We start from the raw sequence: 57,671 nt of genomic DNA on the forward strand, positions 1-57,671 counted from the left end.
TGCTTGGCGACCATAGCATTATGGACCCACCTGATCCCATGCCGAACTCAGTAGTGAAACGTAATAGCGCCGATGGTAGTGTGGGGTCTCCCCATGTGAGAGTAGGACATCGCCAGGCTCCCAATTTAGATATTCATGTTGAACGATGGGTATCGGATAGAGACGAAAGTGTCTATCACCGTGTGGAGCGGTAGTTCAGTTGGTTAGAATACCGGCCTGTCACGCCGGGGGTCGCGGGTTCGAGTCCCGTCCGCTCCGCCACTTATTCAGACAGAGTTAAGTCTTTAAAATAACTACAGGGGTATAGCTCCAATTGGCAGAGCAGCGGATTCCAAATCCGCGTGTTGGGAGTTCGAATCTCTCTACCCCTGCCACATACGAAGCCTCAGTCGAAAGACTGGGGCTTTTTTACATCTGTTGCTTCTGTGAAGCAATGTTGGGAGAACTAGGCGTCCCCCTGGCTCGCCAGCTCTGTCGAATCTCCGGAGTACCGGCCCTGTCACCCCCTGCCACTTTCAAAGCTCTAGACTACGCGTCCCGGCAGAAATACTGGAGCCTTTTTCGTATCTGCTACTTCTGCAATATCGTCTTGGTAAGCTAGGATCTCTCCTCAATGTTGATACTTCCTTGGCAGTTGATTTTCCTATATTTATCAATGCTGTGACTCGGTTTGAGAAATTCCGTTTGATCTCCGGTGATTTGGCAGTAGAATGAATAATAGATTAGGGGTGTAGCTCCAATTGGCAGAGCAGCGGATTCCAAATCCGCGTGTTGGGGGTTCGAATCCCTCCACCCCTGCCAGATCTAAAACCTCAGCAGAGATGCTGAGGTTTTTTTGTATCTGTCATTTTTCCAAAATGAAGTTGGAGTGGCCAGCCCGCTTGGAGCACCAGCCCGGTCGAATCTCCGGAGTGCCGGCCCAGTCTACCTCAGCCATCTTCAAGGCTCTAGACTACGCGTCCCGGCAGAAATCGTATGCGCAGTATTTAAGTTTTACTGCATGCTGGCCTCAGGCTAGGCGTCTCCGTCTAAAGGCTGGGCTTTATTACGCCTGTGCTTTTGGCATCTAATAATTATTTTCGCTTGTTGTTCGTGGGGATAAGCGATAGCATTTAGCCATTGTCATCGCCTAAAGCGTTGACGGGTGATGGAGTTCCACCTTTAACCGCTCAACCGAGATAATGACTCCTGCTGTAGTAGGATAGATCCGTCTATGGTGGGGCTTGTTATTTGCCGTAGCATCTATCCTTGTGAGTAATCCCAGATAAAGATAGATATGGTATGGCGCATCCATTAAGTTCAAATCCTAAAATTTTCGTTCAAATCCTCCGTTGGACGCTTCTCATTATCCCCGTAGCCGTTATTGTCGGCTCGCTGAATGCCTTTTTCCTGTGGATCCTCAGTGTTGCGACTGCAACTCGTATCGATAATCCATGGCTTATATATCTTTTGCCGTTGGCTGGTTTAGTGATTGTTTACTGCTACCGCAATTTAGGGAAAAACTCCGAGGGCGGTAATAACCTTATCATGGATGAAATCCATGAACCCGGTGCCGGGATCCCAGCCCGTATGGCTCCCTTGGTCTTGATTACAACGGTGATCACCCACCTATTCGGTGGGTCGGCAGGCCGTGAGGGAACGGCCGTGCAAATTGGCGGGGCTTCTACTCATTGGCTAGCACGTAAATTTAAGCTGAATGAGTCTGACACTCGGCTTATTCTTATTGCCGGTGTAGCCGCTGGCTTTGGGGCTGTATTCGGCACCCCGATGACTGGCGCTATTTTTGCCCTTGAGGTATTGGCGATAGGCCGTTTGCGCTACGATGCGATAATTCCCGCCTTATTCGCTGCAATTTTGGCAGATGTTGTCTGCTCGGCTTGGGGCGTGCACCATACTCACTACCGCATCGATTTCCTTGAAAATATCACCTTGTTTGAGCATGCCGTCAAAGTGGACTTGTGGATGATCGCCAAAATTGTGATTGCTGCCGTTGCATTTGGCTTGGCGGGTTATTTGTTCGGTGAGCTGACCCATGCTTTCAAAGATATCTTTAAGGCAACCCTGAAAAATCCGTATTTGATTGTGGTCGTCGGGGGTTTGATCGTCATTGGTGCTGTGCAGCTCATTGGTAACTATGACTATATCGGTCTGGGTGTTTACTCGAGCCGAGAAGGTGGTGTCAGTATCTTAACCGCTTTCCAGGAGGGTGGTGCCGAATGGTACAGCTGGTTAATCAAGCTGTTGTTGACAGCTGTCACCCTGGCCGCCGGTTATAAGGGCGGCGAGGTTACACCACTGTTTTTTGTTGGCGCAACATTGGGTAATACCATGGCTTGGGTGCTTGGTGCCCCTGTTGATTTGTTTGCTGCTTTGGGTTTCTTGGCGGTATTTGCCGCGGCAACCAATACGCCACTGGCTTGTACCATTATGGGGGTTGAGCTGTTTGGAGCCGAGCACATGTTGTATTTTGCCATTGCGTGCTATACCGCTTATTTCTTCAGTGGCCACACCGGGATCTATTCATCGCAGCGAGTGGCGGTACCTAAGCTGCTTGACTTGGATGGTGCGCCGAAGATTACCCATAAACTGGGTGAGTTGAGAGAAACCCATTCCTCATTGCTTAAATCACTTGTGAAGCGCTTCAAATAATTTTGTTTGAACGAGGCTTGTGATGCAAAGGTATTAATGTTTTTGCCAATTCAGTATTAATTTTATGGGTTCCGCCTTGCTGATGCTGAGCCCCTTTCATATACTGCTAATTCAACTTGTCGGAGTGCCATTTGGCTGAGACCGCATTGCGGGATCCGTAGAACCTGATCAGGCTAATACCTGCGAAGGGAACAAGAGAGACTCTTCTGTATCACTGTATCCACAGTGGCAGTATCAGACGAAACTATACACCTAACGTATAGCCTCTTGTTTACGCACCCATCCGCCAAGCAACTTCCCCCTTTATGGACAAAAAAGGAAATTGCTATGTCGAATCGCAAACAAGCGAGACTGGAAGCGAAACAATTTATCGATTCACTCACCACCCAGGCTTACCCTAGCTCTCGGAAAGTCTATGTTACTGGTAGTCGCGAAGATATCCGTGTACCCATGCGTGAAATCACCTTGGCCGATAGCCTAGTTGGTGGCACCAAAGAAGACCCTGTTTTTGAACCCAATGAGCCGATACGTGTTTATGACACTTCGGGTTTTTATACTGATCCTGAGCAACCCGCTGATATTTATGCCGGCCTGCCTAAACTGCGTGAGGCATGGATTGAGGAGAGGGGGGATACAGAGTATCTCGATGAGCTCAGTTCGCAATATTCCAAGGCTCGCTTGGCTGATGACACGCTTGATGAACTGCGCTTTGAACAGCAGGCGCGTATCCGTCGCGCCAAGACCAGTGCCAATGTCACCCAGTTGCACTATGCCCGCCAGGGGATCATTACGCCCGAAATGGAGTTTATCGCCATTCGTGAAAACATGGGGCGGGCTAAATATCGCGATGAGGTGCTAAACCAGCAGCATCCGGGTATGGCCTTTGGTGCTAACCTTCCTGAAGAAATCACCCCAGAATTTGTCCGCCGCGAAGTTGCCGAAGGCCGGGCTATCATCCCTTGTAATATCAATCACCCTGAATCTGAGCCGATGATCATTGGTCGTAATTTTTTGGTCAAGGTCAATGCCAATATCGGCAACTCGTCGGTTAGCTCTTCTATTGAAGAAGAGGTTGAAAAGTTAGTGTGGTCTACCCGTTGGGGAGGCGACACAGTGATGGATCTTTCAACCGGACGAAATATTCACGAAACCCGCGAGTGGATTATTCGTAACAGCCCGGTTCCGATTGGCACCGTACCTATGTACCAGGCGCTGGAGAAGGTCAACGGGATTGCTGAGAACCTCAACTGGGAGGTGTTCCGTGACACCTTGCTTGAGCAAGCTGAGCAGGGTGTGGATTACTTCACGATTCATGCCGGTGTCTTGTTGCGCTATGTCCCAATGACGGCCAAAAGGCTCACCGGTATTGTTTCGCGCGGCGGTTCGATCATGGCCAAATGGTGTTTGGCTCATCATCAGGAAAGCTTCTTGTATGAGCACTTCCGCGAGATTTGCGAAATCTGTGCTCAGTACGACATCGCCCTGTCGTTGGGGGATGGCCTGCGTCCGGGGTCGGTAGCTGATGCTAATGATGAGGCACAGTTCAGTGAGTTGCGTACTCTGGGTGAGCTGACCAAGATCGCCTGGGAATACGATGTCCAGGTGATGATTGAGGGACCGGGCCATGTGCCGATGCACATGATCAAGGAAAACATGGAAGAGCAGCTCAAGCACTGCGATGAAGCACCGTTTTACACCTTGGGGCCTCTGACGACTGATATTGCTCCGGGTTATGACCATATTACCTCAGGCATCGGTGCTGCCCTGATTGGCTGGTACGGTTGTGCCATGCTGTGCTACGTCACACCGAAAGAACACCTCGGCCTACCGAATAAAGAAGATGTAAAGGTGGGGCTGATCACGTACAAGCTGTGTGCCCATGCGGCAGACTTAGCAAAAGGCCACCCCGGTGCTCAAGTACGCGATAACGCCTTATCGAAGGCACGCTTTGAATTCCGTTGGGAAGATCAATTTAATCTGGCTTTAGACCCTGAAACGGCTCGAGCCTACCATGATGAAACACTCCCTCAGGAGTCCGGCAAGATCGCGCATTTCTGTTCGATGTGCGGACCGAAATTCTGCTCGATGAAGATCTCACAAGAAGTTCGCGACTATGCGAAAGGGCTGGAAAAAGAAGGTGATTTAGCGGTGAAGATGTTGGATGACCCACTTGAAGGCATGCAGCAAAAAGCCGATGAATTCCGGGCAAGGGGAAGTGAGCTTTATCACCCAATTAAAGAGGAAAGTTAATGAACGCGTTGTGTTTACCCGACCACTTAGCGCCATTGCTGATGCACATTGAGCCATTGTTGGCAGCCGCCGACAAATACCAGCTCGGTGAGGCCGTGAGTATGGAGTGGAGCGGATCGGAGGTGGTAGACATTCACCAAGAAGGCGTGGCCTTCGCGGTGGCGTTTAATCCGTCCGAAGCGATGACTCAGGGGATAGAGGTACGTGATCAGTGGATCGCCCCTTACCCATCACTGGCAGAGATGCAGCAGCAGGTGGCGGAGAATCCGGCACTGGTTGTTTGTGGGCTACCGACAGAGCGAGGCTGTGTCGATATGTGGCACCATCTCGGTGAAGCCCGGGCTGTGTATTGTCATCATGCCGGCGCCAGTGAGCCGCAGCGTGCGATGTTGCTGGCTGCTCTGGCGTTGGACTATCCACTGGAAGATGCGGTAACCCTGTCGCGCGCCCATGCCCGTGGCTATTTGGAAAGTCACTCGGATGGTTATGGGGAAACCGGCTGGCCAGTGGTGCGCTCGCTTTTCCCGCGTCCACTGACTGTCAACCATCCAGAAAGCAGCGAGCTTGGTTGGGTAAGCAAAGAAGTGGCCGTAGCACCGTTTGCCTCGGTCGAACGCAATAAGTTGGCGCTGTATCCGGTTGTCGATACTGCTGATTGGGTAATCCGCTTGCTCGATTTGGGGGTGAAGACGACCCAGCTACGGATCAAAGATCCATCAGAGCCAACATTGCCTGCGCAGATCGCCAGTATTGTGGCAGCCGGCAAGCAACATGGTGCGCAGGTCTTTGTAAATGATTACTGGCAGTTGGCTATCGATAACCAAGCTTATGGTGTTCATCTGGGGCAGGAAGATTTGGAAACGGCCGATCTGGCGGCAATCCAACAGGCTGGACTTCGTCTTGGCCTTTCAACCCATGGTTACTACGAGATCCTGCGGGCGGCAGAATTTGCCCCAAGCTATATTGCATTGGGCCATATCTTCCCTACCACAACCAAAGACATGCCATCCAAACCGCAGGGGTTGAACCGTCTAGCGCTATATCAGAAGTTGATTGGCGATGCGTTCCCGACTGTCGCGATTGGCGGTATTGATTTATCGCGAGCCGAGCGGGTATGGCGTACTGGGGTGAGCAGTGTGGCGGTGGTACGAGCCATTACCCAAGCGGATGATCCGGCACAGGCGGTCGCAGCATTTGATGACATCTTGGTCCGTAACCCAGCCGAATAGGGAGGAAATCATGCTCAGTGATCAGGAATTTCTTCGCTATAACCGTCAGATCATGCTGCCGCAGATCGGTGAGTCTGGTCAGCAGTCATTGGCCAACGCTCAGGTGTTGTTGGTTGGTGCGGGCGGCTTGGGATCGGCGGCGGCTCTGTACCTTGCCGGTGCTGGGATCGGGAATCTGGTGATTGCCGATGATGACACTGTTGATAGTTCTAACTTGCAACGCCAGGTGGTTTACCGCGATAGCGATCAAGGCAAAGCAAAGGCTGAGATGGCAGCAGAGCAACTGCAGGCGTTTAACCCGTACATTCGTATCCGGGCCGTTAAGGCTCGATTAGCTGCTCAGCGGTTGGCGATGGAAGTCTCGTTGGCTGATGTGGTCCTTGATTGCTCCGATAATCTAGAGACACGCTACGCTGTCAACCAAGCCTGTTTCAAGACCAACACACCGCTGATCTCAGGGGCGGCTATTCGTTGGCAGGGGCAACTGATGGCATTTGATTTTCGCCAGGGTAAGGGGCCGTGTTACCACTGTTTATTCCCGCGCCAGACAGGGGCCGTTGACGAGCCGCAGAATTGCAGTAACTCAGGCATTGCCGGCCCGGTGGTAGGCACTGTGGGTACCTTGCAGGCACTGGAAACCATTAAATTACTGACCGGTGCAGGCGAAGTGGGCTTTGGCTCCCTACGCCAGTTCGATGGTCTGACGATGGGCTGGCAAGCCTTTCAATTACCGACAGATAGATCGTGCCCAGTTTGCGGGACGGGAGAATAAAACCACTATGACAACAGCAACTCTGATCCAAGTCCGGGTCAATGATAAACCGGTGGAGGTGCCTGAAGGGCAGTCTCTCAATGCCCTGCTGATCCAACTGGATATGCCGCTTCAGGCCACTGCGGTTGCAATTAATGAAGATATCGTGGCCCGTAGTGAGTGGGACACAACAATACTAAGCACCGGCGATCGCATCGCCCTGTTCCAAGCGATTGCAGGAGGATAAATGCTAACTATCGCTGATAAGACGTTCTCGTCACGCCTGTTTACCGGCACCGGTAAGTATGCCAGCCGCCACGCTATGGCGGAATCGATCATTGCCTCTGGCTCTGAGTTGGTCACCATGGCCCTCAAACGTGTGGATATCGAAAGCCGTGATGATGATATTCTCGCGCCGCTGGTCGGGGCCGGGGTCAATTTGTTGCCAAATACTTCCGGTGCCAAAAATGCCAAAGAAGCCGTATTCGCGGCCAAACTGGCCCGTGAAGCTCTGGGGACCAATTGGCTGAAGCTGGAAATCCACCCTGATCCTAAGTACTTGATGCCCGATCCGATTGAGACCCTGGCGGCTGCCGAGGAGCTGGTGCGCGAAGGCTTTATTGTCCTCCCTTATTGCCATGCCGATCCGGTACTGTGTAAGCGTTTGGAAGAAGTCGGTTGTGCGGCCGTCATGCCATTGGGGGCACCGATTGGTTCCAACAAAGGGCTGGCCTCGCGTGATTTTCTTGAAATCATCATTGATCAGGCCAGGGTACCTGTGATTGTTGATGCCGGTATTGGCGCGCCGTCCCATGCTGCTGAAGCGATGGAGATGGGGGCTGATGCGGTATTGGTGAACACGGCGATAGCGGCAGCGGCTGATCCGATTGTGATGGGGCGTGCCTTTAAGCTTGCCGTCGAGAGTGGCCGGATGGCGTATGAAGCGGGTTTGGCGGGGACGGTTAACCATGCCATTGCCTCTAGCCCTTTAACTGCTTTCTTGGATCAGTCTGCTTAAGGAGCCTGCGATGAGTTTCGTTGATGAGTGGAAGCAGCTTGATTGGGATGATATCCGGCTGTCGATCTATGGTAAGACGGCGGCGGATGTTGAGCGGGCACTGTGCAAACCCAAGCGTGATTTGGATGATTTCAAAGCGCTGATCTCGCCGGCGGCAGAACCTTATCTCGAGCAGATGGCACAGCAGTCGGCGGCGCTGACCCGCAAGCGCTTCGGGCATACGGTGTCGTTTTACATTCCGTTATACCTATCCAACCTGTGTGCCAATGCGTGTACCTACTGCGGTTTCTCCATGGAAAACCGCATTAAGCGCCGCACCCTGAATATGGCTGAAATTGAGCGTGAATGTGAGGCAATCAAAGCCAAGCAGTTCGACAGTATCCTGTTGGTGACCGGTGAGCATGAGCGTAAAGTCGGGATGGAATACTTTCGAGAAGCCCTGCCAGCGATTAAATCCCATTTCAGCTATTTGGCAATGGAAGTCCAGCCGTTGGAGCAGGATGAATATGCTGAGCTGAAAACCCTCGGCTTGGATGCGGTGATGGTTTATCAGGAAACCTACAGTGCGCCGACTTACGCCCAGCACCATTTGCGCGGCAACAAGATGGACTTTGAGTACCGGTTGGCCACGCCTGATCGCTTGGCAAAAGCAGGGATTGATAAGATTGGGATCGGCGCACTGATTGGCCTTGAAGAGTGGCGTACTGACTGCTTCTTTGCCGCTGCGCACCTTGACTATCTTGAGCGTGCCTACTGGCAAACACGGTATTCGATTTCCTTCCCGCGTCTGCGTCCGTGTGAAGGTGGCTTGCAGCCCAAATCGGTGATGAATGATCGCCAATTGGTGCAGCTGATCTGTGCCTACCGGTTGTTTAATCCTGAGGTTGAGCTGTCGCTGTCGACCCGAGAATCGGCACAGTTCCGAGATAATGTGCTGCCATTGGGGATCACCACCATGTCGGCCGAGTCCAAGACCCAACCGGGGGGGTATGCTGACGATGTACCGGAGTTGGAGCAGTTTGCGATCAGTGATGAGCGCCCGGCAGTCGACGTCGCCGCAGCGGTCAAGCAGCGTGGCTTCGAGGTGGTGTGGAAGGACTGGCACCACGCGTATTCGGGCTAACAGGCAGTGAGTATTTGGCGCTATACCTGCATCGAAAGTGCTCATTGATAGTTATAAACTCTGCGCTCTCACTTTGCTCTAGCGCCAAACGCTACACAGCTAAGATCGAATGGTTTAAAGATAAAAAAACGCCCGCACAGATTATCTGTGCGGGCGTTTTTCATTTTGTTGTTAGCGTTATGTCATCAACGCGGTGATTAACGCGTTAGCGGTGCTGTGGCCTGCTCTAGCCATGCCAGATCATCGCCTTGCAGCGATGGGCTCAGCACATCGAAAACGCTCTGGTGGTAGGTGTTCAGCCAGCTAAGCTCTGCATCAGTCATCAGTGCCAGATCAACCAAGCGACGGTCAATAGGGGCACGGGTCAGAGACTCGAAGCCCATCACGGTCATGTCACCGGCGGTTTCCACTTCCACAACCAGCTCCAGGTTTTCGATGCGGATCCCGAACGCATCAGCGCGGTAGTAGCCCGGTTCGTTCGACAGCACCATACCCGGTAGCAGGGCGGTTGGATTGTGTACTTTAGCGATACGCTGCGGGCCTTCGTGGACACTCAGGAAGTGGCCGACACCATGGCCGGTACCGTGGTCGTAATCAAAGCCATAGGCCCATAGGTGCTGACGCGCAAGGGCATCAAGTTGTGAACCTGTGGTGCCTTTCGGGAAACGGGCCGACGCCAAGCCGATATGGCCTTTTAATACCAGGGTGAAGGTTTGCTTTACCTCATTGCCCGGCTCGCCGATGGCGATTGTGCGGGTGATGTCGGTCGTGCCGTCTGGGTACTGGCCGCCCGAATCCACCAGGTAGACATTGTCCATCTCCAGTACGCTTGGCTCTGGTTGGTTATTGTGGTTGTAGTGACACATGGCGGCGTTGCCAGCAGCGGCCGAAATCGTATCGAAGCTGACATCGGTACAACGGCTGTCTTCGCTGCGGAATTGCCACAGTTTGTCCGACAGAGTGCCTTCGTCCAGTAGGTTGCCCTGTGCGACTTGGCTATCCACCCAGGCGAGGAACTTGCTGACTGCCACGCCATCGCGGATATGGCAGGCCTTCATGCCGGCAATTTCCGTTGGGTTCTTGGCGGCTTTCGGCAGCAGGCAAGGATCGGCGGCTTCCAGTAGTGTGGCATCGGCATCACGCAAGGTTTGGCTGGCCCAGGCATTGCTGGTGGCCGGATCAACCAACACGGTTTTGCCTGAAAGTTGCTGGAGGCCAGCTTCCAGAGCGTCAGGGGCATTGACGCGTACGCCTTCGCCAACATGGGCGGTGAAGCCTCCTGGCAAACGGCTTGGGTCAATATAGAAATCCACGCTTTGATCGGCATGAAGTAGCGCCGTTGATAGCAGAACCGGCAGGCTCGGTACATCGCTACCACGGATGTTAAGCAACCAAGCAATGCTGTCGAGCTGGGTCAGCAGTACCGCATCGGCTTTTTGTTGGGTGAGCTCGGCGGCAATCCGTGCTCGCTTGTCGCTGCTGCTCTGGCCGACAAAATCCAGTCCCATCAATTTGGCTTGCGACAAGGTCGCAGCTGGGCGGTCGGACCAAAAGAGCTCGATGGGGTTGTCGCTAATGCTGACCAGCTCCAATTCACCCGCAACTTGCGCTTGGGTGCGAGTCAGCCAAGCGGCGCTGTGCAGGCGTGGGTCGATAGCCACTTTGCTGTTCGGTGCCAGGTTGTCCAATGCCCATTGTACCGGCGGCTCATCAATCAGGTGGCGGTATTCGTAGACATCACCCGGTACCTGCTTGCGAACTTGGACCACATAGCGGCCGTCGACAAACATGGCTGCCTTATCGCGGGCAATCACAGCCATACCCGCCGAGCCGGTAAAGCCGGTCGCCCAGTGCAGGCGCTCGTTATGGGCCGGGATATATTCGCCCAGATATTCATCTTCGTGGGGGATCAAAAGGGCGTCGAGCTGGTTTGCTTCCAGCCACTGGCGGATCTGCGCGACGCGTTGCGAGATAACTGCTTGCATGGGTGTATTTTTCCTTTCACTAAGTCACCGTCCGTGTGACGGCTATGAGGGCAGCCTGAATAACAAATACCCCTGTTCCCCGTGGGGAAAACAGGAAATGTTGGCTGTTCAGGCTGATCTCCCTAAATTAGCGCTTTTGTGTAATAGCTGCAATTAGCTAACAGACAAATCACGGCAGCGCGAGGTGATAATTTGCCGTAACCAGCTATGTCCTGGGTCTTTTTCTTGATGTTGATGCCAAAAGAGGGTGTAAGCCATAGGAGGAAGTGCTGACGGTAGAGGAAGAACCGCAAGCTCTAACTGGGCGGCAATATAGCCGGCAAAATGACTTGGGGCGGTGAACACCAGATCAGTATGGGTACACAGGCTAGCGGCACTATTGAAATCGGGCACATACATCGCGATATCACGCTGCAGGCCCCGCTCGGCCAGTTTGTAATCGAGCAGCCAGCGGTCATCATTGCCGCAGCGCACTTGGATATGACGTTGCTGCAGATAGCAAGTTTCATCCCATGGCTGTGCTAGGGCCGGATGGTCTTTACGGACCAAGCAGCATTGGGTATCACGGCACAGTTCGGTAAACACGATCCCTTTGGGAGGCATCAGGGTCAGCATGGCATCCTTGGGATTGAGATCCTTACCGGTAATACCGAAGTCCACTTCGCCACTGATCAGTTTTTCAAAGGTATTGGACTCCCAGGCTTGGGTATCGAGGATGATATTGGGCCCTTCCGCAAAAATATCACCGAGGAACTGGGGCAGGAACAGCGGGTAGGCGCTCTCGACCAGCGCCATGCGGAAATGGCGGTCGCTGGTTTGGGGGACAAACGCCGCTGGGGCAGTCAGGTGCTCGATATCTCTGAGTAGTTGTTCGAGCTGTGGCATCAAGGCCATGGCGCGGGGAGTTGGCCTCATGCCGTGGGCGCTACGGACAAACAAGGGGTCATCGAATTGCTCGCGCAGGCGGTTGAGACTCTTGCTAACGGCCGATTGGCTCAGACATAGCCGCTTGGCGGCCAAGGTGACGCTGCCTTCTTCCAGTAAGACATGAAGACAAACCAACAAGTTGAGATCCAATCTGGCGAGTTTTTCAAATGACACGTTAGCGCTCCCCCGTCAATGAAGTGATATTCCCAAATGGAAAATCGGTGTTGAATATATACCATTTCTATTCATATCTTGAACACCGTAAACTGCCGCCATTGCTCAACAGGATAAAACTATGCAACCGAAAAACTCTGCGGATAAACGGCTGGTGGCCTTGATGGTTACCCTGGTGCTGTTTAGCCCGCTTGCCATTGATATTTATCTGCCAGCGCTACCGGCGATGGCGGAGACCTTTGCCGTTGATCTGACCCGAGTGCAAGATACGATAACTTGGTTCATGTTTAGCTTGGGCCTTGGCCAACTGCTGGCTGGACCGCTGGCAGACCGATTTGGCCGCCGTCCTATTGCTTTAGCTGGTATCGCGATTTACGGCGCGAGTGCCACGCTGGCGTATGTTGCCCAGTCTTTGGATATGTTATTGGTTGCCCGTTTATTGCAGGGCTTTGGAGCTTGTGCGACATCGGTAGCGGCATTTGCGGCAGTGCGTGACAGTTTCGGCCCAGAGAAAAGCGGCCGGATGATCAGCTATCTGAATGGCGCGATCTGTTTTATCCCTGCTTTAGCCCCTTTGCTGGGAACCTGGCTGACCCATCAGTTTGGCTGGCGTGCTAACTTTAGCTTCATGGCTGGCTTTGCGCTGGTCGCGGGCTTGTTTATCTTGATGTTGTTCCGTGAAACTCGCCCGGCTGATACTGATATATCCGGCTCGGCGATTAGTTTATCACGCTACTGGTCTGTCCTAAGGGAACCGACTTTCTTGTACCATGCCAGTATGTGTATGTTGGCGATGGCAGTGATCCTTGCTTATGTTACCTCGGCACCTGCGTGGTTGATGGTTGAACTCGGTCAGAGTATGAACCAGTTTACCTTGTGGTTTGGTATCAATGCTGCGCTGAATATCTTGGCTTGTATGGTTGCCCCTAAATACATTGATCGCTTTGGCTCGCGAATGACGCTCAATACTGGTCTGGTGATTTTGGTACTGGCTGGCATGCTGATGTTGTTGGTTGGCCATATTGCCCAAGCGTGGGCCTTCATGGCACCGATCTTTATGTCCTCGTTCGGCTTTGCCTTTGTGCTTGGTTCGGCGGCGGGCAAGGCACTGGCACCGTTCGGTGACCGTGCCGGTACGGCTGCCGCGTTGCTTGGTTTGTTCCAGATGAGTGGTGCTGGTGCGATGGTAAGCCTGACCCAACGCTTGGGCTTGAGCTCACCTGACTTGATGGTATTGCAGATGTGGTTGTTGGTCCCGGGCCTGTTGATTTTGTGGACCAAATTCGGCCGCCGTTGGCATGCGCCTGTGACCGCTTAATAGAAAATGCTCGATAATAAAAAGACGCCGCCCCTTTGAAGGCGCAGGGTCTCGACAACCCGTACTTACTCGCTTGCCTGCCACTTAGTGGCAGGCTTTTTTTTGTTTTTTTAAGGCGTTTAAGGCTAAACCGGGGTTTCGGTTTGCTGTTTTTTGCCTTTCCACTGCTGGATAAGCAGGCCGAATACTATCAGCACCAAGCCAACCAAGGTCGACGTGTGGATCTCCTCGCCGATAATCGTTGCCAGTAGCATCAGTGAGATAAACGGGGAAATGAAGATCAGGTTGCTGATCCGCGCCGTGTTACGGGTCAGTTTGAGCGCGTTGATCCACAGCACAAAGGTGATTCCCATCTCGAACAAACCGACATAGCTTACCGCCGCCCAGCCTTGCCAAGGGATCGCTGTCCAGCCACCGATGTAAAGACTCAGGCCAATAGAAAAAGGCAATGAGACCAAAAAGCCCAGCAGGACCCCAAGCACCGCATCGGCTTGGTTTTTGGTGTTTAGGATCCAATACATCGCCCACAATAGGGTCGACAGCAGTGCCAGTGCCACACCGGTCGGGTTATCAAACTGCAATGCCATGACATCACCCTTGGTGGCAATCACCACCACACCGAGGTAGCCCAGCACACAGGCCGCCCAGTCTTGCTTACGGATTTTCTGGCCGAGGAAGACGGCGGCCATCAGCGTCAGGGTGATCGCCCAGCTATAGTTGAGCGGCTGGGCCTGGGATGCCGGTAGCAGGTCGTAGGCTTCGAAGAGCACCAGATAGTAGGCAAAAGGGTTGATGAGGCCGAGCAATAAGTAGTAATGCGGCCTCGCCATAAAGGTACGGCCTAGCAGATGGAGTTTGCCTTGATACAGAGCGATACCAGCCAGAGCGATGGCAGAGACCACACTGGCGGCAACCAGCATTTGAACTGGAGTAAAGAAATCGAGGGTGATCTTAAAAGCGGTGGCAACGGTCGACCACAGCAGGACGGCCGCCAGACCATACCCGAGCGCATAACGTTCGTTCATTGTTCATCCATAATCAATTGCTGCTTTGGCTAGGCAGCCGGGGGGTTGGGTAGGGCGTCAGTCTATTCGATTGCAGCGAAGCCGACCAGAAAATTGCGACAAGGAATGTGAGCTTGCTGCGAAGGGCATTTCAGTGCTAGAGATGCTGGACATTTATCCAGTATCCTCTTAGCCTTATTGGCAAAAGCATATCAATTGCTGGTTAATCAACGAGTCAGGAACAAAGCATGATGAATGAGTGGTTGTCGGGATACGGCTTGGCTATCGTGACCGGTGTATCCGGGGCCATGGTCGCTGGGTCGATCGTGGCATGGCTGGTAAACAACCGCTGGCAACAGCAAATGCAACTTCTGCGTCAGCAAGCAGAGAACGAGCTGAAATTGGCGCAAAACCGCGAACAGCATTACCAAGGCCAGCTTGGCGAGCGTAATCAAGAGCTCGATGAAATGGATGTTGAACGCGATCGGCTGACGGCCGAGTTACGCCAGATGCATGGTCGCCTCGCGGCGGCATTGGAGAAAATGCGCCATTTCGACGCGCTCAAGAACGAGAAGCAATACCTGACTGAGCAACTTGAAAACAGTCGGATGGCGGGGGCCGGCCTCGAGGCTGACTTGCGCGAGCAGGAGGCCCGTCACTTTGAAGAGCAGAAAGCCGCCGATGACAAGATCGCCCTATTGGAAAATGCCGAAGAGCGGTTGCGGGTGCAGTTTGAAAGTTTGGCCAACCGTTTGTTCGAGCAAAAGACCCGAACGGTCGATCAGCAGAACCGGATCAGTATGGAAGGCTTGTTGGGGCCGCTGCGCGAGCAGCTGGATGGGTTCCGCAAGCAGGTCAATGACAATTTCAATCAAGAAGCCCGTGAACGCCATACCTTGGTCCATGAAATCAATAACCTCAAGCAGCTCAATGAACAGATGGCCCGCGAAGCGGTAAACCTGACCCAGGCCTTGAAAGGGGACAACAAGGCGCAGGGTAATTGGGGTGAAGTCGTGCTAGCCCGGGTGCTGAGTGAATCGGGGTTGCGCGAAGGGCATGAATACCAAACGCAGGTCAGCCTCGAGGATGGGGACGGCAAGCGCTACCAACCGGATGTCGTTGTCCACCTACCACAAAGCAAAGATGTGGTCATCGATGCCAAGATGTCACTGATCGCCTACGAGCGCTTTTTCAATGCTGACAATGTTGCCGAGCAGGAGCTGGCTCTGGGTGAGCACGTTGCTTCGGTACGCAGCCATATCCGTGGATTGAGTCGCAAGGACTACCATCAGCTGCACGGGGTTGAAAGCTTGGATTACGTGTTGATGTTTATTCCTGTCGAGCCAGCGTTCCAGGCCGCTATTCAATCTGATCCACGCCTGATCCGCGATGCGATGGATCAGAACATCATGCTGGTCAGCCCAACGACGTTGCTGGTGGCCTTGCGAACCATCAATAACCTGTGGCGCAATGAGCGCCAGAACCAAAATGCCAAACAAATTGCCGAGCGGGCCAGCAAGCTTTACGACAAGCTGCGGTTGTTTGTGACCGACATGGAAGCCATGGGCGCATCACTGGAGAAGGCTAACCTGAGCTACCAGGGGGCGATGAACAAGCTGGTTACGGGCCGCGGCAATGTGATCCGACAGGCTGAAGGGTTCCGCCAGTTGGGGGTCGAGGTCAAGCGTGATATCAATCCGTTGCTAACCGAAAGGGCGATGCTGGGGGCGGCCGATGATAGGTCGCTGGCTGCAATTGGAGAGGACGGCTCAACAGCATAATAGTGCGGTGTGGACTTAGATGCAGGTTGTGCTTTGAGCAAACCTCAACCATCAAGTACACTAGGGCAAAATAATACGTTAACCATTATGGAAGTAGCATGACGGACACCACACTAGAGACGACCCATTTTGGCTACCGGACCGTAGCCAAGGACGACAAGGCAGAAATGGTTGCTGAGGTATTTCACTCGGTAGCCGCTAAGTACGACATTATGAATGACTTGATGTCGATGGGAGTCCATCGGGTGTGGAAGCGTTTTACCATTGATTGCAGTGGTGTGCGCCGTGGTCACAAGGTGCTCGATCTAGGTGGCGGTACCGGTGACTTGACAGCCAAGTTCTCGCGCATTGTTGGCGATGATGGTCAGGTGATTTTGGCCGATATCAACAACTCGATGCTGAAAGTGGGCCGCAGCAAGCTGCGGGACAACGGGATTGTCGGCAACGTGGGCTATGTTCAGGCCAATGCCGAAGAGCTGCCTTTCCCGGATGACTACTTTGACTGTATTACCATCAGCTTCTGTCTGCGTAACGTGACCGACAAGGATAAAGCATTGCGTTCGATGTACCGCGTGCTTAAGCCGGGTGGCCGCCTGTTGGTACTGGAGTTCTCCAAGCCTATTGTCGAGCCACTGTCGAAAGTCTATGACGCCTACTCATTCCACCTATTGCCGAAAATGGGTGAAGTGATTGCTAACGATGCCGAAAGCTATCGCTACCTTGCTGAGTCTATCCGGATGCACCCGGACCAAGATACCTTGGAAGGCATGATGCAAAATGCAGGCTTCGAGCAGACCAACTATTACAACCTGACCGGTGGCATTGTTGCCCTGCACCGTGGCTACAAATTCTGAGGAACCCATGCCTGTTGATGCGTTTGTAACCGGGGCGATAGAGACCTCACTCAATGCCTTGCTGAAGGATGATGAAGACAGCCAGCGTCGCCTTGCCCGTTTGAAGGGAAAGGTGATTGGTGTAACCATCAATGAATTTGGCAAGCAGCTTTATTTTGTGTTCAGTCAGCAGATTGATGTCCTCGGTGCCTATGAAGGCGACGTCGACTGTCAGCTGGCGCTGAACCTTTCTGTCTTGCCGGAACTTCGCCAGCAAGCCAACCTGACCCAGCTGATCAAGGCCGATAAACTATCGCTCGAGGGTGATATCCAACTGGCCCAGCAGTTCTCAGCTTTGCTAAGTGGTCTCAAGCCGGATGTTGAAGAAAAATTATCGCAATATACCGGTGATATAGTCGCTCATACGTTAGTCAGCGGTGCCAAACAGGGGGCGCGATTTATCCAGCAAGGTATGGTTAAGCGCCAGCGCGACTTGGCCGAGGTGATCACCGAAGAGTGGCGTTTGGCCCCGCAGGCCCTGGAGGTTGCGTATTTTGCCGATCAGGTCGACGATCTGAAAACGGATGTGGCACGCTGTGAAGCGCGCTTGAACCGCTTAATGGAGCAAGTGCTTCCATGATGGTGTTGTCCGAACTTAAGCGCCTGTACCAGATCACCGCGGTCCAGCTGCGTTACGGGCTTGATGAGCTACTGCCAGAAGACCCACGGCTTAAATTGCCAAAGGCGATGCGCAAGTCATTGTTCTGGCTTCGTAACGAGCACCCGGAAAAGCCATTGGGCGAGCGCCTGCGGTTAGCACTGCAGGAGTTGGGGCCGGTATGGATCAAATTCGGTCAGATGATGTCGACCCGTCGTGACTTGTTCCCGCCGCATATCGCCGATCAGCTGGCGCTGCTGCAAGATCAGGTGGCGTCGTTCGATGGACGCCTGGCCAAGGATCAGATGGAAAAAGCCTTGGGTGGCCCGCTGGAGACATGGTTCAACGACTTCGACGAAGTACCGTTGGCCTCAGCGTCCATCGCCCAGGTCCACACCGCAACGTTGAAAGAAACCGGTAAGGAAGTGGTGCTCAAGGTGATCCGCCCGGATATCTTGCCGGTGATCAAAGCCGATATTACCTTGATGTACCGGATGGCCGGTTTGCTAGAGAAGGTACTGCCGGATGCTCGTCGCTTGCGCCCTGTAGAGGTGGTAAGAGAGTACGAAAAAACCTTGCTTGATGAGCTGAACCTGATGCGCGAGGCCGCCAACGGCATCCAGCTAAGGCGCAACTTTGAAGATAGCGATATGCTCTATGTGCCGGAAGTGTATACCGATTTGAGCCGGGAAAACTTGCTGGTGATGGAGCGTATCTATGGTATCCAGGTGTCGGATATCGACGCGTTGGTGGCCAACGGAACCGACATGAAACTGTTGTCGGAAAATGCGGTGACGATTTTCTTCACCCAGGTGTTCCGTGACAGCTTCTTCCATGCTGACATGCATCCGGGCAATATTTTTGTGGCACGGGAAAATCCAGAAAACCCACAGTGGATCGCACTCGACTGTGGTATCGTCGGTAGTCTGAACCGCGAGGACAAACGTTATCTGGCCGAGAACCTGCTGGCGTTTTTCAACCGCGACTACCGCAAGGTCGCAGAGTTGCATGTGGATTCTGGCTGGGTGCCGGAAGATACCAACATCGATGAATTTGAATGTGCGATTCGCACCGTGTGCGAGCCGATTTTCGAGAAGCCGCTGGCCGAGATTTCGTTTGGCCATGTGCTGCTCAATTTGTTCAATACCGCGCGCCGCTTCAATATGGAAGTACAGCCACAGTTGGTATTGCTGCAAAAAACCTTATTATATGTCGAAGGATTGGGACGTCAGCTGTACCCGCAACTTGATTTGTGGGATACCGCCAAACCTTTCCTGGAAGACTGGATGTCCCGTCAGGTCGGCCCGCAGGCCGTGATCGACGGGGTCAAAACCAGGGCGCCATTCTGGGCAGAGAAATTACCGGAGCTTCCGGAATTACTTTACGATAGTTTGCGCCAAGGCAATGCGCTCAACCAACGTATCGATAAACTCTACGATAACTTCATGGAGAGTCGGCGTTACCAGGGCCAGGCAAGGTTCTACTTTGGCATTGGTGCAACTCTGGTTGTATGTTCTGCCATACTTTTTAGTAATCACATTGAAACCTATTCAGCCATTAGCGCTGCAATGGGGGTCACGTTTTGGTTACTTGGGTGGCGTGCTTGCCGTAAATAGACGGTAAAGTATGCAGCCAACGTATGTACGATTTGTTATTAACCACAATTAGCTGAGGTAAAACAAGCATGGGTGGTATCAGTATCTGGCAATTGCTAATCATTGCACTAATCATTGTTCTGTTGTTCGGAACCAAGAAGTTGCGCACATTGGGCGGTGACTTGGGCTCTGCCGTGAAAGGTTTCAAGAAGGCGATCGGCGATGACGAGCCTTCGACTGAGAAGAAAGATGCAGCAGCTGATGCGGATTTCGATCAGAAGAAACTGGCTGACGAACAGCAGGCTGACCAGGCTCAGAAGAGCCAAAAAGACAAAGAGCAGGTTTAACACGTGTTTGATATCGGGTTCTGGGAACTAATACTGATCTCCGTGGTGGGATTGGTTGTACTGGGGCCGGAACGCCTACCTGTCGCGATCCGTACGGTATCGCGCTGGGTTGGAGCTGCACGTAATATGGCGAACTCGGTCAAGGATGAACTGAACCAGGAGCTCAAGCTCCAGGAACTTCAGGAAAACTTGAAAAAAGCCGAGCAGATGGGGATGAAAGATCTCTCGCCAGAGCTGAGGGACACTGTGGAGGAGCTGAAAAAAGCCGCCTCGGATGTGCAGCGCCCTTATGCCGACAACAAAGACGAGCAGCCCTCGGCGACGACCTCTCAAAAGCAGGATTAATATAAGTCACTATGTCTACTGTTGAAGATACGCAACCGTTATTCAGCCACTTGCTTGAGCTGCGTAACCGTCTGTTGCGTTCCATCCTGAGTGTCATCGTGGTTTTTCTTGGCTTGGTGTGGTTTGCCAACGACATCTACGCCTTTATGTCCGCCCCCTTGGTAGAACGTCTGCCGGAAGGGGCGAGCATGATCGCAACAGATGTGGCATCACCATTCTTTACGCCAATTAAGCTCACATTGGTGACCTCGGTGTTTATCGCCGTGCCGATGATCTTGTATCAGGTTTGGGCTTTCGTAGCGCCGGGGCTGTACAAGCATGAGCGCAAGCTGATCATGCCGCTGCTGTTTTCTAGCTCGCTGCTGTTCTATGCGGGCGTGTGCTTTGCCTACTTCGTGGTGTTCCCACTGGTGTTCAGCTTCTTTACCAGTGCAGCCCCTGAAGGGATCACGGTAGCGACAGATATTGCCAGCTACCTCGATTTTGTGCTGGCCTTGTTCATGGCATTCGGTATTGCCTTTGAAATTCCGGTCGCCATTATCCTACTGTGCTGGACAGGAGCAACCGATCCGGAAAGCCTGCGTTCCAAGCGGCCGTACATTATTGTTTCTGCCTTTGTGGTGGGGATGATGCTGACACCGCCGGATATGATTTCGCAGACGCTATTGGCTATCCCAATGTGTTTGCTGTTTGAAGTCGGCTTGTTCTTTGCGCGCTTCTATGTGCGTAAGCCAGAAGAAGATGACGCAGCCGAAGAGCAGTAAGGCATTTTGTAGCCTGTGTCACAGACAAAAAAAACCGGCCGAGGCCGGTTTTTTTATATCTTGAGCCGATTAGATCTCTTCACCCCATTTCTCAACAATTGATTCAGCCAGTGCTTTGTCTTTCACGAGTAGGCTGAAGTGGTTTTTATTCTGCTCTTCACCACCGTCAACAATCGTTAGGATGTTGCTGTCCTTGGTAACCAACTTGATGTACATATCGTTGTCACCTTCAGGGAAATCAAGAATTAGCTCATTATTCTCGATTCGCCAGCCAATGGTGAAGTCTTCCTCACCCTCTTCAGAGATAACAACGTTCTTGTCCTTGCTAAAGGCCATCGCAGCCAGCATTGGATAAGGCTTGTGATTGGTAGAGTCATCAGAGAGGAAGTGCCATGTCTGATCGGCAATCATTGCTTCTGTGATAGCTGGGAACTTAAACTCCTCGCCAGTGATATCAACCCTTGTCCAGAAGTTAAGATCGTTCTGCGGGGTAACCGCGAGGCTAGTTTGCTCGGACACATAGATGAACTCTTCGATGCTCTCTTCACCGCCCTCAACATGGACAAGTGAATTGCCTTCGATGATGTATGCTTCTGTCATCGATGCATCAGTATCGTCAACGACAGTTAGCGTTCCGTCTTGCAAAGTGATCTTAAAAATACCCTCGTCTTGCGCATAGTATTTATTCATGCTGACAAAGCTAAGGGTTTGACCTTCAAGGTAACCGTTTAGAGACGCAATGATCGGTTTGCTTTCAACGGTGCCATCGTCATTGATTTCAATGACGAAGTCATCGAGTTCGTCACCGTTATTGATGCTATCTTCGATAACTTTCGCGATGTCATCAGCTGACTCTGACAGTGCTTCAGAATCGTTGTCTGCCAAGCTTGGCGCCAGTTCATTGGTCAAACTGCGTGCCATCAGGTGGGCTTTCTTAGCGGCATCTGCGCTGCCATCATGCGCTTTGGCTGCAACATAGTCACCGGAAACGACAGCGGAGTCGAGATTTAACTCTGTCGCCAAAGCCTCTACGGTTTTGTTTTGTAGCTTGGCAATTGTGGTAAAAGGTGTCACCACCTCACTCTGGGCATGTGCAATCAGCTCATAGCTGTTACCCAGTTTTCCTGCTTTATCGCTATCTGTCGTCTGGCCGGCAATCGCTTGGGCGATGACGGCGTATTTCGCATCTTCTGCCTTAATAGTGATAGTGCCATGGCTGTCTGTTAGCCCGACAATCTCATCACTGTCACATGAGCTATTGCTATTTCGATCCACACATACTTGCGCTTGAGAAAGGTAGCCGTCGATCACTTTGACTTGCTTTGCGCTCGGTTCGACAGGGGTAGAGGGATCGGATGAATCACTGCCGCAACCGGCGAGTGTTAAGGCCGCGATCATAGAAGCTGCAATAGCTGAGTATTTAAACTGCATTGTTTTTCCTTAATGCAAAACTGTTGTTGTTATTTTATTTTCTGTGTCAGCGCAAAAATGCTCTGGACGGTGCAGATATATAGAGCTGTTTTCTCTTTTATTCAACAGCTTATGAAGGTGGGTGTGATTGATAGCTCAATAATGCCGCTATTTGTGTGGTTGCATACCTCTAGGGTATACCTTGGTGCGGTCCGATAAGGGGGCAGAGGGGGGCTGATGAAACGGGTAATAAAAAAGCCAGCGGCTAGGCGCTGGCTTTGGCTATTCATATGGTTTCTATTAGAAGAAGATATGCGCCATCATTGCGATAACCGGCAGGGTCACCAGAGTACGCAGGATGAAGATCATGAACAGCTCCCACGGTTTGACCGGGATTTTACTGCCGATCAGTAGGGCACCGATTTCAGACATGTAGATCAGCTGGGTGACCGACATGGCAGCAATTACAAAGCGGGTCAGATCGCTCTCGATACCCGAAGCCAGAATCGATGGTAGGAACATATCGGCAAAGCCGACCACGATAGTTTCAGACGCGGCAGCCGCTTCTGGAATGCGCAGTAGCTCCAAGAACGGAATGAACGGCTGACCCAGCAGGCTAAACACCGGTGTGTTCTCGGCAATGACCAGGGCAATGGTACCGATCGCCATGACCACCGGCAACACGCCGAAGATCATATCAATCGCATTTTTAATCCCTTCAACGACCATGCTACGCAGGCTCTTCACTTGCGAGGCTTTTTCCAGTGCCTGTTCAAGGCCAAAGCCAACCACCGTCTTGCCTTCCGGCAGGGCTTCGATATCACCTTTTACTGGCTCACCATCGATATAGCGGTCTTTCTTCCACGATAGCGGTGGCAGGCGAGGGACAATCACTGCCGCCGCCAGGCCAGCCAGGCAGACTGTCATATAGAACGGGGCAAACATGTGCTCCAGGTTGACCTGGGCAATCACCACGAGGCTGAAGGTGATCGATACCGCGGTGAACGTAGTACCAATCACGGCCGCCTCGCGCTCGGTGTAGATTTTGCTTTCGTACTGCTTGCTGGTCATCAGTACGCCGACACTGCCGTCACCCAACCAAGAGGCGATACAGTTAACTGCCGAGCGGCCCGGTAGGTTGAACAGCGGGCGCATTACGCGGGTGAACAGGGCGCCAACAAACTCAAGCAAACCAAAGTTAAGTAGCAGGGGTAATAGCAAACCGGCAAAAAGGAAGACAGAAAAGAGGACCGGTAAGAGATCATTGAGTACCAGACCGCCGGTATCACCGTGGTGGATCATTTCAGGGCCGATGCCGAAATAGGTCATGATCACGAAGATAGCACCCAGCTGCTGGACGATAAACCAAGGCAGGGAAGGGTTGAGCAATCCGCTGAAGAAGCTGCTGTTCAAGATCGCTTTAGGCTTCAATAGCTTGGTTATAATCGAGGCGATAGCGGTCAGGGCGATCACAAAGGTCACTATGGCTGGAAGCATATCACCAAAGACGGCTTGGACAGATTTAGCCAGTATGGCAATAGGGATTGTCAGCGAATCCTGGTAACTGACGGGTGCCATGAAAAGGAAGACACCGAGAAGTGACGGTAGGGCGAACATGAGCCATGGGCTCTTCTTACCGCTTTGGGAAATAACCTGATCCTGCATATTTGGCCTTTAACTGATTGATAAGCTAAGAGTAAATAAATGCTTCATTCTCTTTGGAATAAATATTCACTGATCTTTCATAATCAGGACAGGCAAGATTACAGTTTTTCATGGTGAAATGGAATTATTTTCGCCAATATATGCGCTTTTATTCATTATTATTCGCTATTGTGTGATAATTATGGCGAAGGATCCTGCTGGTAAATCAAGCTAAGTATGAATGATATGCTGCTATTTGACTGGGGCTGCTAACAAAAAAGGAGCTCAAAGAGCTCCTTTTTGTTATTCGAGTCGACTGATCGATGTTGATGATCAGTACACCCGTTACACGCGTGTAATTAACGCATGGTAACGAACTCTTCGGAGCCAGTAGGATGGATAGCCACCACCGAATCGAAGTCCGCCTTGGTCGCGCCCATCTTCATCGCGACACCGAAGCCCTGGATCATTTCGTCAACGGTGTAGCCGATGCCGTGCAGGCCAACCACTTTCTCGTCAGGACCGGCACAAACCAGCTTCATTTTGCATGGCTGGCGGTGTGCGGTAACGGCGGTATACATAGCGGTAAAGCCAGATTGGTATACTTTGACGTTTGCTTCGCCAAACTCGGCAATGGCTTGGGCTTCAGTCTGGCCGATAGTCCCGATTGGCGGGTGGCTGAAGACCACGGTTGGGACCAGCTTGTAGTCCATCTTAGCGTCAGTTTTGTTGTTGAACAGGCGCTCAGATAGTTGACGACCGGCCTTAACCGCAACCGGCGTCAGCTCGATACCGCCTTCCATGATGTCACCCACACAGTAGATGCCTTCAACATTGGTTTGCTGGTACTCGTCAACCTTGATGTAGCCGCGGTCGTTGGTTTCAACGCTGGTAGCGGCCAGGTTGATCTTGTCGGTAGTAGGGTTACGGCCGATTGCCCAGATCAGGACGTCAGTGTTGTGTGATTCGCCGTTTTCGAAATGCAGGGTCACAGAGCCATCGGCTTCTTTAACGACTTCTTTTGGTACGCTGTGGGTGTGCAGAGTTGGGCCTTCTTTATCCATCACCTCAACCAGGGTGTCGATGATCATCGGGTCGAAGCTGCGTAGTGGTGATTCTTTGCGGACAAACAGGTGGGTATCGGTACCCAGTGCGCTGAGTACGCCGGCAATTTCAACGGCAATGTAGCCAGCACCAATAACCGCGGTACGCTTAGGCTGTGCGTTGAGTTCGAAGAAGCCGTTTGAATCGATCCCGTGCTCGGCGCCCGGTACGTTCGGGATGGTTGGCTCACCACCGACGGCGATCAGAATGTGGTCGGCGGTGTAGTGTTCGCCGTTTACTTCGATGGTTTTCGCATCGACAAACGTAGCGAAGCCATTGATCACTTCAATTTTGTTATTGCCTAGCACGTTGTCGTAAGCGGTGTGGATACGGCTGATGTAAGCTTCACGGCTCTCAACCAGCTTACCCCAGTCAAAGCCTTTGACATCAACGTCAAAACCGTAGTCTTTGGCGTAAAGGTGCATCGCTTCAGCAATTTGGGCACCGTGCCACATTACTTTCTTCGGCACGCAACCGACATTGACACAGGTGCCACCCAGTGCCTTGGCTTCGACCAGTGCCACCTTGGCGCCGTACATAGCCGCACGGTTTGCCGAGGCAATACCGCCACTGCCGCCGCCGATACAGATGTAATCAAAATGCTTTGCCATGACTTTACTCCACTTTTTTTTGATTTGGTAACAGCTCCTGCTGTGCTTGTCCTAGTGTAATCAAGAAAGGGAAGAGTTACGAGAGGGGGGGATCGAGAAAGTTGGAACAAAAAAAGACAGGAAAAATAAGGCGGGAAATCCCCGCCTAACAATCTGTTACCGGATGCTGCGGACTTATTCCGGTACGATCCACTCTACTTTGCAGTGGCCGTGGTTTGGTGCGATGGCCTCTTTCAACCAAGGTAGAATAGCCTGCATTTGGCCTTCCAGTTTCCACGGTGGGTTGATCACAATCATCCCCGACGCGGTCATGCCGCGCTCCTCGGTATCCGGTTCGACACCCAGCTCGATTTGCAGAATCTTGCGGATCCCCAGATCTTCCAAGCCCTTGAGCATCTTGTCGATATTCTCGCGGTAAACCACCGGGTACCAGATCGCATAAGTGCCGGTTGCCCAGCGCTTGTGGCTTTCTTTGATCGCCTTAACCACATCCATGTACTCGTGCTTGAGCTCATACGGTGGGTCAATCAGTACCACGCCACGACGCTCTTTCGGTGGCAGGCTGCCTTTGAGGCGGGCAAAGGCATCCTCTTTGTAGATGCGAACCTGGCGGTCACCACGGAACTCCTGCAGCAACAGCGGGAAGTCACTCGGGTGCAGCTCGGTCAATACCATGCGATCTTGATCGCGAAGCTGGGCGCGGGCAACTTTCGGCGAGCCCGGGTAGTAGCGCAGCTCATCACCCTGGTTCAGTACCTTGATCGCGTCGATATAGCTGGCAATGTCAGCGGGGATATCGTCACGCTGCCAGATCCGGGCAATACCTTGCTTGAATTCACCGGTCTTTTCACTGCGCTCATCCTGAAGATCGTAACGGCCAACACCGGAGTGGGTGTCATGGTAGACGAACGGTTTGTCCTTTTGTTTCAGGGCATCCAGGATCAGACTCTGGACAATGTGCTTGACCACATCGGCATGGTTGCCGGCATGGAAACTATGGCGGTAGCTCAGCATGGCTGGGATCTCGACAGAATAGGGATAAATTGGGTCAGTATTATCGCCAATTGGCGAGGAATAGCCAGCAACCGTGATGACTTTCATGCTTGAGATGTTAATCCTAGGTTAAAATAAGAGGGCGGCGTTACGATTTAGTGCGATGAAAGGATTGAATTTACGCTGTTCAAGACGCATTTAATAAAGGACAACTAATTTAAGGAATTGCGCATGACTAACCCATTACTGTCGATGACGGATCTGCCACCGTTTTCGCTTATCCAACCCGAGCATGTCAAACCTGCGGTCGAGCAGGCGATTACCGATTGCCGGGCTGCCGTGGAGCAAGTGCTGGCGGCTGATACGCCGCCAAGCTGGGAGACAATCTGCGTGCCGCTAGCCGAGACAGATGATCGCCTGAGCCGGATCTGGTCACCGATCGGCCACCTCAACGGGGTGAAAAACAGCAATGAACTGCGTGAAGCTTACGAGAGCTGCCTGCCGATGCTGTCGGATTACGGCACCTGGGTTGGTCAGCACAAGGGCCTGTATGAAGCGTTCAAGGCGATGAAAGCCGATGATAGCTTTGTCGATCTTAGCCAAGCCCAGAAAAAATCTATTACTGATGCGCTGAAAGAGTTTGAATTATCGGGCATTGGTCTGCCAGCCAAAGAGCAACACCGCTATGGTGAGATCAGCAAGCGCTTGTCTGAGTTGTCATCGACGTTCAGCAATAATGTGCTTGATGCGACCATGGGCTGGAACAAGCTGGTGAGCGATGAGGCCGAACTGGGTGGGTTGCCGGAGTCTGCCCTACAGGCAGCCAAGGCCACGGCCGAAGCCAAGGAGCAGGACGGTTACCTGTTTACCTTGGATATTCCGTCGTACCTGCCGGTGATGACCTACTGCGAAAATCGCGAACTGCGTCAGGAAATGTATGAAGCTTTCGTGACCCGCGCTTCCGACCGCGGCCCGAATGCCGGTCAGTGGGACAACAGCGAGATCATTGCCGAGAAGCTCAAACTGACCCATGAAATTGCCCGTTTGTTGGGTTTCAATACCTACAGCGAGAAATCACTGGCGACCAAAATGGCGGAGACGCCGGATCAGGTGCTGGGCTTTTTGAACGATTTGGCCAGCCGTGCCAAGCCTCAGGGTGAGCGAGAAGTGGCCGAACTGCGTGACTATGCCAGCAGCGAGTTCGGTGCCGAACAACTCGAGCCATGGGACTTTGCTTTCTACGCCGAGAAACTCAAGCAGCACCGCTACAGCATTTCTGATGAGCAGCTACGTCCTTATTTCCCAGAGCACAAAGTGGTTGCCGGCCTGTTCGAGGTGCTCAAACGCGTGTTCGGTATGGATGTCACAGAGCGTACCGGTGTTGATACCTGGCACGAGTCGGTTAAGTTCTACGATATCTTCGATAGCCAAGGCCAGCTGCGCGGTAGTTTCTACCTTGATCTGTATGCCCGAGAGCACAAACGCGGTGGTGCCTGGATGGATGAGTGCATGGTTCGCCGTACCCGTCAGGATGGCAGCCTGCAAGCGCCAGTTGCCTACCTGACCTGTAACTTCAACAAGCCGGTCGGCGACAAGCCAGCCTTGTTTACCCATGACGAAGTGGTCACCCTGTTCCACGAAACTGGCCACGGTATCCACCATATGCTGACCCAGATCGATGTACCCGCTGTATCGGGTATCAATGGTGTGCCATGGGATGCGGTTGAATTGCCAAGCCAGTTCCTGGAAAACTGGTGCTGGGAAGAAGAGGCGCTAGCCTTTATCTCCGGCCATTACGAGACCGGCGAGCCATTGCCAAAAGCCATGCTGGACAAGATGTTAGCGGCCAAGAACTTCCAGTCGGCGATGGGGATCCTGCGTCAGCTCGAGTTCGGCTTGTTCGATTTCACCCTGTACACCGAATACGACCCTGAACTGGGTGCCAAAGTGCTAGAGACGCTGGCGGATATCAAGTCCCGTGTGTCGGTGGTCCCAAGCCCTGAGTTTGGCCGCTTCCCGCACAGCTTCAGTCATATCTTTGCTGGTGGCTACAGCGCCGGTTACTACAGCTACCTGTGGGCCGAGTTGCTGTCATCGGACGCCTACTCGCGTTTCGAGGAAGAGGGGATCTTCAACACCCAAACCGGTGCCGACTTCCTGGACTGTATCCTAGAGCGTGGTGGCAGCGAGGAGCCGATGGACTTGTTCAAGCGCTTCCGTGGCCGTGAGCCTCAGATCGATGCATTGCTCCGCCACAGCGGCATCACTGGCTAATTTGGTTTCAAACTGGTTATTTTGCTCGGTTTCTGCATCGAAAGTGCTCATTGATTATCATCAACTCCGCGCTTTCTCTTTGAACCCGAGTAAAATTCCTGCGTTTAAATTACAAATTAGGGGAGGGAGGAAGTGGTTATCAACTCCGCGCGCCCTCTTAGCGATGTAGCGAAATTCCTGCGCCAAATAAAAACGGTCAGACAATAAAAAAGCACCCCATGGGGTGCTTTTTTTGTCAGTGTTACGGGTTACTCGCTGGTGATGATGGTCAGCGGCCAGCCCATGTCGCTTTGGCGGGTGGCTTCTTGCTGCAGTTCGGCATCGGTCAGCGGGTTGGCAGCCAGCCAGCTGGCTGGCAGTGTCAGGCTCAGGGCATTGTCCTGAGCCGTCAGGGTGAACGGCGGCTGGTGGCTGCTGTCGCGGCGGTGACATAAGATCACAGCCAGACGCAGCAGGCGCAGCAGGCGAGTGGCACTCTGAGCCGACAGGGCATGTTGCTCTGGCAGGCTGGTCAGGTTCTCGCGGTAGCGGCGCAGCAGTTCACCGATCAGGTGTTTCTGGGCACGGGTGAAACCGGGTAACTCACTATGATGGATCAGATAGGCGGCATGCTCACCGCTTTTCTTGAATTCAATCATGGTGCCGATTTCATGCAGTGCGGTACTGGCATCGAGCAGGTAATTGGCTTGCGGCTCCAGGCTCCATTCTGACAGACAGCTGCCAAGTAGGGCCCGGGCGGTGTTGCTGACATTGCCGGCATGGGTGCCATCGAGCTGGAATCGGGTCTGCAGACTCTGCAAAGTACGCTCACGGACATCGTTGTGGCGCATCTGGCTCATCATTTCATACACCATGCCTTCGCGCAGCGCGCCACCGGCAAGGGTCATCGACTCGATACCCAGCGACTCGAAAATCGCGATAAGGATAGACAGGCCGCTTGGGAATACCAGGGCACGCTCGAGGGTCAGCCCTTCGATATCCAAATCTTCCAGGCGCTCATACTGCATGGCCTGGCGCTGCATCCGCTTGAGTTTCTGGACGGTGATGATTTCATCCATCCCCTGTGCCAGCATGATCTCCTGGAGGGCCTGTACGGTACCGCTGGCACCGACGCAGGTTTGCCAGCCCAATGTCTGGTACGGCTCGACAATCGGGGCAATGGCTGCTTTGGCGGCTGAGATGGCTGCGTCAAAGTTGGCGGCGGTGAGGCAGCGGTCTTTGAAATAGCGCTCGAGCCAGGTCACACAGCCTATTTTCAGGCTGGTCAGGGCACTGGCATCAAACCCCTCGCCAATGATCACTTCGGTGCTGGCCCCGCCAATATCGACCACCAGACGCTTGCCGCAGCCGCCGGAGGTGTGGGCAACGCCCTGGTAGATGATCCGGGCTTCTTCTTCACCAGGAATGATATCGACCGGGTAGCCGAGGATAGCCTCGGCTTTGGAAAGAAAGGCCTCGGCATTGACGGCGGTGCGCAGTGCGGCAGTCCCGACAATGCGAATGTTACTTGCCGGAATATCTTGCAGGCGTTCGGCAAATAGGCTGAGGCAGTCCCACCCCCGTTGCATTGCCTCAATACTCAGCGTGTTTTCGCTGTTGAGGCCAGCTGCCAAGCGGACTTTACGCTTGATCTTGGCCAGGGTCTGGACGGTGCCTGCGACCTCCCTGACAATCCACATGTGGAAGCTGTTGGAGCCAAGGTCAATGGCGGCATACAAGGGTGATACTGTTCTTTCCATAGACATATCTATCTTTTACTGCTGTTTATTCTGCGGTGGACGGCGACGGCTGCGCTGGCGCGACTGGCCTTGACGCTGTGAGCCACCACCACTGCGACGGTTGCCACCTTGGCGCGGTGAGCGAGGAACGCTAACTGGCGGCGGCAGATCATCTAGCAGGGCTTCCGAGTCATATTTCGACAGCGGGATAGCATGCTCGATGTAGGTTTCGATTGCCGGCAGGTTAATGGCATATTGTTCACAGGCAAAGCTGATCGAATGGCCACTCGCGCCAGCTCGGCCGGTACGGCCAATACGGTGCACGTAATCTTCGGCATCGTCAGGCAGGTCGTAGTTGAATACGTGGGTTACCTGTGGGATGTGCAGGCCACGGGCTGCGACATCGGTTGCTACCAGGATATCCACTTCACCTTGGGTGAACTGCTCTAGGATGCGAACACGCTTCTTCTGTGGGACATCACCGGTTAGCAAGCCAACACGATGTTTATCAGCCGCCAGGTGGGCCCAGATATCTTCACAACGATGCTTGGTGTTGGCAAAGATGATCGCGCGATCTGGCCATTCTTCTTCGATCAAGCTTTGAAGCAGGCGCATCTTTTCTTGGTTCGATGGGTAGAACAGTTCTTCCTGGATACGGTGACCGGTTTTCTGCTCTGGCTCGACAACCACACTCTCAGGCGAGTTCATGTGTTCGAAGGCCAGCTCTTTGACACGGTAAGACAAGGTCGCCGAAAACAGCATGTTCAGACGTTCCTGCGGTGCAGGCATACGGCGGAACAAGAAGCGGATATCTTTAATAAAGCCAAGGTCAAACATACGGTCAGCTTCATCCAGAACAACGGCCTGGATAGAACGCAGATCGATCACGCGCTGCTTGTAGAAATCAATGATACGGCCACAGGTGCCAATCAAGATATCGACGCCCGCTTCGAGGGTTTTCTGTTGTTTCTCGTATGCTTCACCGCCGTAGGCAAGACCTGCTTTTAGGCCGGTGCTTTCAAGCATTGGTTTGGCATCGTTGTAAATCTGGATAGCCAGTTCACGGGTTGGGGCCATAATAATGGCACGAGGATGATTTTGTTTACGATCCTCTTTTGCTGGGTTTAGCAGCAGGTAGTTGAAAGTCGCGGTCAGGAAAGCCAGGGTTTTCCCTGTGCCTGTTTGAGCCTGACCAGCAATGTCACGGCCGGAGAGCACTACCGGCAATGCCAGCGCCTGGATAGGCGTACAATTATGGAAGTTATTAGCTTCCAATCCTTGTAAAACCTGAGGTTCTAAACCCAGGTCGGCAAATTTTTGCTCTGTGATGTGAGTCGTCTTCATTCGTATAGAATATCAGCTTAGGGTTGCAATACGAAACGGATTCCATTCAAATAGGACATCGATTTGCTGGTTAAAATCAAATCAGCTAACAAAATCAACCATTGGAGTGGAAGATGAGCGACAAGATTGTGCAGCTGACAGACGCAAGTTTCGATAGCGATGTAATTGCTGCTGCAGGCCCGGTACTAGTCGATTTTTGGGCTGAATGGTGTGGTCCTTGTAAGATGATTGCCCCAATTCTTGATGAAATCGCGGATGAGTACGAAGGTAAGCTGACTATCGGTAAATTGAATATCGACCAAAACGCAGCGACACCACCAAAATTCGGCATTCGTGGTATCCCGACTCTGCTGTTGTTCAAAGACGGCAGCGTAGCGGCAACCAAAGTAGGTGCCCTGTCAAAGAGCCAGCTTAAAGAGTTCCTAGACGCGAACCTATAAGCAACTCTGCTTCGAACCGTGCACAATTTCTCGTTGTGCATGGTTTGACTTGCGTCTATGCTAGACGTATGAGATCTTTAGTGCTAACTTATTGCACGTAAATTGTAAATTCGTTCATTCCTTGACCAGCCCCATTGGTCAGCTTTATCTCAATTAATATAGAACCCCAATTTTGACTGACAAGAAACCCACCACTATGAATCTTACTGAACTAAAGAACCAACCTATTTCTAAGTTGGTTGCGCTTGGAGAAAGCTTAGGACTGGAAAACCTGGCGCGTTTGAGAAAACAAGACATCATCTTTGCGATTCTCAAGCAGCATGCGAAAAGTGGTGAGGACATTTTTGGCGATGGTGTTCTAGAAATCCTTCAAGATGGCTTCGGCTTCCTCCGCTCAGCAGACAGCTCTTACCTCGCCGGTCCAGATGATATCTACGTTTCCCCTAGCCAAATCCGCCGTTTCAACCTTCGCACTGGTGACACTATTTCCGGCAAGATCCGCCCGCCGAAAGACGGTGAGCGTTACTTTGCCCTGTTGAAGGTTAACGAGGTTAACTACGATAAACCGGATAACGCGCGTAATAAAATTTTGTTTGAAAACCTGACTCCACTGCATGCCAACGAGCGTATGCGTATGGAGCGTGGTAACGGTTCGACTGAAGACATCACAGCACGTGTTCTTGATCTGGCTTCGCCAATCGGTAAAGGCCAGCGTGGCTTGATTGTTGCTCCGCCAAAAGCGGGTAAGACCATGTTGCTGCAGAACATTGCCCAGAGCATCGCCCACAACCACCCAGAGTGTGAGTTGATGGTATTGCTAATCGATGAGCGTCCGGAAGAAGTAACCGAGATGCAGCGTCTGGTTAAGGGTGAAGTCGTTGCGTCGACCTTTGATGAGCCAGCATCACGTCACGTTCAAGTGGCAGAAATGGTTATCGAGAAAGCCAAGCGCCTGGTTGAGCACAAGAAAGACGTTGTTATCCTACTGGATTCGATCACCCGTCTGGCACGTGCCTACAACACCGTTATTCCATCATCAGGTAAAGTACTTACCGGTGGTGTTGATGCCAACGCCCTGCACCGTCCTAAGCGTTTCTTCGGTGCTGCACGTAACGTAGAAGAAGGCGGTAGCCTGACTATCATCGCAACGGCACTGGTTGATACCGGTTCTAAGATGGATGAAGTTATCTACGAAGAGTTCAAAGGTACAGGTAACATGGAACTGCACCTGTCTCGTAAGATTGCTGAAAAGCGTGTTTTCCCGGCGATTGATTTCAACCGTTCAGGTACCCGTCGTGAAGAGTTACTGGCGAAGACTGATGAGCTGCAGAAGATGTGGATCCTGCGCAAGATTGTTCACCCAATGGGTGAAACCGATAGCATGGAGTTTTTGATCGACAAGCTATCGATGACCAAGACCAACGACGAGTTCTTCGACGCGATGCGTCGTCAGAAGTCCTAATACTGAAACGTCGTTCTGTCGAACGTCTCACAGTTTGAAAAACGCCACAGTTTGTGGCGTTTTTTATTTTTGGTACACTGGTACCCTTAATTGATCGTTGTTCAATTGCGACTTTGCTGGCAATTGGGCCCGGTACATCGATATACTGTGTTTGTTATCAAATTGTGACTTTGGATCAGGGTGATCCTGATAACCGACATATCTTTTTTCACCAAGGAGGTGACATGCGACTAGGAAAGTGCATGCAGATAGGCTTGCTGGCTGCAGGGATCATTGCGGCTCAGGCTTCGGCTCAGGTTGCCTTGCCGGCGACAGAAACGACCGAGCAGGAAGTCAACCAAGTCCAGTCTTCCCTACAAGTTCAAAACCGGGTATCGGCCTTGCGCCAATACTATGACAACAGTGACTTTGCGTCGCTGGAAGCCCGGTTATCCCCATTGCCCCCATTGCAGCAAGAAGCGGTACGTAGCCAGCTGATTGACCATGCTATCGACTATGCGGCTAAACCCGACGGTTTGGATCAGATCAAGGCTGATTGGCTTGAGGCGCAGGCGGCCCGCACGCCGGCGTTTAATGTCGTTGAACAAGGTGATGGCTACCTAGTGACCAAATCAGCTTTCCACTATGGCGCCAAGGCGCGCAGTTTGGTGGTGCGCTGGCAGCAGCAGCTGTTGGCCCTGCAGATGGTGGATCTGGCAGAGGACGGTGAGCTGCAACTGTCGCAATGGCTGAGCGGGGGGAGCCATATCCAAACCACTCGGCGTGATATTTTCCTTGCCCAATTGCCGGCATTATCTGAAACGGCGGTGGATGAACTGGCCGCGCAATTTACCTCGGACAGCAAATTGGTTTGGCTACCTGATAATGCCGCGATAGCCGCTGTGGCGGCGGCCTCTGGTGACGAGGGGGTTTACCATTTGCTGTGGCGGCGGCGCAGCGATCAGTACAGCCTGGCCGAGCTTAACCGGCTGGCAGAACTGGCACCGCAGCCTGCGGCCACCAAGCAGTTGATGGCGGCGACGATTAACCCAACATTGAAGTTGCAGGCCTATCGTGCCCTGATCACCCTCAAGCCTTTGCCGGTGGCAACCAGAGATTTTCTCAGTGACAAACTGAGCGAAGTCGATGATGGCGAGCTGGTGGCGGCTGAACTTGCCCGCAGCGGTTATCTTGACTGGCTCGAGCAACTGGCGTCGGTCAGCCGCAGCCAGGTACTGCAGAAGAATTTCCGTTCGGCAGTTGCCCAGCTCCCCTAGGTCGGATTTTCCGCTGTCCTAGCGTTAACAAGTCGTTATAATGTTTGATAATGATTATTTGTACCCGGTGTCTGTAACCAGCACCGGGTGCTGGTGTATTTAGGATAGGTAGCCGCAAACCGATGAAGTTCAAGGATCTGCGAGAGTTTATTGACTATCTGGAACAACAGGGCGAGCTCAAGCGTATCTCGCAGCCTGTCGACCCGGATCAGGAGATCACTGAAATCTGTGATCGCACCCTGCGTGCCGGTGGTCCGGCGTTGTTGTTTGAAAATCCGGTTGGCTTTGACATGCCGGTACTGGCCAATTTGTTTGGTACCCCGGGCCGTGTTGCCATGGGAATGGGCCGGACCGAAGTCCGCGAGTTGCGTGAGGTCGGCAAGCTGCTGGCTTATCTGAAAGAGCCAGAGCCACCGAAGGGCTTCCGCGAAGCACTGGATAAACTCCCGGTGTTCAGGCAGGTATTGAATATGCCGGTCAAGCGGCTGCGCAGTGCCCCGTGCCAGGACATTGTCTGGCAGGGTGACGAGGTTGATCTGGATAAAATTCCGGTGATGAGCTGCTGGCCTGATGATGTGGCACCGCTGCTGACCTGGGGGTTGACGATCACCAAGGGGCCGAACAAAAAACGCCAGAACCTCGGGATTTACCGCCAGCAGAAGATCGGCAAGAACAAGATCATCATGCGCTGGCTGGCCCACCGGGGCGGTGCGTTGGATTTGCGCGACTGGATGGAAGCCCATCCGGGCGAACGGTTCCCGGTGACGGTGGCCTTCGGAGCCGATCCGGCGACGATTCTCGGGGCGGTGACACCGATCCCTGATACTTTGTCGGAGTACGCGTTTGCCGGTTTGCTGCGCGGGCGCAAGAGCGAAGTGGTCAAAAGCCTCAGTAATGAGTTGGAAGTGCCGGCCAGCGCTGAAATCGTGCTGGAAGGCTATATCGACCCGGACGAGTTTGCCGATGAAGGCCCGTACGGAGACCATACCGGTTACTACAACGAGGTCGAACGCCACCATGTGTTCACGATTACCCATGTGACCATGCGCAAAGACCCTATCTACCACAGTACCTACACCGGACGTCCGCCAGATGAGCCCGCAGTCCTCGGGGTAGCATTGAACGAAGTGTTCGTGCCTATCTTGCAAAAGCAGTTCCCAGAGATTGTTGATTTTTACTTGCCGCCTGAAGGGTGTTCCTACCGCATGGCCGTGGTGTCGATGAAGAAGCAATACCCAGGCCATGCCAAGCGGGTGATGATGGGGGTTTGGTCCTTCCTGCGCCAGTTCATGTACACCAAGTTTGTGCTGGTGGTCGATGAAGATGTTGATACCCGTGCTTGGGGTAGCGTGGTCGGTGCGATGACCCGAAATATGGATCCGGTACGCGATACCCTCCTGATCGATAACACCCCAATAGATTCTTTGGATTTTGCCTCTCCGGTAGTCGGCCTCGGCTCCAAGATGGGGCTGGATGCGACTCGGAAGTGGGACGCTGAAACGGCCAATGCTGCCGCTTATTCCCGTCCGCAAGTCGACTTGGATCACCCAGCTCTTGAGCAGGATATCAAGCAGCGGTTTGCCGATGTGGTTGATTGCTACCTGCCGCAAACGGCTGAGTGTGCTGGCATGGCGATTGTCACTATCAAGAAGGAAAGCGTCGGTCAGGCACGGCAGGTCATGGAAGGGATCTGGTCGTTGTTGGCCGGGCAAACCGATACCAAGTTCATGATCGTCTGTGACGATGATGTCGATGCCCGCGACTGGAACGATGTAATTTGGGCGATTACCACCCGGATGGATCCGAGCCGTGATACCCTGATGGTTAGCCCAAGTGATGGGCAGGGGGCCAGGATTGGCCTTGATGCCACCAATAAGCTGCCGGGCGAGGCTTCCCGTGAATGGGGAACGCCGATTACCAAGTCGCCCGACGTGGTTGCCCGAGTCGATGCCATATGGGACGACCTGGGGATCCTGAGTTAATCTGGTTAGTAAGCTCAGTCTGTATCCCAAGTTAGTCTATCAAGTGTGATTAGCAAAGCCCGGCAGAAGCAGGGCGTGAGAAAATAAATATGTACCAAGTCCGCCTGCTGCCCCATGACATGACGTTCACCATCGACGGTGAGCAAACTGTTCTCGAGGCCGCGCTCAACGCAGGCATTGCATTTCCCAACCGCTGCCAGGTCGGTGCTTGTGCTATGTGCATGTGCCGTAAGCAGCAGGGAACGATACGCTATCAGCTCGAGCCTATGCTCACCGAGAAGGAGCAGGCCGAAGGCTGGATCTTTGCGTGTCAGGCAATGGCAAGTAGTGATTTGGTGCTCCAGCTAGATTAGAGGAAGAGAATGTCCATCAAATGCGAAGTAACATCCGTCGAGCCGTTAGCCTGTAATACATTTCGTATCCTGCTGCGTCCAGAGACAAACATTGAATTCAAAGCGGGTCAGTACCTATTGGCCGTGATGGGCGAGAAGGACAAGCGTCCGTTTTCTATTGCCAGCAGCCCGTGCCGAGAAGGAGAGTTGGAGCTGCATATCGGTGCCGCCGAGCATAACGCTTACGCCATCGAGGTGGTGGAGAGCATGAAAGCTGCGCTGGCGGCGGGTACACCGATTGAGATCGAAGCGCCGCATGGCGAAGCGTGGGTGCGTGAAGACAGCGACAAGCCATTGCTGCTGATTGCTGGTGGTACCGGTTTTTCCTATGTGCGCAGCATCTTGGACAACTGCCTGAGCCGCGGTGTCAGCCAGCCGATCTTTGTTTACTGGGGCGGCCGCGACGCATGCCAGTTGTATGCCAATGATGAACTGAATGCACTGGCGGATCAGCACGGTAACCTGACCTATGTTCCGGTGGTTGAAACCGCGCCAGCTGACTGGCAGGGCAAGGTAGGCAACGTGCTGGACGCGGTCAGCGATGATTTCGTCAGCCTGTCAGCCTATGACATCTACATTTGCGGCCGCTTCGAAATGGCCGGCGCGGCACGCGAGCAGTTCTCGGCCGAGAAAGGTGCCGAGCGCGAGCGCATGTTTGCCGATGCGTATTCGTTTATCTAAATACCGTTCCTAGATTCTAGTTCCTAGGATCTGGAAAAGACAAAAGGCGAACCCTTTGGGTTCGCCTTTGTTGTATTTGACGTTGCTGTTACTAACCGTGCTTACGCCTGCGCCATTTCCACCTTGCGCTTGACCCAAGTTTCGTTGAACCACAGCGAAGCGACAATAATGATCCCCCCGATAGCAAGACGAAGGTAGTCGACGTCACGGTTCCAGATGACGAGATTGACGATAAGGCCGGCAGGGACCAAGGCATTGTTCATGATCGCCAATGCGCCGGCATTGACGAGGGTCGCCCCCTTGTTCCATAAGTAATAGCCAAGGCCCGAAGCCACCGTGCCCAGGTAGATCAAGATGCCCCACTGGGTATTACTGGTTGGCAGTTGCTCGGTATTACCAAACAGCAGGAACATCGGCAGCGCGACACAAACAGCCCCGAGGTAGAACAACCCGAACACCGTATGCTGCGGGATATCTTGCCGCTCTTGCTCCATGATGCGCTTGTAGCCGACCTGGCCGATGGCAAAGCTCAGGTTGGCTCCTTGGACAATGAGAAAGCCGGTGATGAAGTCCTCGTTGATCCCTTCGAACTTGATCACCGCCGCCCCCAGTACCGCAATCGCAGCAGTGGCCAGATACCAGATCGAGAACCGGCGGTGCAGCATGTCATAGATCAGGGTGACATAAATCGGGGTAAAAATGGTGAACAGCAACACTTCCGGTACGCTCAGGTAGAGGAAGGACTGGTAGTAAAAGCAGTACATGATACCGAGCTGGAAGGCACCGACAGCCATGATTTTGAGCGCCAGCGAGCGATGTAGGTGCTGGCGGCGCAGGAAGGGCAAGAAGAGCAAGGCAGCGAGGCTGACCCGGGTAAGCACCGAGAACCAGGCATCGACCTGACCGGCCAGATAGACCCCGATCAGGCTAAAGGAAAAGGCCCAGAGCAAGGTAACAGCGGATAAGTATCCCATAGTATTTTCAGGGGTGATTGGTTGAGTGATGGGGCAAGTGTAGCGAAAAAAGGCGCAAGGCAATATAGCCAAGTTGGACGTTAATACCATGGTGCCGATGCGCAAGAGAGGCAGGCCCGGTGATCGGACCGTGCCTGCTGGGCGTAACTAGGAAAGGTTACACAAAATCTACTTGAGTGGGATCATCAGCATGTCGACCGGGGAGCGGTTGATCAGCTGTTTGGCCGAGCTGAGGATTTTGCTCCAGAAGTCTTGGTGGTGGCCGCACACCACCAGCTCGATGTTCATGTCATCGATGGCGTGGCAGATTTCCTCGCTCAGATCGCCGCTGCCGACCAAGGTGTGGGATACCGGATAGTTGGCCTTGTCGGCCAGTGCCTGAAGCTGTTTCTGGGCCTCGTCCGCCATACGGTGCTGGGCATCGGACAGGTTGATATCAATCAGGCCAGTATAGAGCTCGGCATAGTTGACGTCGATATGGATAAGCGACAATTTGGCGTCCAGTGCCTTGGCGAGCCCAGCCGCTTTGCTGACGATGACGTGGCTATCGTCGGACAGATCGATAGCCACCAGAATATGTTTGTAAGCCATAGTTTTCACTCCTTGATGTAGGGGCTTTGCTTCATGCTAGCACCTAATTTTGGGAAAAAATATTACCGTGATCGCAACTTGTCCGGCCTTTTTACGAAATAATTCTAGCAGTGGAATTACTTGAATTATTGACTCTTTTTAATTTAATTCGCTGGATTGCTGAAAACATGTCATAGATTCTTTGTCGTCCAGCACGATGAGTTGCATTCTCGCGTTGGCATTGTGACAATGGCGAATACAGCGTTTTCATACCACCCGTTGAGATTGGTATACACTAGAATAGATAGGAGTAGTGCGATGTTAGCTCAAGCAATGGTTGATAAACTCAACGAGCAAATCAACTTAGAGTTCTTCTCTTCCAACCTTTACCTGCAGATGAGTGCATGGTGTGAAGACAAGGGCTTTGATGGCGCGGCCGAGTTCCTGCGCAAGCATGCCGTTGAGGAAATGGAACATATGCAGCGACTGTTTACGTATGTCAGCGAAACAGGGGCAATGCCGATCCTTGGCTCCATTGAAGCACCAAAGCATGAGTTTTCCTCGTTGGGTGACGTGTTCCGAGAAACCTATGAGCATGAGCAGCTGATCACCGATAAGATCAACAAGCTTGCACATGTTGCGTTCACGGCCCAGGACTACTCGACGTTTAACTTCTTGCAGTGGTATGTGGCAGAACAGCACGAAGAAGAAAAACTGTTCAAAGGCATTATTGATAAGATTGAGTTGGTTGGTGAAGACGGCAAAGCCTTGTTCTTCATCGACAAAGACCTAGCCGCAATGGCGAAAACTGGATCGACATCAATTATGGATTCACCAGCTGGCTAATTAAATCGGGGGCTGTGATGCCCCCTCATCAAAGTATGGTCAGCTGATCCGTCACGTTGTTCGGGGGCTATATTATGAGTGGTGACGCAATTTTACTCGCGCTTTTTTTGGTCGCTGTGGTGAATGTATCTCGCTATGTCAGTACCTTGCGTACTTTGCTAGCAGTCATGCGCGAATGCGATCCTCTTCTCTACCAGCAGGTCGATGGCCGTGGGTTTTTTTCATCCCAGGGCAATGTCACTAAGCAAATTCGGCTATTTCACTATATCCGCAGCCATCAGTACCATAACCACCATGATCCAGTGTTTATGGATAAATGCTCGAAGGTAAGGCGGCTCTTTATTCTTGCCAGTACCTGTTTAATGGTGTTTTTCGTCACAATTTTTGTGGTGGCGTACCTCGGAATTTAACCAATTGCCGTTAAAAACCAGCACCGATGGCATAAAAGTACTCGTGAATATTGCCAACGGATAAAGATGGCACTAACTTAGCCAACCTATTCTTCTCTAGGTGGCTGTTATGACGCATATTTATCAGTGGTGGAATGCATTGCAAAGTGGTGTTAGCCAAGACTGGATGTCCAATGCTGGCTTGTTGTTGCTTCTTAGTGCCGGCCTGTGGGCTGCTTGGCTGCTGATCACTCGTCGCCTGTCGACAGCGGCCGAGAAAACCCGCCTATTCTGGGATGATGCCTTGATCGACGCCATAAGAAGGCCGGTCAGTTGGTTGATTTGGCTCTGGCCGGCGGCATTTTCGCTTGGCATTGTCATCGACAATACCTCGGATTATTCCAGTGCGTTTTTAATCAGTATCAGGCACCTGATGCTGATTTGGACCTTTACCTGGGTGCTGTTGCGCCTGATCACCAATGCCGAAAATGCGATATGCCTAACGGCCAAGGATGCCACCAGTATCAACGTGGTGTCGAAAGTCCTGCGTTTGGTGGTACTGGTGGTTGGCGGCTTGGCGCTGATGCAGAACCTTGGCCTGAGCTTGTCCGGCGTACTCACATTCGGTGGCGTAGGCGGCTTGATTGTGGGGATGGCCGCCAAGGATCTGCTGGCAAACTTTTTCGGTGCGATCATGATTTACTTTGATAAGCCATTCAAGCTGGGAGACTGGATCCGCAGCCCGGATCGGGAAATCGAAGGGGTGGTCGAGAAGATTGGTTTTCGCATGACGGTGATCCGCACTTTTGACAAGCGGCCGTTATATATCCCCAATTCGGTGTTTAGCTCGATAGTGGTGGAAAACCCTTCGCGTATGCTCAATCGTCGTATCAAGCAGACCGTTGGCCTGCGCTATCAAGATGCTGCTGTGATCAGTCACGTGGTTGATGATATCAAAGCGATGTTGTCGGTCCACCCTGATATCGATACCCGCCAGACATTGATTGTCAGCTTTGATAACTATGGCCCATCCTCGCTGGATATCCTGATCTATACCTTTACTAAAACCACAGGGTGGGTGGAGTACAAAGCTATTCAGCAGGCTGTGATGTTGGAGGTGGTGAAGATTGTGCACCGCCATGGTGCTGATTTTGCCTTCCCGACCACCACCATTCGGATGGCGAATACTCCTCAGTCTCAACGGGGGCATGAGCCTGGGCAAAGTGCTCAGCTGACGGCTTAGCCGCGAGGGGGCAGCAAGGAGCATCGCTATCGGTGAATATTTGGACGCTATGGCTATTTATATTCGCTGTGTAGGTGGGTAGAATAGCCGTGTTGATAAGGGATGCAGGCCAGTTTAGGTTACCGCATCCCTTTTTTATTGGTTTGGCTCGGGTCGTGAACGGTAGAGATATGGCAGAAAAGTTCGATGTAGTAATTATTGGCGCAGGGGCTGCAGGCTTGATGTGTGCGGCTGAGGCGGGCAAGCGGGGACGCTCTGTGCTAGTGGTTGATCACGGCAAGAAACCGGGACGTAAAATCCTGATCTCCGGTGGCGGCCGTTGTAACTTTACCAACTACGATGTGGTCGCCAGCAACTACGTTTGCCGCAATCCGCATTTTGTAAAATCGGCCTTGTCCCAGTATACCCAGTGGGATTTCATTTCGATGATCGCCAAGCATGATATCGCCTTTGAAGAGCGTGACCATGGCCAGCTGTTCTGCGAAGAGTCGGCCAAGGATATCGTGGCCATGCTACTGGCCGAGTGCGACTTGCCGACGGTACAGCAGCGTTATCAGGTTGATGTCCATGACATCACCAAAACGGAGGGTGGCTTTAGCCTCAAGCTCAATGCCGACTCGGTAGATTGTGAATCGCTGGTGGTCGCAACCGGTGGTTTGTCGATGCCAAAACTCGGTGCGACGCCGTTTGGCTATCAGCTGGCCGAGCAGTTTGGTTTGGCGATGGTACCGACTACCGCCGGTTTGGTGCCGTTTACCCTGCACAAGGAAGATAAGGAAGCGTTCGCCGAGCTATCGGGTATTGCTATTCCGGCTTTGGTGGAAGCGCAAGACGGTACCACTTTCCGTGAAAACCTGCTGTTTACCCACCGTGGCCTGTCCGGGCCGGTTATTTTGCAGATCTCCTCCTACTGGACACCGGGTCAGAAAGTGACCGTTGATTTGCTGCCGGATCTCGATTTGGCTGAGACCCTGAACACGATGCGTGACAAGCACCCGAACCAGAGCCTGAAAAACTCGCTGTCGCGCTTGTTGCCAAAGCGTTTGATTGAAGTGCTGATCGAGCGGGGTGACTTGGTTGATAAGCCGCTAAAGCAGTTTAACCCGAAAGACATTACGGCAATGGCCAGCTACTTCCATCAGTGGAAGATTGCCCCCAACGGGACCGAAGGCTACCGCACCGCCGAAGTGACCTTGGGTGGGGTCGATACCGATGGGCTATCATCGAAAACCATGGAAGCGAAAAAGGTACCGGGCCTCTACTTTGTCGGTGAGGTGATGGACGTCAGCGGCTGGCTGGGGGGCTATAACTTCCAGTGGGCGTGGAGCTCGGGCTTTGTTGCCGGCCAGCATGCCTGATCGTGTGTAGAAACAATAAAGTTTGCCCGTAAGAGCTACCTGAACTATGGTTCTTACAGGCTCACTGTATTGGTACCGCTTTAATGCGGTTACGCACTCGACCAACACGCGTTTTATTATGCTGGATTTCGAGTTCATGTTTTTGCTTCTTAGTCAGAGTTACTTTCAAGGGTCGTAGCATGATCCTCATATCGCTGAAAATCAAGCATCTTCAATGATCATGGGTATAAATCTGAAAATGTTTTAACGATAAGGTTCATGGTGTTTCTAGTTTGTTTGTCTTTGTAGGCCGAGTATATTAATACTGAGGAAGATGGGATTTTAGGTAACCCAAACTTTTTAGAAACTTCTATCAATGTGCGAGGTGCTGCTCGGTGGGGAAAGATCCCTACAGCCATACCTGCTTCAATTGCCGTAACGATAGCAGTCATATTATTTCCAATAAAGGCCTCATGCCATTGTATTTTAAATTTATCTAAAACCTGCATTGCTACATTCCGCATTCCACAATGCTCTTTTAGATTTGCAATAGGCAAAGGCCCCTGGTGATCGTAATCAAACTGGGCGGAAGCATACCAACCAAAATACTCTGGGCATAACTCTTCACCGTCATAGCGCCCATCGTCACTTCGAATAATTACCGCATGAAGAGAGCCCGAATTACATAGCTCGGTCAATATTGTAGAGCTTTCTACCGATAATTCTATTTGTAAACTAGGGTCAGCCTCTTTTAAGCGAGATAATACCAATTGCATTTCTGGACCAAATACATGACACCCAACACCAAGTTTGAATCTCCGTCTAGGCGAGGACAGGCTTGCAATAGCTCTGTCATTGGCTGAAATAAGTTCACGTGCCTCTGGTAAAAAAGCTTCTCCTGCAGAAGATAAGCGTACTTGTCTTGGCGTTCTTTCTACTAATTGTACGCCTAGTTTATTCTCCAGCCTTTTAAGCTTAACGCTAAGTGTGGCTTGAGTGCTGCCCATAGAGTCAGCCGCTTTGGTGAAGCTTTTGTGATCATTAATTGCTAAAAAAGCGCGAATAGAATCAAGATCTAGGCTAATCATATAAATAACTCCTTTACTACTATGTTTAGACTGATTTCCGAGTTACATCTTGTTTTTTAAACTTTCAAACAGGAGTGTAACATGTTGTATTTCAAGCAATAATTACGGTTTGTTATGACTGAAATATTGAAGCATTTATTTAGATAATGTCAAGAAGCTGCTACATTTTACTCCCTTCATGAGAGTAACCACGGTTGGTGCTCTTGCAAGTTACAACGATTCTCTGCGCTACTTTGAGAATTGAAATGGAGTGTCAAATGTTTTCCGCTATATCAGCTAAAAATAAAATAGCATTGGCTGCTGTGTGTTTATCTGCAGTCATGCTGGGGTTAGAAATAACCAGTATCCCTTCTATATTACCGACGTTGAAAGATCTACTACCTGCAAACTTTCAGCAACTCCAGTGGATCATGAATGCTTACACCATTGCAATGTGTTCAGTTTTAGTTGCTATGGGGGCATTGGCGGATCGATACGGTCGTAAACGCATTTTTATTGCAGGTATCTTTGTTTTTGCTATTGCATCACTGCTTTGTGGTATTGCAATGAGTGCGCCGGTACTTATCGCTGCCCGCTTTTTACAAGGCCTGAGTGCAGCAGCGATGCTGTCTTGTCAGGTTGCGGTGCTTTCTAATCAGTTTCCAAATGGGCCAGAGCGAGGTGCAGCGTTTGCTACCTGGGGCATTATATTTGGTCTTGGTTTGGGTTTTGGTCCTATTGTAGGTGGCATCATCCTTGAACTTGCCAGCTGGGAATGGGTATTCCTCATTCATGTTCTTATTTCGTTAGTTACTATAATCTTGGCGAAAAAAGGCGTCACTGAGTCTTCTGATCCTAACGCTGTTAAGATGGACTTCGGTGGAATGATCACCTTGTCGTTGTCAGTATTTGGTTTGGTCTACCTCATTATTCAAAGCCATGAAACCAGCATTACAACTAATACAGGCTTGGCGATTCTTTCTGGCAGTATTTTGAGCTTTATTTTGTTTGTTATTATTGAATACAAAGTAGAGCGTCCTATGTTTGACTTTTCAGCATTTAAAGTTCGCAATTTCTCTGGTGCATTATTTGGTGCGAGTGGAATGAACTTTAGCTTTTGGCCATTCGTAATTTATTTCCCAATTTATCTCCAATCTGTACTGGGTTATAGCGGCGTGGTATCGGGCTTAACGGTACTGGCATTAACTATTCCTACTATTATCGTACCTCCCTATGCTGAACGCATGCTTCAAAACAAAGGGCCAGGGTTTGTTATTCCCTTGGGTTTGCTCACTATTTCTGCCGGCTTTGCTTCAATTTGGTTCGCAATTGGATTGCAAGGAACATCGTGGATGACGTTACTACCGGGTTGTGTCATAGCGGGTATTGGTCTTGGTTTGACGAACACACCTGTAACAAACACTGCAACGGGTTCACTGCCACCAGAAAGGGCTGGCATGGCTTCGGGTATGGAGTTTAGTGCTCGGATGATCTCATTGGCCGTCAATATTGCAATCATGGGATACATTTTGGTAAACGGAGTCTTTGAGGGCTTGAAAGGTATTCTGAATATCAGTGACGCAGAAATTATGCCTATTGCAGATGCATTGGCATCAGGCAACATCGCTGCGGCTGAATCGCTCGGTGTCACTACACAAGCAGCGAGTGAAATTTTGACATCTGGCTTTAGCTGGGTGGTTCTCTACGGCGCAATATCCGCATTTATTTTGTGTATCGCATCCGCATTAGCTTGCGAGAATAAAAATCAATCTGAAGATGATGATCAATCAGTGAGTGTGGCTACAGAGTAACCCCTCTACGCTATCTATCTAATTTAATTAATAAGTAGCTGCAAAACATTGCTGTGTACAGCACAGCAATGGGTTATTTGCACCTTAAAAACAGGGAATTTGGTAATGGAATTGAGTTTTGAAAACTTAAAAGAAGAAATATCAATCATTTTGGATGTTACAAGTGAAGAAGTGCAAACCAACACGGAGTTAACTGGAAGCGCTCATTGGGACTCTTTCGCCATGCTATCGGCTGCTGCTTTAGTTACAAAATACACTGGCGCACAGTTGTCCATGGATGATGTGTCGAAACTCGCAACCGTAAATGATTTCATTTCTTTAATAAACAACTCAAAAGACAAATAAGATGGAATTCAAAGCAATTTCAGGTATTCGCATTGAAGCGATAACAGCAGCGCTCCCTGTAAAAACTATTGGCAAAGAAGATTTTTCAGCCATGTATGGCGAGAAAAATGCTGCACGTGTGGCGAGAGGAACTGGGATCAGCGCTATTCGCACTGCAGATGGTTTGTCAACCGAAGCGCTGATAACCGCCGCCGCTCAGCAATTGTTGAACAATGTGAATGTTACCTCTGACGACATTGACGGCCTGATAGTCGTTACTCAAACGCCCGACAGTTGGAGCCCAGGAACTGCCTTTGCCGTTCACCATAGGCTTGGTTTGAAATCAGGATGCTTTGTCGCAACGGTCAACGATGGCTGTGCGGGGTATGTCAACGGCATGATTCAAGCAGCGTCTCTTATCTCATCTGGCGCATTCAAAAAAGTACTGTTGTGTACTGGGGATATCAACACGCGTCTAGTTGATGATGCGGACTATCAAGTACGCATGTTGTTTGGTGATGCAGCCTCGGCAACCTTGATCGGTAGTGGTACGGAAACCGTCAATTTCATCAATGGTACTGATGGTTCAGGAGCAGACATGCTGGGTGTGAAAATCAACTACGAAAAGGGAGCACAAAGTACGGCTTCTGTAGCCACCTTAAAAATGGATGGTGCTGCAGTGATGAGCTTTGCGCTCAAGCGTGTGCCAGAAGTGGTGAATGCGCTCCTCGACCAAGTGGGTATCAAGAAAGACAACGTAGATCTCTTTGCTCTTCACCAACCCAATGAATTTTTGTTGAACTACTTGATAAACCTACTTGGAGTGGAAGCATGCAAAGTTCCTATTGATGTAAACGGAATTGGAAACACTAACTCTACGTCAATTCCATTACTTCTTACGCGAAGAGCAAACCTTAATGAGCGAAACGATATCGTACTTTGTGGGTTTGGTGTCGGGTTGGCATGGAATGCGATGCACGTGAATTTGTCCGATACGGCATTAATAGCGCCAGTAGAAGTTTACGCAGTTGCGTAGTTTTTATCCGAGATAGTTAGATTTTTAAGGAAGAAAATAATGTGCGGTATTACTGGATGGATTGATTTTCAACGACACTTTCCAGAGCGAAGTCAAATTGTGGATCGAATGACGGACTCCTTATCTCATCGAGGACCAGATGCGAGAGGAACATGGTATGACAGCTATGCAGCGTTAGGTCATAGACGTTTGTCCATTATTGATGTTGAACATGGCGTTCAACCAATGCTAGCTCAAAACAGGGAAGGGCAAACCTCCGTTGTTGCATTTAATGGTCAGATTTTCAACTTCAGAGAGTTGCGCTCACAGCTGGTGGGTTACGGCTATACCTTCGAAACAAACAGTGATACTGAGGTATTACTAAAAGGTTATTTACACTGGAAGGAGCGTGTGGCTGAACACCTCAACGGCATGTTTGCCATCGCTATTTGGGATGTTCATCGACAGCAACTTACTCTCATTCGAGACCGTCTAGGGGTTAAACCGCTTTACTACTATCAAACCGACACAGGTATTGTGTTTGGCTCTGAGCCAAAAGCCTTATTTGAAAACCCTTATGTCAACGCTCAGGTATCAAACACAGGCTTTTGTGAAATCTTGGACATGGTAAAAACGCCTGAGTTGACGCCCTATGACGGTATGTATGAAGTGCGTCCAGGCCATATCCTTACATTCAACCGCCAAGGTTTGAAAAAGCAAGCCTACTGGCAGTTGAGTGCAAGAGAACACCATGATTCGCTAGATGTAACGATAGCGACAGTTAGAGAAATTTTGTCAGACACAGTCAAAAGGCAAATGATTTCTGACGTTCCTATCTGCTCATTGTTATCTGGAGGATTAGACTCCTCTGCGATTACCGCTTTAGCGGTAGAGCATGTGGAAAAAGGGCAATTCCCTTCTTTCTCAGTAGATTTCACTCACAACATGGATAATTTTTCGGCAGACGGTGTCCGAGGTGCTCCGGATGCGCCTTTTGCGCGTGCGCTGGCCGAACACGTTGGCACGGCACATACCGAACTTCTTCTAAACAGCAACCAGATGCTAGAGAACTCCGTGCGTAATCTTGTTTTACACGGTGTTGATGCTCCGCCTGCCTACTGGGGGGATATGTGGCCGTCTTTGTATTTGCTGTTCCAAGGGATAAAAAAACATTCGACAGTTGCGCTTTCTGGCGAAGCTGCTGATGAGGTTTTTGGCGGATATCAATGGTTTAGAAACCCAGCGGCAATTTCGGCCAATACCTTCCCATGGTTAACAGCAGGTTCGTCTCGGTACTTTGGTGGTATTCAACTTCTTAATAGAGACTTTGTTCACTCATTAAACCGCGATGAATATCGAGATAAGCGCTATCAAGAAGCCTTGGCTGAGGTGCCTGTACTTGCAGGCGAAGCTGAAGACGAAAGACGTTTGAGACAAGTCTCTTACCTAGCACTTACTCGCTTTTTACCCACCTTACTTGATAGAAATGACCGTATGAGCATGGCGGTAGGTTTAGAGGTGCGCGTACCGTTTTGTGACCATCGATTGGTCGACTACGTCTTCAATGCCCCTTGGTCTATGAAAACCTACGATGGACGAGAGAAGAGCTTGTTGCGTGCAGCAACAGCCCCTTTACTGCCAGACAGCATCGTACACCGAGTGAAAACACCGTATCCGGCAACGCAAGATCGTTCCTATGAGCAAGGGCTTCGTGATGAACTTGCAGGTTTGATGGATGATACCAGTTCGCCAGCAAGAGACTTTATTGATTCTAAAAAGGCAAAACTGCTGATTGATCGTGGGGTGAGTGAAATAAGCCAGCCATATAACCGCGGCGGGATAGAGATGGCTCTATGGATGAATCGTTGGCTTGAAAAATACGATGTAACCACGAAAGTATAAGGAAGTTAGATATGTCAGTTATACCGCCTATTTCGCCAAAACTGGTGCATAAACACAAAGCAGATGATCTCTTGCTTAGTGATCCAAGAAAGTTGCTGCCTGTTCGATTTACTTCGTCTCAGGAGAGTATGGCTACTGACCCTGCAATAGTTATGCTGAATAGTTTGTATGAAGTATCGGCAAGCAACGAATATGTGCTGAAACTGCCAAAGACTATGTCAGGCGGTGCAGGTGTTAGTTTTGATGAAGTGATTGTGCTTTCAGCGAATGACCCTATGCGTGGCGTCCCGGCTCAAATTGTCGAATCGATCAGAGCGGGTCTACCTCAGGATACTGCCGAACGAGTCGATATTAATGATGAAAACGTGTCAGCATTTCTTGCGCATCACAAGGTGGCCCGTCATTCACACAGTTTTCAGTTTGTGAACCGAGGCGATCATTACTTCTTTTATCGAAAACCTCATGAACATGTACCGGGAATCATGTTACTTGAGGCGGCAAGACAAACTATCTACTACCAATTATATGGCTTTTCTCAGCAACAACTTGGACAAGTCACGGTAAGTCTTAGCGAGCTCAATGCGAAGTTTTACAATTACGCAGAGCTCATGTACCCCATAGAGATTGTTGTTGATGATCTCACTCGAGGTGACATCCAAAAACCAAAAGAAGTACTTTATCGCGCTTCTTTCTACCAAAAAGGCATGTTAATCGCTCGTATTAACTCTTTGGCCCCTGTCATCTCTATAAAACGTTTTCAGATGGCGCGTAACGTCAACCTATTTGGCGAAGAAGAGCGATTCTCACCATTACCGATTGCACCGATTACAGCACTTCTTAGCAGTGGTTGCGGGAAGCAGGCGCTTGTTGATTTGCAGGACATCGGTCTTTCCGGATGCACAACCAGTGCTATTTCGTTCGACAACGAAGACAGCCACTATTTGAACTTAATCTATGACAATAAACTTCATTTCACAGCCAAATTGCAGCGTGAGCGCGACGAACAAAGCCACGTGAACTGGTTATTTAATAGTGTGAGTTATGAAGATATAGAAACGCTCAAAGAAATTATCAAACGCGGTTTTCTCAAGAAGTTTTAGCAAACAAGGTAAATATGCATGACGATTTATCATTCTAAGTACCCCAATTTGCTGAAGCCTATGAAACTTGGCAAACACGGTAAAGCTACAAACCGTATGTACTTTTCTTCTGTTGGATTTGATCTTTGCGACCATGAAGGCAGACCTCTGCAGGAGTTTTTTGATGTCTATGAATCAATCATGGATGGAGGTTGTGGCTTTGGCTTTTTGGGTAACGCCTCGGTCGATGCATCTTCGCAATATACAGACAGAAGCCAGAAGCTAGTTTCTGAGCAGCATGCGTTAGACCTTCAACCTATTTTTGAAGCTGCAAATGATCGGCATTTTCTGCTGTCTGCGCAGTTGCAACATTATGGCTCCGGGGATGCAACGTTACTAAGCGAAGTGCAGATAGCCTCATACATCGAGCACTTTGAACAAGCCGCCAAATTGGCGCTGAGTGTGGGTGCGCCGGCTCTGCAAATCCATGCGGCGAATGGTTATTTGTTGAGTAGTTTTTTATCACCTAAGTCAAATGAAAGAACCGACAAGTGGGGGGGATGCGCAATGAATCGCGCGCGACTTCTACTTGAAGTGTTAAAGCGAGTGAAAGCAGTTGTTCAAGAAGACCTTGTGATCTTCGTGCGCTTACAAGTTGATGATGGCTTTGGTTCAGAAGGGCTTGAGGTAGAACAACTCGGCGATGTGATAGTAGCAATCGAACAAGCGGGTGCGGATGCGGTGACCTGCGCCAACGGCGTGGCAGAAACATTCGGGAAGTTTCTCGGAAATCCAGAATACACGCTGGAATCCTGTCGCCGAGCGAGCCGATTTTTGAAACAGCATACCAAGATGCCGATTGGCTTTTCTGCCAATATCGGAAACTTGGAAATAGCCGAAGAGATCATTGCTAGTGGTGATGCCGACTTTGTTGGATTCGGGCGCCCGATTGTCGCGGACCATCAATTTGTTAATAAAGCACTAGCAGGGCAAGTGAAAGAGATTAATCACTGTCAATGGGATTCTTACTGCTTGAGAGATAAGAAAGAACCTCTAGCAGATAGAGTTTATTGTTGCGTAAATCCAGATTATTTACGACCACAACACATTCAAAATAAATATATGGGAATTTAGTAATGCAATATGAAAATAAAGTCGCTGTAGTTTCAGGTGGAACACGTGGTATTGGCTTTAATGTGGCCAAGAAATTGGTGAACGAAGGTGCATTTGTCTACTTTACAGGTCGAAATAAAGAGGATGGGCTATTGGCTCAAGAAAAACTGGGGGCTCAATCTCGCTATATCCAATTAGATGTGACAGACGAAAAGGCTGTAAACGCGTTATTTGAATTGATTGAAAAAGAACATGGTCGTTTGGATTTAGCCGTCAATAACGCAGGTATCACCACTAAGCGAGCATCAGTCAGTGAGTTAGATTTACAAGAATGGACACGCGTTCTGAATATCAACTTGGTTGGTCCACTACACTTTATGTCGCGTCAAATTCAGTTAATGCAAAAAGGCAATGGTGGTTCAATCGTAAACGTTTCGTCATGCGGTGGTATCTTAGGTCAGCCACGACAAAGTGCTTATTCAGTCAGCAAAGCCGCGTTGAATATGCTCACACAAATCGCAGCAATTGAGTGTGGTGTACCTGAAGAAGGTAAGAAACTCGTCCGTGTAAATGCAGTTTGCCCTGGGCCGACAATGGGTGGGATGAATACTGAAGAACGCCTACGAGCAAACCCTGAAGCGACGGCAGAAAAATATCGCAATACAGCGTTACGCCGTTTTGCAGAGCCTGAAGAAGTGACAGCGTCTATTAACTTCTTGTTGAGTGATGACGCTTCCTATACCACAGGCACGCTGTTGTCCGTTGATGGCGGATTCATTGCTGGGAAATTTTAAGAAATAGCGGTAAGGAAGGAAAAGGCTTAAGGACATGGCAAGTGTATTTATTAGCGGTGTAAGTGATGGTATTGGACTTGCGTTAGCGACTCTGCATCTCCAAAAAGGCGATTCGGTCATTGGAATGGCTCGCCATTGTCCTGAGCAGATAGCAGGACACGACAACTTTGTTTTAATCCAAGCAGACTTCGGCTGTCTAACTCAGCTAAGCGAGGTTATTGATACCAATTTCGCAGCACTAGAAAACGCAGAGTTTGATACGCTCTACTTAAATGCTGGCGCAACGGGTAACTCACCAGAGTATGCCGGTAACACATCGTTAAACGACGTAGTGACTGTCATGAACATCAATGCAATTGCGAACAAATTGCTTTTAGATGTGCTGTTGAATATGAAACATAAACCCGCATTGGTTGTTGTTTCTGCGTCCATTGCGGGCCGTCGATATCGAGCTGGAATGTTAGCTTATAGTATGTCTAAGGCTGCTTTAGAAGCGCTGAGTGGTGTCTATGCTCAAGAGTATCCAGATGTTTTTTTTGCAGTGCTGGGTATGTGTAATGTCGACACTCGTTTATCTCACAACATCGTTAACCATCCGAATGTGAGTTTGTTTCCAGACCATGTGCGTTTAAAACAACGCTTTCAAATTCCTGGGTATGTAGTATCTGCAGAGATGCGCGCGGAAGATATATATAAAATCGTACAAGAACAAAACTGTAAGCACCTAAAGAATGGTGAATTCATTGAGGTTAGGACTCTACTAAATTCGTTTTGAAGTCACTCTTACAATACGGTTTAGTGAATTGAATTTTATTAGGGATAATATGATGAATAAAGAAATTCTAGATTTATTGATTGAGGCAATTGAAGAACAAAGTTTATTCTTAGATGAACCCGTAGATCTGTCTAAAGGTAGTGATACGGCTCTCTATACTCAGGATGGACAACTCGATTCGCTTAGTCTGATAACTATCATCGCAGACGTTGAAAAACAAATTAGCTCACAATTTGGTTTTAAATTAAAGTTGGCCAATGAACGTGATCTGGGAATGGAAAAATCTCCATTCTCAACCCTAGGAGCAATGCATGCTTTTATCTTAGATAAACTGCAAGCAGAACTAAAAGTAGATGCTCAAGTGGCGTAACAGACGATATATTTCATTTCTTATAAATGGAGTTACGTAGATTTTATATTCTCCTTGTATTGATGTGAATGTTTTTTATGTGAATTTGAATGTTTGGCAAGCTTTAGGTGACTTGTTTCGGCATGTGTCTTCTCGTTTATTTGTGGTTGAACTCTGTCCATCAATAGGCCTTTCCTGCAAAAACTGAGCGGCCGATGAAGAAATAAATATATGTTGTCTATTGCTTGCTTTTTAATTCACTGTGAAATTTTGGTTTTATCCAACGTGAGATTTGGCATTTTAAAACTCATAAAACCTATGAACCTGAAAGAGAGATAATATGAAAATAGGCTTTATCGGTGCAGGAGCGATGGCACAGGCTCTTGCAAAACACGCTTTAGATGGTGGACTATCTGTCATGATAAGCAACTCTAGAGGGCCGGAAACATTAACGGTTGCTGCTAATAGATTGGGCTGCGAGACTGGAACGGCGCAGCAAGCTGCAGAGTTTGGCGATGTTATTGTCATTGCAGTGCCGCTTTATTCTTTCAATAAACTTCCTAAGGAACAGTTGAAAGGAAAGATTGTACTGGATTTGCTGAATTACTTTCCACATAGAGATGGTTACATCACCGAGTTAAATAGCTTGAGAATGACAACCAGTGAACTCGTGGCTAACTATTTAACCGACTCAACGGTTGTTAAAGCATTTAATTCGATTACGGTTGAAGATTTACGCCGAGATGCACGCCCAGAAGGCGCAAAGGATCGTCGCGCTATTCCTATTGCATCAAATGACCAAGAAGCGAAAAATGTGGTTGCTAGATTAATCGATAAACTTGGTTTTGATTCTGTCGATGGCGGTAAGTTGTCTGATAGTTGGCGATTTGAACGCTTTAGACCAGCATATTGCGTTGCTGCGCCCAAAGAGAAGCTTGAAGGGATACTAGAAACGACGACAAGAGATACAGTTGTGGCTGATGGTTATTGGCTTCATCACCGTTTTGTATGATGAGAACTCAAGTAAGCGCAACTAAATGCTTAAAATGGTAAGCAGCCAGAGTGCGGAATTAGTGTACAAACTTTATTGTGCGAACACATGATCGTTCGATATAGTATCTGGAGAAAATTAGCATTATCAATAGGCCGGGTGATTACTTGTTAACCCCCGGCTTTACCAGCCTTTTACCCTCTTTTGACTGCATAAAGTTTAGTGACAATATACTGCTAAATCTTCTGGCTAATTACGCAATAATGCCTATAATCTGCGCACTTTTTATGATTTTCCCCATCTCTTTGCGGAGTAGAGCTTAAATGAAAAAAATCGCATCAAAAGCGATCGTAATGACCCTTCTTGCGACGTCACTGACTGGTTGTATTGGTCAAATGGGCACCTCTCAGCTGGTAACCAAAGCCAACCTGAGCGCCGTGGACAACCGTTACGGCCGTGCGGGTCTGTTTATGTTGCTGGGCCCGGTTTACGGCATTGCGGCAACCGCGGATCTGTTCATCTTCAATACTATTGAGTTTTGGACAGGCCAGAATCCGATCACCGGTAAGTCACCGGCGGTGGCGGATACACCTGTTGATGCGATCTTCAAAGTAAATGGCCAGCTAGACCCATCATTGACCACAGTGCCACTGGCCAGTGTTCAGAACAGCGATATTGAAGCGGCGAGCTTCCGTCAGGTTGATGCGCGTACGCTTGAGATGAATGTGGTATACCAAAGCGGTGAGCAGGCAGTGCTGCGCGGTGAGCGTGCCGGCGATGAGGTGAACTTCTACTTAGATGGTGAATTCATCACCGCCGTGAGTGTTGCTGAGCTGAGCCAGTATGCCAATAACCAGGCATAATGATCGCAATAGTGCATGTTAGTGAAACGGGAGCCCTTGGCTCCCGTTTTTGTATCTAGGCTATCCCGGCTGAGGTTCTAGGCTTCGGTTTTGTGGCCGACGGGCTGCAGCCCTTGCCAGAGGATCTGGAATGCCCCTTGTTGGTATTGTGTCTGCTGGCCCAGCTCGGGTTGTTCGATAAACAGTTGGGCAGTGCTCAGAAAGTGCTGGCGGAAAAAACTGAGTACCAGTGGCATCGGCAAGGGGGCTAGCAGCCCTTGATGCTGGGCTTGTTCGACCCTTTCACCGATGAAGCCCATGGTCGCCAGCATCAGATCTTGGTGGCGGCTGATGGGGTAGGCCGGGTCGTGATTAAGCTGGAGCATCAGTTTGAGCTGGCAGGGGTGGCTGATAGCCCACTCCAGTGCCCGGCTCCATAACTGCTGCAGCTGGTCTTGTAATCCCGCCGTCTCTGGCGGGGAGGACAATTCCTGGGCCAAATCCTGCTTGGCCTCGAGGTACAAGGTGTCGACCAAATCCTGTTTGCAGGGAAAATGATGGAACAGGGTACCGGTGGCAACGCCTGCTTCCCGGGCTATGCTGGCGGTCGATGTTGCCTGCACCCCGTTGGTGACAAACAGGGCCAGTGCCGTATCAAGTAGTTGCTGTCTTTTCATTTTGCTCCTGCTCGCAGCGTATTGTTAGCGCATAAAGAAGGCCAGCATCAGTTTTTGCCACCATCGGTTATAAGGGGGTTTGATCAGCCCTGTGGTGGCGAACGTGTGCTGGTTCAGCACGGTCTTGGCCTTGGAGAGGGTTAGGAAACCTTCCTTACCATGGTAATGCCCCATCCCGGATGGCCCAATGCCGCCAAACGGGGCATCATCGGCCGCCACTTGCAGCAGGGTCTCGTTGATTGCCATCCCGCCCGATATTGTCCCGTCGCGGACTTGCTGCTGGGCCACGGGATCTTGGCTCATCAGGTACAGTGCCAGTGGGCGAGGACGCTGCTGAACGAAAGCAATGGCATCGGCCAGCTCATCGTATTCAATCACCGGCAACAGCGGGCCGAAAATTTCTTCCTGCATCAGCGTGGCCTGCGCCGGCACATGGCTGAGCAGGTGAGGGATCAAACGGTGGTGCGCATCACTGCGCGCTTTCTCGTGGCACGGAAAGACATTGGCCCCGAGCTGCTTGGCTTCGTCAAGCCACTGGCACAAACGCTGGTACTGGCGCTCGTTGATCACCGAGGCAAAGTCCGGGTTATCCACCCCGTCGGGGTAATGGTGATTGAACTGTTTGATAAAGCTATCGATAAAGGCTTGGGCCAGCCCTCTGGGTACCAGAATATAGTCGGGGGCAACACAGATTTGCCCGGCGTTCATGCATTTGCCGAACAAGGTCCGCTCTACCGCTAAGCTTATCGGCATATCTTTCGCAATAATGACTGGGGACTTGCCCCCCAGCTCGAGGGTGACCGGTGTCAGGTTGTCGGCAGCAGCCCGCATCACGTGGTGGCCGACAGTGGTGGAGCCGGTAAACAGCAGATGGTCAAACGCTAGCTGGGTGAAGTGGGCGGCGGCATCTGCCTCACCCTCGAACACCGCGACCTGATCGGGCAGGAAGGTCTCTTCAATCAGGGTGCGCAGAACTTGGTTGGTGGCCGGGGTAAACTCGCTGAGTTTAATCATTGCCCGGTTGCCGGCGGCCAAGGCGGAAATCAGCGGCCCGAGGCTGAGCATCACCGGGAAATTCCACGGCACCACGATACCGACTACCCCGACCGGTTGGTAGTGGACGGCGACTTTGGCGGGGGAGAGCATCAATCCGGCATGGCGTTTGGATGGTTTCATCCAGCCCTTGAGTCTTCTCAGGCTGTAGTTGATGTTATTGATGCAGGGGATGATATCGGCCACGAGGGAGTCCTGGTGGTGGCGCTGGCCGTAATCCTCGGCAAGTGCTTGGCAGAGCGCCTCCCGGTGTTGCTTGATAGCGCGCTTGAGGGCGGCTAGTTGGCTTTTTCGCTCGTCAAGAGAAGGTATGGCGGCCTTCCTGAAGGCTGCCTGCTGGGCTTGTAGCGTGCGGTCCATGTCGGTACAGCAGGCTGGCTGGATCTGGATATTTTCGGCCACAGTCATCGGTGGGTCTCCCTCTCAATAATACCGACTAGTCAGTCGGTTTTAGTATA

51 protein-coding genes, 3 tRNA genes, 1 rRNA gene and 2 riboswitches are annotated in these 57,671 nt (G+C 51.0%); of the genes, 41 read left to right on the top strand and 14 right to left on the bottom strand.

The genetic code is table 11. The annotated features are described in order from the left end of the window. The first annotated feature begins 2 nt into the window (after nucleotides 1-2). The 11 genes from rrf (at nucleotide 3) to thiH (ending at nucleotide 9,020) form a co-directional block, all read left to right on the top strand. Nucleotides 3-118 (top strand): 5S ribosomal RNA (gene rrf / locus C9I99_RS14680). A gap of 66 nt (nucleotides 119-184) precedes the next feature. Next, nucleotides 185-261 (top strand) — tRNA-Asp (locus C9I99_RS14685). Between the two features lie 36 nt (nucleotides 262-297). Further along, nucleotides 298-374, top strand: a tRNA-Trp gene (locus C9I99_RS14690). A gap of 350 nt (nucleotides 375-724) precedes the next feature. Then, a tRNA-Trp gene (locus C9I99_RS14695) sits at nucleotides 725-801 on the top strand. A 333-nt stretch (nucleotides 802-1,134) separates the two neighbouring features. Continuing rightward, a riboswitch (Fluoride riboswitch) is annotated at nucleotides 1,135-1,198 on the top strand. An 83-nt stretch (nucleotides 1,199-1,281) separates the two neighbouring features. Then, nucleotides 1,282-2,649, top strand: coding sequence for a voltage-gated chloride channel family protein (locus tag C9I99_RS14700; RefSeq protein WP_107349649.1), 1,368 nt, complete (start codon nucleotides 1,282-1,284; stop codon nucleotides 2,647-2,649). Between the two features lie 110 nt (nucleotides 2,650-2,759). Continuing rightward, nucleotides 2,760-2,857: riboswitch (TPP riboswitch) on the top strand. Nucleotides 2,858-2,976: 119 nt separating this feature from the next. Further along, nucleotides 2,977-4,899, top strand: coding sequence for a phosphomethylpyrimidine synthase ThiC (gene thiC / locus C9I99_RS14705; RefSeq protein ID WP_107349650.1), 1,923 nt, complete (start codon nucleotides 2,977-2,979; stop codon nucleotides 4,897-4,899). After that, nucleotides 4,899-6,128: a thiamine phosphate synthase gene (gene thiE / locus C9I99_RS14710; protein WP_107349651.1), complete on the top strand. Its 1,230-nt coding sequence runs from the start codon at nucleotides 4,899-4,901 to the stop codon at nucleotides 6,126-6,128. Before thiC ends, thiE begins: the two co-directional genes overlap by 1 nt. A 10-nt stretch (nucleotides 6,129-6,138) precedes the next feature. Next, nucleotides 6,139-6,900, top strand: a complete 762-nt coding sequence (locus C9I99_RS14715) for a HesA/MoeB/ThiF family protein (protein ID WP_107349652.1) — start codon at nucleotides 6,139-6,141, stop codon at nucleotides 6,898-6,900. Nucleotides 6,901-6,907: 7 nt separating this feature from the next. Further along, nucleotides 6,908-7,126 (top strand): sulfur carrier protein ThiS, encoded by a 219-nt coding sequence (gene thiS, locus C9I99_RS14720; RefSeq protein WP_107349653.1) that lies wholly within the window; start codon nucleotides 6,908-6,910, stop codon nucleotides 7,124-7,126. Then, nucleotides 7,127-7,897 carry a thiazole synthase gene (locus C9I99_RS14725; RefSeq protein WP_107349654.1) on the top strand — a complete coding sequence of 257 codons (771 nt, stop codon included), beginning with the start codon at nucleotides 7,127-7,129 and terminating at the stop codon, nucleotides 7,895-7,897. Nucleotides 7,898-7,907: 10 nt separating this feature from the next. Then, nucleotides 7,908-9,020: a 2-iminoacetate synthase ThiH gene (gene thiH / locus C9I99_RS14730; RefSeq protein WP_107349655.1), complete on the top strand. Its 1,113-nt coding sequence runs from the start codon at nucleotides 7,908-7,910 to the stop codon at nucleotides 9,018-9,020. A 197-nt stretch (nucleotides 9,021-9,217) separates the two neighbouring features. On the opposite strand, the gene C9I99_RS14735 is transcribed toward thiH, so the two are convergent. Continuing rightward, nucleotides 9,218-11,005, bottom strand: coding sequence for an aminopeptidase P family protein (locus C9I99_RS14735; RefSeq protein WP_107349656.1), 1,788 nt, complete (start codon nucleotides 11,003-11,005; stop codon nucleotides 9,218-9,220). 153 nt (nucleotides 11,006-11,158) lie between these two features. Continuing rightward, on the bottom strand, nucleotides 11,159-12,106 hold the full coding sequence (locus C9I99_RS14740) for a LysR substrate-binding domain-containing protein (protein ID WP_107349657.1): 948 nt from the start codon (nucleotides 12,104-12,106) through the stop codon (nucleotides 11,159-11,161). A 121-nt stretch (nucleotides 12,107-12,227) separates the two neighbouring features. On the opposite strand from C9I99_RS14740, the gene C9I99_RS14745 reads away from it, so the two are divergent. Further along, complete coding sequence (locus tag C9I99_RS14745; RefSeq protein WP_107349658.1) at nucleotides 12,228-13,424, top strand: multidrug effflux MFS transporter; 1,197 nt, start codon at nucleotides 12,228-12,230, stop codon at nucleotides 13,422-13,424. Nucleotides 13,425-13,549: 125 nt separating this feature from the next. Here the strand turns inward: C9I99_RS14745 and C9I99_RS14750 are convergent, their stop codons facing one another. After that, nucleotides 13,550-14,449 (bottom strand): DMT family transporter, encoded by a 900-nt coding sequence (locus C9I99_RS14750; RefSeq protein WP_107349659.1) that lies wholly within the window; start codon nucleotides 14,447-14,449, stop codon nucleotides 13,550-13,552. Nucleotides 14,450-14,676: 227 nt separating this feature from the next. On the opposite strand from C9I99_RS14750, the gene rmuC reads away from it, so the two are divergent. From rmuC to tatC, 7 genes are all read left to right on the top strand, one after another. Further along, nucleotides 14,677-16,209, top strand: a complete 1,533-nt coding sequence (rmuC, locus tag C9I99_RS14755; protein ID WP_107349660.1) for a DNA recombination protein RmuC — start codon at nucleotides 14,677-14,679, stop codon at nucleotides 16,207-16,209. 98 nt (nucleotides 16,210-16,307) lie between these two features. Then, nucleotides 16,308-17,063, top strand: a complete 756-nt coding sequence (gene ubiE, locus C9I99_RS14760; protein ID WP_107349661.1) for a bifunctional demethylmenaquinone methyltransferase/2-methoxy-6-polyprenyl-1,4-benzoquinol methylase UbiE — start codon at nucleotides 16,308-16,310, stop codon at nucleotides 17,061-17,063. A gap of 7 nt (nucleotides 17,064-17,070) precedes the next feature. After that, nucleotides 17,071-17,682: a ubiquinone biosynthesis accessory factor UbiJ gene (locus tag C9I99_RS14765; RefSeq protein WP_107349662.1), complete on the top strand. Its 612-nt coding sequence runs from the start codon at nucleotides 17,071-17,073 to the stop codon at nucleotides 17,680-17,682. Then, nucleotides 17,679-19,316, top strand: a complete 1,638-nt coding sequence (ubiB, locus tag C9I99_RS14770; protein WP_208113432.1) for a ubiquinone biosynthesis regulatory protein kinase UbiB — start codon at nucleotides 17,679-17,681, stop codon at nucleotides 19,314-19,316. The genes C9I99_RS14765 and ubiB overlap by 4 nt, the downstream gene beginning before the upstream one ends. Before the next feature lie 68 nt (nucleotides 19,317-19,384). After that, nucleotides 19,385-19,642, top strand: a complete 258-nt coding sequence (tatA, locus tag C9I99_RS14775) for a Sec-independent protein translocase subunit TatA (RefSeq protein WP_107349663.1) — start codon at nucleotides 19,385-19,387, stop codon at nucleotides 19,640-19,642. 3 nt (nucleotides 19,643-19,645) lie between these two features. Continuing rightward, nucleotides 19,646-19,987 (top strand): Sec-independent protein translocase protein TatB, encoded by a 342-nt coding sequence (tatB, locus tag C9I99_RS14780; protein ID WP_107349664.1) that lies wholly within the window; start codon nucleotides 19,646-19,648, stop codon nucleotides 19,985-19,987. 11 nt (nucleotides 19,988-19,998) lie between these two features. Further along, complete coding sequence (gene tatC / locus C9I99_RS14785; protein WP_107349665.1) at nucleotides 19,999-20,751, top strand: Sec-independent protein translocase subunit TatC; 753 nt, start codon at nucleotides 19,999-20,001, stop codon at nucleotides 20,749-20,751. 69 nt (nucleotides 20,752-20,820) lie between these two features. On the opposite strand, the gene C9I99_RS14790 is transcribed toward tatC, so the two are convergent. The 4 genes from C9I99_RS14790 to C9I99_RS14805 all read right to left on the bottom strand — a co-directional run bounded on the left by C9I99_RS14790 (nucleotide 20,821) and on the right by C9I99_RS14805 (nucleotide 26,534). Further along, the gene (locus C9I99_RS14790; RefSeq protein ID WP_107349666.1) at nucleotides 20,821-22,182 is read right to left on the bottom strand and encodes a hypothetical protein; all 1,362 of its coding nucleotides are present in this window, start codon (nucleotides 22,180-22,182) and stop codon (nucleotides 20,821-20,823) included. A gap of 279 nt (nucleotides 22,183-22,461) precedes the next feature. After that, nucleotides 22,462-23,826 carry a YjiH family protein gene (locus tag C9I99_RS14795; RefSeq protein WP_107349667.1) on the bottom strand — a complete coding sequence of 455 codons (1,365 nt, stop codon included), beginning with the start codon at nucleotides 23,824-23,826 and terminating at the stop codon, nucleotides 22,462-22,464. Nucleotides 23,827-24,164: 338 nt separating this feature from the next. Continuing rightward, nucleotides 24,165-25,520 (bottom strand): glutathione-disulfide reductase, encoded by a 1,356-nt coding sequence (gene gorA / locus C9I99_RS14800; protein ID WP_107349668.1) that lies wholly within the window; start codon nucleotides 25,518-25,520, stop codon nucleotides 24,165-24,167. Nucleotides 25,521-25,694: 174 nt separating this feature from the next. Then, nucleotides 25,695-26,534, bottom strand: coding sequence for a 23S rRNA (adenine(2030)-N(6))-methyltransferase RlmJ (locus tag C9I99_RS14805; protein ID WP_107349890.1), 840 nt, complete (start codon nucleotides 26,532-26,534; stop codon nucleotides 25,695-25,697). A gap of 210 nt (nucleotides 26,535-26,744) precedes the next feature. On the opposite strand from C9I99_RS14805, the gene prlC reads away from it, so the two are divergent. Next, on the top strand, nucleotides 26,745-28,787 hold the full coding sequence (gene prlC, locus C9I99_RS14810; protein ID WP_107349669.1) for an oligopeptidase A: 2,043 nt from the start codon (nucleotides 26,745-26,747) through the stop codon (nucleotides 28,785-28,787). Between the two features lie 248 nt (nucleotides 28,788-29,035). Here the strand turns inward: prlC and gppA are convergent, their stop codons facing one another. Then, nucleotides 29,036-30,526 (bottom strand): guanosine-5'-triphosphate,3'-diphosphate diphosphatase, encoded by a 1,491-nt coding sequence (gppA, locus tag C9I99_RS14815; RefSeq protein WP_107349670.1) that lies wholly within the window; start codon nucleotides 30,524-30,526, stop codon nucleotides 29,036-29,038. 15 nt (nucleotides 30,527-30,541) lie between these two features. Further along, nucleotides 30,542-31,849: an ATP-dependent RNA helicase RhlB gene (gene rhlB / locus C9I99_RS14820; protein WP_107349671.1), complete on the bottom strand. Its 1,308-nt coding sequence runs from the start codon at nucleotides 31,847-31,849 to the stop codon at nucleotides 30,542-30,544. 113 nt (nucleotides 31,850-31,962) lie between these two features. On the opposite strand from rhlB, the gene trxA reads away from it, so the two are divergent. From trxA to fre, 6 genes are all read left to right on the top strand, one after another. After that, nucleotides 31,963-32,289 carry a thioredoxin TrxA gene (gene trxA / locus C9I99_RS14825; RefSeq protein WP_107349672.1) on the top strand — a complete coding sequence of 109 codons (327 nt, stop codon included), beginning with the start codon at nucleotides 31,963-31,965 and terminating at the stop codon, nucleotides 32,287-32,289. 196 nt (nucleotides 32,290-32,485) lie between these two features. Beyond that, the gene (gene rho, locus C9I99_RS14830) at nucleotides 32,486-33,751 is read left to right on the top strand and encodes a transcription termination factor Rho (RefSeq protein ID WP_107349673.1); all 1,266 of its coding nucleotides are present in this window, start codon (nucleotides 32,486-32,488) and stop codon (nucleotides 33,749-33,751) included. 224 nt (nucleotides 33,752-33,975) lie between these two features. Further along, on the top strand, nucleotides 33,976-35,007 hold the full coding sequence (locus C9I99_RS14835; RefSeq protein WP_166645478.1) for a hypothetical protein: 1,032 nt from the start codon (nucleotides 33,976-33,978) through the stop codon (nucleotides 35,005-35,007). A 122-nt stretch (nucleotides 35,008-35,129) separates the two neighbouring features. Continuing rightward, nucleotides 35,130-36,989, top strand: a complete 1,860-nt coding sequence (gene ubiD, locus C9I99_RS14840; RefSeq protein WP_107349674.1) for a 4-hydroxy-3-polyprenylbenzoate decarboxylase — start codon at nucleotides 35,130-35,132, stop codon at nucleotides 36,987-36,989. Between the two features lie 89 nt (nucleotides 36,990-37,078). Then, a complete protein-coding gene (locus tag C9I99_RS14845; protein ID WP_107349675.1) occupies nucleotides 37,079-37,342 on the top strand; it encodes a 2Fe-2S iron-sulfur cluster-binding protein in 264 nt (87 codons plus the stop codon). 9 nt (nucleotides 37,343-37,351) lie between these two features. Then, on the top strand, nucleotides 37,352-38,062 hold the full coding sequence (gene fre, locus C9I99_RS14850) for an NAD(P)H-flavin reductase (RefSeq protein WP_107349676.1): 711 nt from the start codon (nucleotides 37,352-37,354) through the stop codon (nucleotides 38,060-38,062). A 101-nt stretch (nucleotides 38,063-38,163) separates the two neighbouring features. Here the strand turns inward: fre and C9I99_RS14855 are convergent, their stop codons facing one another. Then, entirely contained in the window at nucleotides 38,164-39,036 is an 873-nt protein-coding gene (locus tag C9I99_RS14855) for a carboxylate/amino acid/amine transporter (protein ID WP_107349677.1), read from the bottom strand. Nucleotides 39,037-39,204: 168 nt separating this feature from the next. Next, a complete protein-coding gene (locus C9I99_RS14860) occupies nucleotides 39,205-39,627 on the bottom strand; it encodes a universal stress protein (RefSeq protein ID WP_107349678.1) in 423 nt (140 codons plus the stop codon). A 297-nt stretch (nucleotides 39,628-39,924) separates the two neighbouring features. On the opposite strand from C9I99_RS14860, the gene ftnA reads away from it, so the two are divergent. The 4 genes from ftnA (at nucleotide 39,925) to C9I99_RS14880 (ending at nucleotide 43,442) form a co-directional block, all read left to right on the top strand. After that, a complete protein-coding gene (ftnA, locus tag C9I99_RS14865) occupies nucleotides 39,925-40,452 on the top strand; it encodes a non-heme ferritin (RefSeq protein WP_107349679.1) in 528 nt (175 codons plus the stop codon). A 71-nt stretch (nucleotides 40,453-40,523) separates the two neighbouring features. Next, nucleotides 40,524-40,862, top strand: coding sequence for a universal stress protein UspB (gene uspB / locus C9I99_RS14870; protein WP_208113433.1), 339 nt, complete (start codon nucleotides 40,524-40,526; stop codon nucleotides 40,860-40,862). 109 nt (nucleotides 40,863-40,971) lie between these two features. Beyond that, the gene (locus C9I99_RS14875; RefSeq protein WP_243734647.1) at nucleotides 40,972-42,084 is read left to right on the top strand and encodes a mechanosensitive ion channel family protein; all 1,113 of its coding nucleotides are present in this window, start codon (nucleotides 40,972-40,974) and stop codon (nucleotides 42,082-42,084) included. A 170-nt stretch (nucleotides 42,085-42,254) separates the two neighbouring features. Beyond that, entirely contained in the window at nucleotides 42,255-43,442 is a 1,188-nt protein-coding gene (locus tag C9I99_RS14880) for a BaiN/RdsA family NAD(P)/FAD-dependent oxidoreductase (RefSeq protein ID WP_107349681.1), read from the top strand. Between the two features lie 218 nt (nucleotides 43,443-43,660). Here the strand turns inward: C9I99_RS14880 and C9I99_RS14885 are convergent, their stop codons facing one another. Continuing rightward, complete coding sequence (locus tag C9I99_RS14885) at nucleotides 43,661-44,509, bottom strand: LysR family transcriptional regulator (RefSeq protein ID WP_107349682.1); 849 nt, start codon at nucleotides 44,507-44,509, stop codon at nucleotides 43,661-43,663. Between the two features lie 257 nt (nucleotides 44,510-44,766). Between C9I99_RS14885 and C9I99_RS14890 the strand changes: the two genes are divergently transcribed. From C9I99_RS14890 to C9I99_RS14940, 11 genes are all read left to right on the top strand, one after another. After that, nucleotides 44,767-46,299 carry an MFS transporter gene (locus C9I99_RS14890; RefSeq protein ID WP_107349683.1) on the top strand — a complete coding sequence of 511 codons (1,533 nt, stop codon included), beginning with the start codon at nucleotides 44,767-44,769 and terminating at the stop codon, nucleotides 46,297-46,299. Between the two features lie 105 nt (nucleotides 46,300-46,404). After that, nucleotides 46,405-46,644, top strand: a complete 240-nt coding sequence (locus C9I99_RS14895; protein ID WP_107349684.1) for an acyl carrier protein — start codon at nucleotides 46,405-46,407, stop codon at nucleotides 46,642-46,644. A gap of 1 nt (nucleotide 46,645) precedes the next feature. After that, nucleotides 46,646-47,659: a 3-oxoacyl-ACP synthase III family protein gene (locus C9I99_RS14900; protein WP_107349685.1), complete on the top strand. Its 1,014-nt coding sequence runs from the start codon at nucleotides 46,646-46,648 to the stop codon at nucleotides 47,657-47,659. A gap of 39 nt (nucleotides 47,660-47,698) precedes the next feature. Beyond that, complete coding sequence (gene asnB / locus C9I99_RS14905; protein ID WP_107349686.1) at nucleotides 47,699-49,540, top strand: asparagine synthase (glutamine-hydrolyzing); 1,842 nt, start codon at nucleotides 47,699-47,701, stop codon at nucleotides 49,538-49,540. Nucleotides 49,541-49,551: 11 nt separating this feature from the next. After that, the gene (locus tag C9I99_RS14910; RefSeq protein WP_107349687.1) at nucleotides 49,552-50,640 is read left to right on the top strand and encodes an AfsA-related hotdog domain-containing protein; all 1,089 of its coding nucleotides are present in this window, start codon (nucleotides 49,552-49,554) and stop codon (nucleotides 50,638-50,640) included. 18 nt (nucleotides 50,641-50,658) lie between these two features. Next, complete coding sequence (locus C9I99_RS14915; RefSeq protein ID WP_107349688.1) at nucleotides 50,659-51,753, top strand: oxidoreductase; 1,095 nt, start codon at nucleotides 50,659-50,661, stop codon at nucleotides 51,751-51,753. A gap of 2 nt (nucleotides 51,754-51,755) precedes the next feature. Next, a complete protein-coding gene (locus tag C9I99_RS14920) occupies nucleotides 51,756-52,526 on the top strand; it encodes an SDR family NAD(P)-dependent oxidoreductase (RefSeq protein WP_107349689.1) in 771 nt (256 codons plus the stop codon). Between the two features lie 34 nt (nucleotides 52,527-52,560). Next, on the top strand, nucleotides 52,561-53,301 hold the full coding sequence (locus C9I99_RS14925) for an SDR family NAD(P)-dependent oxidoreductase (protein WP_107349690.1): 741 nt from the start codon (nucleotides 52,561-52,563) through the stop codon (nucleotides 53,299-53,301). Between the two features lie 49 nt (nucleotides 53,302-53,350). Then, nucleotides 53,351-53,671 carry a hypothetical protein gene (locus C9I99_RS14930; RefSeq protein ID WP_133638261.1) on the top strand — a complete coding sequence of 107 codons (321 nt, stop codon included), beginning with the start codon at nucleotides 53,351-53,353 and terminating at the stop codon, nucleotides 53,669-53,671. Between the two features lie 319 nt (nucleotides 53,672-53,990). Next, the gene (locus C9I99_RS14935; protein ID WP_107349692.1) at nucleotides 53,991-54,662 is read left to right on the top strand and encodes an NADPH-dependent F420 reductase; all 672 of its coding nucleotides are present in this window, start codon (nucleotides 53,991-53,993) and stop codon (nucleotides 54,660-54,662) included. 302 nt (nucleotides 54,663-54,964) lie between these two features. Beyond that, nucleotides 54,965-55,504 carry a DUF3332 domain-containing protein gene (locus tag C9I99_RS14940; protein ID WP_107349693.1) on the top strand — a complete coding sequence of 180 codons (540 nt, stop codon included), beginning with the start codon at nucleotides 54,965-54,967 and terminating at the stop codon, nucleotides 55,502-55,504. Between the two features lie 77 nt (nucleotides 55,505-55,581). Here the strand turns inward: C9I99_RS14940 and C9I99_RS14945 are convergent, their stop codons facing one another. Both C9I99_RS14945 and C9I99_RS14950 read right to left on the bottom strand, forming a co-directional pair. After that, nucleotides 55,582-56,160 (bottom strand): TetR/AcrR family transcriptional regulator, encoded by a 579-nt coding sequence (locus C9I99_RS14945; protein ID WP_107349694.1) that lies wholly within the window; start codon nucleotides 56,158-56,160, stop codon nucleotides 55,582-55,584. Nucleotides 56,161-56,184: 24 nt separating this feature from the next. Continuing rightward, complete coding sequence (locus C9I99_RS14950) at nucleotides 56,185-57,615, bottom strand: coniferyl aldehyde dehydrogenase (RefSeq protein WP_420849253.1); 1,431 nt, start codon at nucleotides 57,613-57,615, stop codon at nucleotides 56,185-56,187. Nucleotides 57,616-57,671: the final 56 nt, after the last annotated feature.

This window comes from Photobacterium lutimaris, from assembly GCF_003025555.1.
In the GTDB taxonomy this organism is placed as follows: domain Bacteria; phylum Pseudomonadota; class Gammaproteobacteria; order Enterobacterales; family Vibrionaceae; genus Photobacterium; species Photobacterium lutimaris.

Coding starts and splice junctions, on each gene's coding strand:
- C9I99_RS14700 (WP_107349649.1), top strand. CDS start 1,282: ATGGCGCATCCATTAAGTTCAAATCCTAAAATTTTCGTTCAAATCCTC.
- thiC (WP_107349650.1), top strand. CDS start 2,977: ATGTCGAATCGCAAACAAGCGAGACTGGAAGCGAAACAATTTATCGAT.
- thiE (WP_107349651.1), top strand. CDS start 4,899: ATGAACGCGTTGTGTTTACCCGACCACTTAGCGCCATTGCTGATGCAC.
- C9I99_RS14715 (WP_107349652.1), top strand. CDS start 6,139: ATGCTCAGTGATCAGGAATTTCTTCGCTATAACCGTCAGATCATGCTG.
- thiS (WP_107349653.1), top strand. CDS start 6,908: ATGACAACAGCAACTCTGATCCAAGTCCGGGTCAATGATAAACCGGTG.
- C9I99_RS14725 (WP_107349654.1), top strand. CDS start 7,127: ATGCTAACTATCGCTGATAAGACGTTCTCGTCACGCCTGTTTACCGGC.
- thiH (WP_107349655.1), top strand. CDS start 7,908: ATGAGTTTCGTTGATGAGTGGAAGCAGCTTGATTGGGATGATATCCGG.
- C9I99_RS14735 (WP_107349656.1), bottom strand. CDS start 11,005: ATGCAAGCAGTTATCTCGCAACGCGTCGCGCAGATCCGCCAGTGGCTG.
- C9I99_RS14745 (WP_107349658.1), top strand. CDS start 12,228: ATGCAACCGAAAAACTCTGCGGATAAACGGCTGGTGGCCTTGATGGTT.
- C9I99_RS14750 (WP_107349659.1), bottom strand. CDS start 14,449: ATGAACGAACGTTATGCGCTCGGGTATGGTCTGGCGGCCGTCCTGCTG.
- rmuC (WP_107349660.1), top strand. CDS start 14,677: ATGATGAATGAGTGGTTGTCGGGATACGGCTTGGCTATCGTGACCGGT.
- ubiE (WP_107349661.1), top strand. CDS start 16,308: ATGACGGACACCACACTAGAGACGACCCATTTTGGCTACCGGACCGTA.
- C9I99_RS14765 (WP_107349662.1), top strand. CDS start 17,071: ATGCCTGTTGATGCGTTTGTAACCGGGGCGATAGAGACCTCACTCAAT.
- ubiB (WP_208113432.1), top strand. CDS start 17,679: ATGATGGTGTTGTCCGAACTTAAGCGCCTGTACCAGATCACCGCGGTC.
- tatA (WP_107349663.1), top strand. CDS start 19,385: ATGGGTGGTATCAGTATCTGGCAATTGCTAATCATTGCACTAATCATT.
- tatC (WP_107349665.1), top strand. CDS start 19,999: ATGTCTACTGTTGAAGATACGCAACCGTTATTCAGCCACTTGCTTGAG.
- C9I99_RS14790 (WP_107349666.1), bottom strand. CDS start 22,182: ATGCAGTTTAAATACTCAGCTATTGCAGCTTCTATGATCGCGGCCTTA.
- C9I99_RS14795 (WP_107349667.1), bottom strand. CDS start 23,826: ATGCAGGATCAGGTTATTTCCCAAAGCGGTAAGAAGAGCCCATGGCTC.
- gorA (WP_107349668.1), bottom strand. CDS start 25,520: ATGGCAAAGCATTTTGATTACATCTGTATCGGCGGCGGCAGTGGCGGT.
- C9I99_RS14805 (WP_107349890.1), bottom strand. CDS start 26,534: ATGCTGAGCTACCGCCATAGTTTCCATGCCGGCAACCATGCCGATGTG.
- prlC (WP_107349669.1), top strand. CDS start 26,745: ATGACTAACCCATTACTGTCGATGACGGATCTGCCACCGTTTTCGCTT.
- gppA (WP_107349670.1), bottom strand. CDS start 30,526: ATGGAAAGAACAGTATCACCCTTGTATGCCGCCATTGACCTTGGCTCC.
- rhlB (WP_107349671.1), bottom strand. CDS start 31,849: ATGAAGACGACTCACATCACAGAGCAAAAATTTGCCGACCTGGGTTTA.
- trxA (WP_107349672.1), top strand. CDS start 31,963: ATGAGCGACAAGATTGTGCAGCTGACAGACGCAAGTTTCGATAGCGAT.
- rho (WP_107349673.1), top strand. CDS start 32,486: ATGAATCTTACTGAACTAAAGAACCAACCTATTTCTAAGTTGGTTGCG.
- C9I99_RS14835 (WP_166645478.1), top strand. CDS start 33,976: ATGCGACTAGGAAAGTGCATGCAGATAGGCTTGCTGGCTGCAGGGATC.
- ubiD (WP_107349674.1), top strand. CDS start 35,130: ATGAAGTTCAAGGATCTGCGAGAGTTTATTGACTATCTGGAACAACAG.
- C9I99_RS14845 (WP_107349675.1), top strand. CDS start 37,079: ATGTACCAAGTCCGCCTGCTGCCCCATGACATGACGTTCACCATCGAC.
- fre (WP_107349676.1), top strand. CDS start 37,352: ATGTCCATCAAATGCGAAGTAACATCCGTCGAGCCGTTAGCCTGTAAT.
- C9I99_RS14855 (WP_107349677.1), bottom strand. CDS start 39,036: ATGGGATACTTATCCGCTGTTACCTTGCTCTGGGCCTTTTCCTTTAGC.
- C9I99_RS14860 (WP_107349678.1), bottom strand. CDS start 39,627: ATGGCTTACAAACATATTCTGGTGGCTATCGATCTGTCCGACGATAGC.
- ftnA (WP_107349679.1), top strand. CDS start 39,925: ATGTTAGCTCAAGCAATGGTTGATAAACTCAACGAGCAAATCAACTTA.
- C9I99_RS14875 (WP_243734647.1), top strand. CDS start 40,972: ATGACGCATATTTATCAGTGGTGGAATGCATTGCAAAGTGGTGTTAGC.
- C9I99_RS14880 (WP_107349681.1), top strand. CDS start 42,255: ATGGCAGAAAAGTTCGATGTAGTAATTATTGGCGCAGGGGCTGCAGGC.
- C9I99_RS14885 (WP_107349682.1), bottom strand. CDS start 44,509: ATGATTAGCCTAGATCTTGATTCTATTCGCGCTTTTTTAGCAATTAAT.
- C9I99_RS14890 (WP_107349683.1), top strand. CDS start 44,767: ATGTTTTCCGCTATATCAGCTAAAAATAAAATAGCATTGGCTGCTGTG.
- C9I99_RS14895 (WP_107349684.1), top strand. CDS start 46,405: ATGGAATTGAGTTTTGAAAACTTAAAAGAAGAAATATCAATCATTTTG.
- C9I99_RS14900 (WP_107349685.1), top strand. CDS start 46,646: ATGGAATTCAAAGCAATTTCAGGTATTCGCATTGAAGCGATAACAGCA.
- asnB (WP_107349686.1), top strand. CDS start 47,699: ATGTGCGGTATTACTGGATGGATTGATTTTCAACGACACTTTCCAGAG.
- C9I99_RS14910 (WP_107349687.1), top strand. CDS start 49,552: ATGTCAGTTATACCGCCTATTTCGCCAAAACTGGTGCATAAACACAAA.
- C9I99_RS14915 (WP_107349688.1), top strand. CDS start 50,659: ATGACGATTTATCATTCTAAGTACCCCAATTTGCTGAAGCCTATGAAA.
- C9I99_RS14920 (WP_107349689.1), top strand. CDS start 51,756: ATGCAATATGAAAATAAAGTCGCTGTAGTTTCAGGTGGAACACGTGGT.
- C9I99_RS14925 (WP_107349690.1), top strand. CDS start 52,561: ATGGCAAGTGTATTTATTAGCGGTGTAAGTGATGGTATTGGACTTGCG.
- C9I99_RS14930 (WP_133638261.1), top strand. CDS start 53,351: ATGATGAATAAAGAAATTCTAGATTTATTGATTGAGGCAATTGAAGAA.
- C9I99_RS14935 (WP_107349692.1), top strand. CDS start 53,991: ATGAAAATAGGCTTTATCGGTGCAGGAGCGATGGCACAGGCTCTTGCA.
- C9I99_RS14940 (WP_107349693.1), top strand. CDS start 54,965: ATGAAAAAAATCGCATCAAAAGCGATCGTAATGACCCTTCTTGCGACG.
- C9I99_RS14945 (WP_107349694.1), bottom strand. CDS start 56,160: ATGAAAAGACAGCAACTACTTGATACGGCACTGGCCCTGTTTGTCACC.